General features: G+C 40.3%; 57 protein-coding genes (2 of these 57 running past the window's edge). 42 read left to right on the top strand and 15 right to left on the bottom strand.

Annotated features, from left to right (window positions below; all coding sequences use genetic code 11):
- The 22 genes from EKM93_RS01090 to EKM93_RS00985 form a co-directional block, all read left to right on the top strand.
- On the top strand, positions 1-312 hold the 3' portion of the coding sequence (locus EKM93_RS01090; RefSeq protein WP_125712179.1) for a TVP38/TMEM64 family protein. Its footprint begins 342 nt before the window's first position; 312 of the gene's 654 nt are visible here — the last part of the coding sequence; its start codon lies beyond the left edge, outside the window; its stop codon occupies positions 310-312.
- Between the two features lie 12 nt (positions 313-324).
- A complete protein-coding gene (locus tag EKM93_RS01085; RefSeq protein WP_125712177.1) occupies positions 325-1,575 on the top strand; it encodes an ABC transporter substrate-binding protein in 1,251 nt (416 codons plus the stop codon).
- Positions 1,565-2,443, top strand: coding sequence for an ABC transporter permease (locus EKM93_RS01080; protein ID WP_164506951.1), 879 nt, complete (start codon positions 1,565-1,567; stop codon positions 2,441-2,443). Before EKM93_RS01085 ends, EKM93_RS01080 begins: the two co-directional genes overlap by 11 nt.
- Entirely contained in the window at positions 2,440-3,231 is a 792-nt protein-coding gene (locus EKM93_RS01075) for an ABC transporter permease (RefSeq protein ID WP_125712175.1), read from the top strand. The genes EKM93_RS01080 and EKM93_RS01075 overlap by 4 nt, the downstream gene beginning before the upstream one ends.
- A gap of 3 nt (positions 3,232-3,234) precedes the next feature.
- Positions 3,235-4,233 carry an ABC transporter ATP-binding protein gene (locus tag EKM93_RS01070; RefSeq protein WP_125712173.1) on the top strand — a complete coding sequence of 333 codons (999 nt, stop codon included), beginning with the start codon at positions 3,235-3,237 and terminating at the stop codon, positions 4,231-4,233.
- On the top strand, positions 4,234-4,908 hold the full coding sequence (locus tag EKM93_RS01065; RefSeq protein WP_125712171.1) for a TIGR04283 family arsenosugar biosynthesis glycosyltransferase: 675 nt from the start codon (positions 4,234-4,236) through the stop codon (positions 4,906-4,908).
- Between the two features lie 5 nt (positions 4,909-4,913).
- Positions 4,914-5,912: an aminoglycoside phosphotransferase family protein gene (locus EKM93_RS01060; protein ID WP_125712169.1), complete on the top strand. Its 999-nt coding sequence runs from the start codon at positions 4,914-4,916 to the stop codon at positions 5,910-5,912.
- Entirely contained in the window at positions 5,909-6,535 is a 627-nt protein-coding gene (locus EKM93_RS01055) for a TIGR04282 family arsenosugar biosynthesis glycosyltransferase (RefSeq protein WP_164506950.1), read from the top strand. Before EKM93_RS01060 ends, EKM93_RS01055 begins: the two co-directional genes overlap by 4 nt.
- Positions 6,536-6,547: 12 nt before the next feature.
- Positions 6,548-7,414, top strand: coding sequence for a nucleoside hydrolase (locus tag EKM93_RS01050; RefSeq protein WP_125712164.1), 867 nt, complete (start codon positions 6,548-6,550; stop codon positions 7,412-7,414).
- A gap of 16 nt (positions 7,415-7,430) precedes the next feature.
- A complete protein-coding gene (locus EKM93_RS01045) occupies positions 7,431-7,850 on the top strand; it encodes a hypothetical protein (RefSeq protein WP_164506949.1) in 420 nt (139 codons plus the stop codon).
- Entirely contained in the window at positions 7,850-8,167 is a 318-nt protein-coding gene (locus EKM93_RS01040) for a rhodanese-like domain-containing protein (protein ID WP_225423594.1), read from the top strand. The genes EKM93_RS01045 and EKM93_RS01040 overlap by 1 nt, the downstream gene beginning before the upstream one ends.
- 285 nt (positions 8,168-8,452) lie before the next feature.
- Positions 8,453-9,139 carry a response regulator transcription factor gene (locus EKM93_RS01035; protein ID WP_125712160.1) on the top strand — a complete coding sequence of 229 codons (687 nt, stop codon included), beginning with the start codon at positions 8,453-8,455 and terminating at the stop codon, positions 9,137-9,139.
- Entirely contained in the window at positions 9,129-10,334 is a 1,206-nt protein-coding gene (locus EKM93_RS01030; RefSeq protein ID WP_225423593.1) for a sensor histidine kinase, read from the top strand. Before EKM93_RS01035 ends, EKM93_RS01030 begins: the two co-directional genes overlap by 11 nt.
- Before the next feature lie 28 nt (positions 10,335-10,362).
- Positions 10,363-11,661 carry a D-alanyl-D-alanine carboxypeptidase family protein gene (locus tag EKM93_RS01025; RefSeq protein ID WP_164506948.1) on the top strand — a complete coding sequence of 433 codons (1,299 nt, stop codon included), beginning with the start codon at positions 10,363-10,365 and terminating at the stop codon, positions 11,659-11,661.
- 341 nt (positions 11,662-12,002) lie between these two features.
- Positions 12,003-13,886, top strand: a complete 1,884-nt coding sequence (gene glgB, locus EKM93_RS01020; protein WP_125712157.1) for a 1,4-alpha-glucan branching protein GlgB — start codon at positions 12,003-12,005, stop codon at positions 13,884-13,886.
- Positions 13,887-13,899: 13 nt separating this feature from the next.
- Complete coding sequence (locus EKM93_RS01015) at positions 13,900-15,045, top strand: glucose-1-phosphate adenylyltransferase (protein ID WP_125712155.1); 1,146 nt, start codon at positions 13,900-13,902, stop codon at positions 15,043-15,045.
- Positions 15,042-16,217 (top strand): glucose-1-phosphate adenylyltransferase subunit GlgD, encoded by a 1,176-nt coding sequence (gene glgD / locus EKM93_RS01010; protein ID WP_125712153.1) that lies wholly within the window; start codon positions 15,042-15,044, stop codon positions 16,215-16,217. The genes EKM93_RS01015 and glgD overlap by 4 nt, the downstream gene beginning before the upstream one ends.
- Positions 16,214-17,659, top strand: a complete 1,446-nt coding sequence (glgA, locus tag EKM93_RS01005) for a glycogen synthase GlgA (RefSeq protein WP_125712151.1) — start codon at positions 16,214-16,216, stop codon at positions 17,657-17,659. Before glgD ends, glgA begins: the two co-directional genes overlap by 4 nt.
- Before the next feature lie 34 nt (positions 17,660-17,693).
- Complete coding sequence (locus EKM93_RS01000) at positions 17,694-20,084, top strand: glycogen/starch/alpha-glucan phosphorylase (protein ID WP_125712149.1); 2,391 nt, start codon at positions 17,694-17,696, stop codon at positions 20,082-20,084.
- 43 nt (positions 20,085-20,127) lie between these two features.
- On the top strand, positions 20,128-21,948 hold the full coding sequence (locus EKM93_RS00995; protein ID WP_225423592.1) for a glycoside hydrolase family 13 protein: 1,821 nt from the start codon (positions 20,128-20,130) through the stop codon (positions 21,946-21,948).
- 50 nt (positions 21,949-21,998) lie between these two features.
- Positions 21,999-23,540: a UDP-N-acetylmuramoyl-L-alanyl-D-glutamate--2,6-diaminopimelate ligase gene (locus EKM93_RS00990; RefSeq protein ID WP_125712147.1), complete on the top strand. Its 1,542-nt coding sequence runs from the start codon at positions 21,999-22,001 to the stop codon at positions 23,538-23,540.
- A 24-nt stretch (positions 23,541-23,564) separates the two neighbouring features.
- Entirely contained in the window at positions 23,565-24,284 is a 720-nt protein-coding gene (locus EKM93_RS00985) for an amino acid racemase (protein WP_125712145.1), read from the top strand.
- Positions 24,285-24,369: 85 nt separating this feature from the next.
- Here the strand turns inward: EKM93_RS00985 and EKM93_RS00980 are convergent, their stop codons facing one another.
- The gene (locus tag EKM93_RS00980; RefSeq protein WP_125712143.1) at positions 24,370-25,005 is read right to left on the bottom strand and encodes a DNA-3-methyladenine glycosylase; all 636 of its coding nucleotides are present in this window, start codon (positions 25,003-25,005) and stop codon (positions 24,370-24,372) included.
- A 166-nt stretch (positions 25,006-25,171) separates the two neighbouring features.
- Between EKM93_RS00980 and EKM93_RS00975 the strand changes: the two genes are divergently transcribed.
- The 4 genes from EKM93_RS00975 to EKM93_RS00960 all read left to right on the top strand — a co-directional run bounded on the left by EKM93_RS00975 (position 25,172) and on the right by EKM93_RS00960 (position 28,243).
- The gene (locus tag EKM93_RS00975; RefSeq protein ID WP_125712141.1) at positions 25,172-25,540 is read left to right on the top strand and encodes a DUF488 domain-containing protein; all 369 of its coding nucleotides are present in this window, start codon (positions 25,172-25,174) and stop codon (positions 25,538-25,540) included.
- Positions 25,541-25,821: 281 nt separating this feature from the next.
- Positions 25,822-26,715 (top strand): metal ABC transporter solute-binding protein, Zn/Mn family, encoded by an 894-nt coding sequence (locus EKM93_RS00970; protein WP_164506947.1) that lies wholly within the window; start codon positions 25,822-25,824, stop codon positions 26,713-26,715.
- 5 nt (positions 26,716-26,720) lie between these two features.
- A complete protein-coding gene (locus EKM93_RS00965; protein WP_125712137.1) occupies positions 26,721-27,407 on the top strand; it encodes a metal ABC transporter ATP-binding protein in 687 nt (228 codons plus the stop codon).
- 41 nt (positions 27,408-27,448) lie between these two features.
- Positions 27,449-28,243, top strand: a complete 795-nt coding sequence (locus EKM93_RS00960) for a metal ABC transporter permease (protein ID WP_125712135.1) — start codon at positions 27,449-27,451, stop codon at positions 28,241-28,243.
- 66 nt (positions 28,244-28,309) lie between these two features.
- Here EKM93_RS00960 and EKM93_RS00955 read toward each other — a convergent pair whose 3' ends face one another.
- Positions 28,310-28,603, bottom strand: a complete 294-nt coding sequence (locus EKM93_RS00955) for a DUF960 family protein (RefSeq protein ID WP_164506946.1) — start codon at positions 28,601-28,603, stop codon at positions 28,310-28,312.
- Between the two features lie 417 nt (positions 28,604-29,020).
- The gene (gene pepF, locus EKM93_RS00950; protein WP_191988469.1) at positions 29,021-30,814 is read right to left on the bottom strand and encodes an oligoendopeptidase F; all 1,794 of its coding nucleotides are present in this window, start codon (positions 30,812-30,814) and stop codon (positions 29,021-29,023) included.
- Between the two features lie 221 nt (positions 30,815-31,035).
- Here pepF and EKM93_RS00945 point away from each other — a divergent pair, with 221 nt between their 5' ends.
- The 3 genes from EKM93_RS00945 (at position 31,036) to nrdG (ending at position 35,195) form a co-directional block, all read left to right on the top strand.
- Positions 31,036-32,193 carry an LCP family glycopolymer transferase gene (locus EKM93_RS00945; protein WP_125712129.1) on the top strand — a complete coding sequence of 386 codons (1,158 nt, stop codon included), beginning with the start codon at positions 31,036-31,038 and terminating at the stop codon, positions 32,191-32,193.
- 194 nt (positions 32,194-32,387) lie between these two features.
- Entirely contained in the window at positions 32,388-34,595 is a 2,208-nt protein-coding gene (gene nrdD, locus EKM93_RS00940; protein ID WP_125712127.1) for an anaerobic ribonucleoside-triphosphate reductase, read from the top strand.
- 18 nt (positions 34,596-34,613) lie between these two features.
- Positions 34,614-35,195 carry an anaerobic ribonucleoside-triphosphate reductase activating protein gene (gene nrdG / locus EKM93_RS00935; RefSeq protein ID WP_125712125.1) on the top strand — a complete coding sequence of 194 codons (582 nt, stop codon included), beginning with the start codon at positions 34,614-34,616 and terminating at the stop codon, positions 35,193-35,195.
- Positions 35,196-35,270: 75 nt separating this feature from the next.
- Here nrdG and EKM93_RS00930 read toward each other — a convergent pair whose 3' ends face one another.
- Positions 35,271-36,356, bottom strand: coding sequence for a HAMP domain-containing histidine kinase (locus EKM93_RS00930; RefSeq protein WP_125712123.1), 1,086 nt, complete (start codon positions 36,354-36,356; stop codon positions 35,271-35,273).
- 8 nt (positions 36,357-36,364) lie between these two features.
- Positions 36,365-37,039 carry a response regulator transcription factor gene (locus EKM93_RS00925; RefSeq protein ID WP_125712121.1) on the bottom strand — a complete coding sequence of 225 codons (675 nt, stop codon included), beginning with the start codon at positions 37,037-37,039 and terminating at the stop codon, positions 36,365-36,367.
- 133 nt (positions 37,040-37,172) lie between these two features.
- On the opposite strand from EKM93_RS00925, the gene EKM93_RS00920 reads away from it, so the two are divergent.
- Genes EKM93_RS00920 through EKM93_RS00910 form a run of 3 tightly spaced genes read left to right on the top strand, consistent with a single transcriptional unit; the run spans position 37,173 to position 40,823 of the window.
- Positions 37,173-37,949 carry an ABC transporter ATP-binding protein gene (locus tag EKM93_RS00920; protein WP_318530787.1) on the top strand — a complete coding sequence of 259 codons (777 nt, stop codon included), beginning with the start codon at positions 37,173-37,175 and terminating at the stop codon, positions 37,947-37,949.
- Positions 37,927-39,957: an FtsX-like permease family protein gene (locus tag EKM93_RS00915; RefSeq protein ID WP_125712117.1), complete on the top strand. Its 2,031-nt coding sequence runs from the start codon at positions 37,927-37,929 to the stop codon at positions 39,955-39,957. Before EKM93_RS00920 ends, EKM93_RS00915 begins: the two co-directional genes overlap by 23 nt.
- 14 nt (positions 39,958-39,971) lie before the next feature.
- Positions 39,972-40,823 (top strand): DUF975 family protein, encoded by an 852-nt coding sequence (locus EKM93_RS00910; protein ID WP_125712115.1) that lies wholly within the window; start codon positions 39,972-39,974, stop codon positions 40,821-40,823.
- On the opposite strand, the gene EKM93_RS00905 is transcribed toward EKM93_RS00910, so the two are convergent.
- Entirely contained in the window at positions 40,820-41,314 is a 495-nt protein-coding gene (locus EKM93_RS00905; RefSeq protein WP_125712113.1) for a hypothetical protein, read from the bottom strand. The genes EKM93_RS00910 and EKM93_RS00905 overlap by 4 nt on opposite strands.
- A gap of 44 nt (positions 41,315-41,358) precedes the next feature.
- Between EKM93_RS00905 and EKM93_RS00900 the strand changes: the two genes are divergently transcribed.
- From EKM93_RS00900 to EKM93_RS00885, 4 genes are all read left to right on the top strand, one after another.
- The gene (locus tag EKM93_RS00900; protein WP_125712111.1) at positions 41,359-42,102 is read left to right on the top strand and encodes an MBL fold metallo-hydrolase; all 744 of its coding nucleotides are present in this window, start codon (positions 41,359-41,361) and stop codon (positions 42,100-42,102) included.
- 658 nt (positions 42,103-42,760) lie between these two features.
- Complete coding sequence (gene spx, locus EKM93_RS00895) at positions 42,761-43,162, top strand: transcriptional regulator Spx (protein ID WP_125712109.1); 402 nt, start codon at positions 42,761-42,763, stop codon at positions 43,160-43,162.
- A gap of 330 nt (positions 43,163-43,492) precedes the next feature.
- Positions 43,493-44,221: an adaptor protein MecA gene (locus EKM93_RS00890; protein ID WP_125712108.1), complete on the top strand. Its 729-nt coding sequence runs from the start codon at positions 43,493-43,495 to the stop codon at positions 44,219-44,221.
- Between the two features lie 105 nt (positions 44,222-44,326).
- Positions 44,327-45,412, top strand: coding sequence for a competence protein CoiA (locus EKM93_RS00885; protein WP_164506945.1), 1,086 nt, complete (start codon positions 44,327-44,329; stop codon positions 45,410-45,412).
- A 4-nt stretch (positions 45,413-45,416) separates the two neighbouring features.
- Here the strand turns inward: EKM93_RS00885 and EKM93_RS00880 are convergent, their stop codons facing one another.
- On the bottom strand, positions 45,417-46,049 hold the full coding sequence (locus EKM93_RS00880; RefSeq protein WP_164506944.1) for a DsbA family protein: 633 nt from the start codon (positions 46,047-46,049) through the stop codon (positions 45,417-45,419).
- A 139-nt stretch (positions 46,050-46,188) separates the two neighbouring features.
- Positions 46,189-46,782 carry a CYTH domain-containing protein gene (locus EKM93_RS00875; protein WP_164506943.1) on the bottom strand — a complete coding sequence of 198 codons (594 nt, stop codon included), beginning with the start codon at positions 46,780-46,782 and terminating at the stop codon, positions 46,189-46,191.
- Positions 46,783-46,906: 124 nt separating this feature from the next.
- Here EKM93_RS00875 and EKM93_RS00870 point away from each other — a divergent pair, with 124 nt between their 5' ends.
- The 3 genes from EKM93_RS00870 to EKM93_RS00860 are packed head-to-tail and all read left to right on the top strand — an operon-like array spanning position 46,907 to position 49,291.
- Positions 46,907-47,596 carry a GTP pyrophosphokinase gene (locus EKM93_RS00870; protein WP_125712101.1) on the top strand — a complete coding sequence of 230 codons (690 nt, stop codon included), beginning with the start codon at positions 46,907-46,909 and terminating at the stop codon, positions 47,594-47,596.
- Entirely contained in the window at positions 47,577-48,395 is an 819-nt protein-coding gene (locus EKM93_RS00865; protein WP_225423599.1) for an NAD kinase, read from the top strand. The genes EKM93_RS00870 and EKM93_RS00865 overlap by 20 nt, the downstream gene beginning before the upstream one ends.
- Positions 48,395-49,291, top strand: coding sequence for an RluA family pseudouridine synthase (locus EKM93_RS00860; RefSeq protein WP_125712097.1), 897 nt, complete (start codon positions 48,395-48,397; stop codon positions 49,289-49,291). Before EKM93_RS00865 ends, EKM93_RS00860 begins: the two co-directional genes overlap by 1 nt.
- Before the next feature lie 61 nt (positions 49,292-49,352).
- On the opposite strand, the gene EKM93_RS00855 is transcribed toward EKM93_RS00860, so the two are convergent.
- The 4 genes from EKM93_RS00855 to EKM93_RS00840 form a co-directional block, all read right to left on the bottom strand.
- A complete protein-coding gene (locus tag EKM93_RS00855; RefSeq protein ID WP_125712095.1) occupies positions 49,353-49,997 on the bottom strand; it encodes a copper homeostasis protein CutC in 645 nt (214 codons plus the stop codon).
- Positions 49,998-50,019: 22 nt separating this feature from the next.
- On the bottom strand, positions 50,020-50,853 hold the full coding sequence (locus EKM93_RS00850; RefSeq protein WP_125712093.1) for an undecaprenyl-diphosphate phosphatase: 834 nt from the start codon (positions 50,851-50,853) through the stop codon (positions 50,020-50,022).
- Positions 50,854-51,111: 258 nt separating this feature from the next.
- A complete protein-coding gene (locus EKM93_RS00845; RefSeq protein WP_164506942.1) occupies positions 51,112-51,534 on the bottom strand; it encodes a hypothetical protein in 423 nt (140 codons plus the stop codon).
- A 349-nt stretch (positions 51,535-51,883) separates the two neighbouring features.
- Complete coding sequence (locus tag EKM93_RS00840) at positions 51,884-52,906, bottom strand: lactonase family protein (RefSeq protein WP_125712089.1); 1,023 nt, start codon at positions 52,904-52,906, stop codon at positions 51,884-51,886.
- Positions 52,907-53,004: 98 nt separating this feature from the next.
- Here EKM93_RS00840 and EKM93_RS00835 point away from each other — a divergent pair, with 98 nt between their 5' ends.
- From EKM93_RS00835 to EKM93_RS00825, 3 genes are all read left to right on the top strand, one after another.
- Positions 53,005-53,379, top strand: a complete 375-nt coding sequence (locus EKM93_RS00835) for a PTS glucitol/sorbitol transporter subunit IIA (protein WP_125712087.1) — start codon at positions 53,005-53,007, stop codon at positions 53,377-53,379.
- Positions 53,380-53,396: 17 nt separating this feature from the next.
- Positions 53,397-54,596, top strand: a complete 1,200-nt coding sequence (locus tag EKM93_RS00830; protein ID WP_125712085.1) for an AI-2E family transporter — start codon at positions 53,397-53,399, stop codon at positions 54,594-54,596.
- A gap of 135 nt (positions 54,597-54,731) precedes the next feature.
- Entirely contained in the window at positions 54,732-55,094 is a 363-nt protein-coding gene (locus EKM93_RS00825) for a hypothetical protein (RefSeq protein WP_125712083.1), read from the top strand.
- Positions 55,095-55,195: 101 nt separating this feature from the next.
- Here EKM93_RS00825 and rpsN read toward each other — a convergent pair whose 3' ends face one another.
- From rpsN to EKM93_RS00810, 3 genes are all read right to left on the bottom strand, one after another.
- Positions 55,196-55,480: a 30S ribosomal protein S14 gene (rpsN, locus tag EKM93_RS00820; RefSeq protein ID WP_125712081.1), complete on the bottom strand. Its 285-nt coding sequence runs from the start codon at positions 55,478-55,480 to the stop codon at positions 55,196-55,198.
- A 171-nt stretch (positions 55,481-55,651) separates the two neighbouring features.
- Entirely contained in the window at positions 55,652-56,641 is a 990-nt protein-coding gene (gene guaC / locus EKM93_RS00815) for a GMP reductase (protein ID WP_125712079.1), read from the bottom strand.
- Between the two features lie 162 nt (positions 56,642-56,803).
- Positions 56,804-57,671, bottom strand: the 3' portion of a protein-coding gene (locus EKM93_RS00810; protein WP_125712077.1) for a gamma-glutamylcysteine synthetase. Its footprint extends 620 nt past the window's final position; only the last 868 of its 1,488 coding nucleotides appear in the window; its start codon lies off the right edge, out of view — the gene reads right to left on this strand; it ends in the stop codon at positions 56,804-56,806.

The following is a 57,671-nucleotide window of genomic DNA, read 5'->3' as shown; positions in this document are numbered from 1 at the left end:
TTCCAAAAAATTATGCAGGGTGTTGATGAAAATGGGATCTCCTTTTTGATTTTGACCCGCTTGGTGCCTATTTTTCCATACGCCATTCAAAGTTATGCTTACGCTTTGACACCAATGAAGTTTTGGCGCTTTTCATTAGTGTCTGGCATCACCATGTTGCCGGCGTGCTTCATTTATGCGTACTTAGCGTCAGATATTTTAACCCAAGGCATCTCTTGGGGATTATCACTTAAATTTGCAATTTTGGGCGTTGTTTTATTTTTACTAACTTATATTCCAAAACGTATTGGACAGAAGAAGAAAATGATTTAAGGGGGCGTTTTTTTGAAAAAACGTAAATTTTTATATTTAGGCTTATTGTTAAGTCTGTGTTTATTAGTGTTATGGGGGTGTGGCTCCTCTAAAAAAGCAGCAGATACAGCGGATAAATTGCCAACAAGCTATTCACAAGCTTTAAAAGATGCAAAAGGCAAGACGGTAACTTATTACGGCTATGGTGGTTCAGACACACAAAACAAATGGCTGGACGAAGTTGTTGCCCCAATGATGAAGGCAAAAGGGGTTACTTTAAAACGCGTACCAATGGATATTGATACGATTTTGAACAAACTAACCAATGAAAAAGAAGCCAATAAGACCAGCGGCAATATGGATGTGCTTTGGATTAATGGGGAAAACTTCTATAATGCCAAAAAATTGAATTTGTTAGATGGTCCAGTGGATGGCAAGATCATCCCGAATATGGCGAAATATATTAACAGCAGCGACTTAGATGTCAAAAAAGATATGAACGTTGCCATTGATCATTTAGAAGTACCTTACGGCAATGCACAATTTGTATTTGTCGGCAGTCAATCAATGTTTAACGGCGACTATCCAACGAGCGCTGAAAAAATGTTGACTTGGGCTAAAGCAAATCCTGGTAAATTAACTTATGTTGCCCCACCAGATTTCACCGGTAGTGCCTTTGTTCGTAACATTATTTATGAAACAGTGGGCTATAAAGCTTTGAATGACGCCCCTGCAACTAAGGCAGGCATTTACAAAGTGATCAAGCCAAGTTTAGATTATTTAAATGAATTAAAACCTTACTTGTGGTCTGAAGGGAAGACTTATCCAAAGACAACAGCACAGATGGACAAGATGTTTGCAGATCACCAGATTGCCATGACTTTTTCTTATAACCAAATGTATGCGGCTACTCAAAAGAAAGCCGGCGTTTTCACCGACGATGCGCAGACATTTGTTTTTGATAAAGGGACTATTGGAAACTATAACTACTTGGCCATCCCTAAAACCGCACCAGATAAAGCAGCTGCTGTTGTGTTGATTAATACGATGTTAAGTCAAAAAGCACAGACAGAACGGCTAAAATTGAAGTATGGGGCCGTTGTACCGCCTTATAGTGCAGCTAAGATGCCAAGTGCGATGACTGAAAAAATCAATGCCACTGCTGAAACAGATCATACGTTAACAACACAAACTTTGGCAGACAAACGTTTACCAGAAGTTTCAGGCAAGAAGATTCCGATTATCGAATCACTTTGGAAGGAATACGTTTTGAATGCTGACTAAAAAAAAGTTAATTTTATTGCTCAGCCCGTTTACGATTTTCTTTTGTTTTGTCTTTGTAAGTGCCTTTATTAAATCAATTGTGACCAGTTTAGGCTACTATCCATTGATGGGTCTAAAAACATTGACGTTCAAATATTACATGACGGCGCTGCAGGATAAAACTTTTTTAACCACCAGCTTACGCACATTTTGCTTTGCACTGCTCAGTGCGGGTTTAGCGTGTTTAGGTGGTCTAGCTTTAGCGTTAGTTTTACAACGCAGTACAGGACCGGTGGGGCGTTTTGGCTTTAAGCTGGCGCAATTACCGGTGATGCTGCCACATATTTTTGTAATTTTGGCATTGCTGCAGCTTTTGAGCCAAACGGGGTTAGTCCCAAGTCTATTAGTTCATTTGGGCTGGCTAAAAGGCCCGCAGCATTTCCCATTACTCGTCAATGATCCCTTGCAAATAGGGATCATTTTGACGTATCTGTGGAAAGAAATTCCGTTTGTCATTGTGTCTTTAATGCTGGTATTGCGGTCACTAGATCGTCGTTATAGCGCTGTGGGCCAAAACCTAGGGGCTTCTAAATTGCAAATTTTTTGGCACATTTCATTACCGATGATCCAGCCCGCTTTGCTAAATGCCTTTATTATCAACTTTTCATTTAACTTTGGGGCGTATGAAGTGCCTTATTTATTGGGCAATCCCCGACGAGAATTACTGCCAGTTTATATTTATGATTTTTATGTACAGGGAGATTTGACCCAAATGCCATTAATTATGAGCTTAAATATTTTGTTGTCCTTGTTTGCAGTCCTATGTGCAGGCGCTGTTTTATACTTAAGTCGGCGGCTGCCAGGTGGGCATTTGGGAGGCCTTAAATGAGCCGAAAAGTGATTCAACGCAGTATCATCATCATTATTTTTGCCTTATTAATTTTGATGCCATTAGCCGTTATTGTCTTCTTATCAGTGGGCCAACAGTGGCATTATCCGCGATTATTTCCCGGGTCATTAGATTGGGGTTATTATTTCCGGCAGTTAACAACAAATGTGGAATTGCTAAGTTCATTGCGGGCAAGCTTATTATTAGCTGGCGGGACGATTATTTTGACATTAGTAATTGCCTATCCGACGGCAATTGCCTTAGCGTATTACACATTTCCCGGGAAAAGATTATTCAGTGTCTGTGTTTATTTACCACTGATTGTGCCGGGGATTGCGTTATTAACTAATATTGACTTTATGATGATTAAATATAGTTTGACCGGTACTTTTTTCGGAGTCATTTGTGTCCACACGTTATTTTGCCTGCCGTATGCGGTGAAATTATTAGTGGATAACTTAGTCCTGCTGAAAAATCGCTACGAGGTGACTGGCCGTAATTTAGGGGCCTCGCCTTGGCAGACGTTTTTTAAAATCACCTTGCCGTTATCAAAGCCCGGCTTACAGGGGGCTTTGATGATGACTTATATCGTTTCAATGACCCAATATTTAGCCACTTTAATGGTGGGGAATGGGAATTATTTGACGCTGTCGGTACGGATGTTTCCTTTCACCCAGGAAGGCAAATATCAAATTGCGGCCGTCTATGGTGTTACATTTATGTTAGTCACTTTAGTGCCACTATTTATATTAGATAGCTTGTTAAATCGACAAAGAAAGCGAGGCTGAGCAATGGCTTATTATTTAGAAAAGATTTCCCAAACAAAAGGTCATCAAGAAATTTTAAAGCAGATTGATTTAAAAATTGAAGAAAATGAAGTCTTTGCTATTTTAGGACCCTCCGGCGGCGGGAAAACAACCTTATTAAATATATTAGCCCAAATTGATCAGCCTACTAGCGGTCGCTTTTACGGGGATAACGATGCCCAGCCAAAAGGTATTTTGGTCTTTCAAGATTATCGGCTATTTCCCCATATGACCGTCGTGCAAAACATTACGTTTGGTTTAAAAATGCGCCACATCCCTAAAAAAGCCCGTTTAGCTCGGGCGGCGGAGATCATGAAAACGATGGGAATTAGTGATTTGGCAAAACGGTATCCTGATGAATTATCCGGCGGACAGCAGCAACGGGTAGCTTTAGCCCGGGCATTGATTTTGAAACCGAAACTAGTTTTAATGGATGAGCCTTTTTCCAGTTTGGACGAAGGCTTGCGCTTAGAGATGCTGAATTTTGTCAAACAATTACAGCAGCAATTTCAGTTAACAATTATTTTTGTGACCCACTATAAAAACGAAGCTTATCTACTGTCTAATCAAGTGGCTATTTTGATTGACGGGACGGTGATGCAGTTAGATGAACCCGCCCATTTGGAACAAGCACCGGCCAATTTAGCGGTGGCAGAATTTTTGGGTCAGGCGAACTTTATCCCCGGCACTTGGATTGATAAGACGATCAAAACAGCGATCTATCAAGGCCCAGTAACTTGGCATACGGCTAAAAAGCCCGTTACGCCAACATTGTATATCCCGTTTGCCCAATTTTTGCAGCTGACCGTCAGTGACTATCCGGCTTTTAAGGCGCAAGTTTTAGATCATCGTTGGATCGGTAATTTAGAACGGGTGACTTTGCAAGTTGGGACAACCGTTTTGTCAGTGAATTTACCACCAAATGCAGTTACCACTGGTGAAAGTTACGATTTTTATTTCAAACAATTACCGGTGGTGTATTAAATGTGGTTAACCATTATTATTCCGGTATACCAAGATGATGCTGCCTTACAGCGCTTACTGGCGGAATTGGGGCAGTGGGATTTGACGGATGTGGCGGTTATTATTGTGGATGGCAGTCAACGGGCTCGACCGGCTTTTTTACCGGAGGATTATCAGTATGTTACAAGTCCTAAAGCTAATCGCGGGGCCCAATTACAATTGGGCGCACGCTTAGCGCAAAGCAAGGCCTTCTTATTTTTACATGCGGATTCTCGGTTTCCTGAAGGATCCCCGTTACCGACTTTACGGCAGACAACGGCAAAAATTGGTTTTTTTACGTTAAAATTTGATGACCACCGCCGATTTTTTAAAAATTTAGCGCGGAGTTCTAATTTCCGGGCGCGACGAGCTAAGTTGTTGTTTGGGGATCAAGGGTTATTTATTCAAAGAGCAATTTATGAGCAAAGCGGGGGTTTTAAAGCCCAGCCGTTGATGGAAGATTGGGCCTTAAGTCGGCAGCTGGCACGCTTAAACGTCCCCTTTACGCAATTTGCATTGCCCATATTGACCAGTGCCCGCAAATATCAAACACAAGGCCCATGGCGGACATTTTGGCATATGCAAAGCATTAAGTTACAATATATATTTGGCGTGGCGCCTGAAAAATTACAGCGCCGTTATTATCGAAAGCGGTGAAATAAATGGCAGATTTAGCAAAATTAGTGAGCACGTATGTTGTAGACCGGCAGTTAATGGCCAAATTACATTATCAGCCGCTGGACACGGTGACTTTTTTGGCCCAGGGGGAGTATAATCGTAATTTTTTGTTGACGACAACTACCCAGGAAAAATTAGTTTTTAGAATAAATTATGGTTCGCAAATTAATGTGGTGCAGCAGGCGCGTTATGAATATGAGGCGTTACAGTTATTAAAACCGAGTCAACGGACACCAGAACCGCTTTATTTAGATGATACGCGGACGTTTTTTGAACAGGATATTATGATTGAAACGTTCTTGCCGGGGCAGCCGTTAAATTATCAACGGGATTTACAGACGGCGGCGGAAATTTTTGCAGCGATTCATAATTTGCCAGTGACGCCTCAAGCTTATCAGGCACTGAAAACGGAGACAAAACTGTGTACGGCGCGTTTACAAGAGGCTGATGAATTATTGCAGCCGGTGAAAACGACGGACAAACTGGCGCCGGCAGAGATTCAGTTATTGTTGGCATTGCGACAATGGTGTGACACGCATAATGCGGATGCTTATTTTGCCCAACAGCCCCAGTGTCTGGTGAATACGGAAGTTAACGCGAATAACTTTTTAATCACACCAACAACCGGGTATTTGATTGATTGGGAGAAGCCGGTTATTAGTAATTCAGTCCAAGATTTAACGCAATTTATGGTTGAAACCACGACTTTATTTCGGACAACGACGGTTTTGACGCCGGCGGAAGTGACTGGTTTTTTGACCCGTTACAGTCAGCTGACGCAGCAGCCTATGCCGCAGTTGCGGGCTAATATTGCGCATTACATGCCATTTTTGTTGCTACGGGCTTTATCGTGGTGCGGGATGCTGGTGGCAACGTACGATCAAAAACCAATTCAAAATGTTGAGATTTTACATAAATGTCAATCTTTTTTACAGGTGGACTTTGCCAAACCGTTATTGGCAAAATATGGGGTGATTTTGTGAGCAAGACGGCGTATATTATTTTTTCCAAAATTCCAGAACCAGGGTATGTGAAAACTCGGTTAGCTTCAGATTTGACGCCAACTTCAGCGGCACAAATTCAAACGATGATGTTACAAAAGCTGTTCAAGTTAAGTCAGACATTGACTTCAGAAATGACGATCTTTTTTGCCTATCAAGGCCGCGATCCGCAAACGACGGCGACTTTTTTGGCACAGCGACCTAGCTGGCTTCAGGCATTTCCGCAAGCAACTGGAACGTTGGGCTTTAAGATGACGCAGGCGATTGAAAAAGTGCAAGAGCAGGGGTTTGAGCGAGTGCTGTTAACCGGCAGTGATATTCCGCAATTAACAGCGGCCACACTGCGCAGGGCTGCGGCGGCTTTGGCGACCCATGATTTAGTGTTGGGGCCAACGTTTGATGGGGGTTATTATTTAATTGGAACGCATCAAACAGCGGTGGCGCCATTTTTGGATACCGATATTTCTTGGAGTTCCAATAGTGTGTGGGAAACAACGGTGACGTTGATCCAACAGGCCCGTTGTTCTTTGGCGTTATTGCCAACATTAGTGGATGTGGATTTTAAAGCTGATCTGCAAAAGGTTGCGGCGTATATCGAGGGGTAATGAGGGATAATAATGAAATTAATTTATGATTGTGACAATACAACGGGTTTACCACAAAAAGACGTGGACGATGGGGTCGCTTTATTTTATTTATTGCAGCAGCCAGAGGTTACTTTATTAGGGGTAACTTTGACATTTGGCAATGGCACATTGGCCCAAGTGACGGCACAAACGGCACTACTTTGGCAGCAGTTTGGGCTGGCGTTGTCGACGTATCCCGGCCATGAAAAAGGGCAAGTTTCTACGACGCCTTCAGCAGCAGCGACTTTCATGGCAACGCAAGTACGGCTATATCCCCATGAGGTGACGATTTTAGCAACGGGGAGTTTGGCTAATTTGGCCGAAGCTGCTGAGATTGAACCTGATTTTTTTGAGTTAGTCCATGATGTTGTTGTGATGGGCGGGCGCTTTGATCGGTTATTAGTGAATCACCATGAAGTGGCCGAGTTGAACTTTTCAGTGGCGCCTGCGGCAACTCGGGCTGTTTTTGAAAGTCAGGTACCGTTAACGGTGGTCAGTGGGCAGTATTTGACGACAGCGGTGATGGATCGGTCTTTTTTGAAACAGCACTTGGCTCCTGCGCATTCTGAAAATCAGCGTTGGCTGCAGTCGGCGTTATTTGCCTGGATGGATACGATGCAGGCGGTGGGCGGTGTTGATGGGTTCATTAACTGGGACGGCTTAACGGCGCTTGCTTTGTGCCAGCCGGCGGCATTTACGTTTACGACGCAGTCTTTGGATGCGGCGCAGTGTGATTGGACCACTGGGTTAATTGCGGTTACTGAGGCAACAACAAAGCGAATGATTCGTGTGATGATTGAACTAAAAGATTTAGCGGCGTTGAATGGTGAATTAATTACGGCGTTAAATAAGGCTTAGAATTGAGGTGGCGCCGGTGAGATGGGGCAAACGTATTGGACTTATTATATTATGGCTTTTTGAAATTATTTTTTTGATGTTACCGTATGAATTAGATGTTTTGTATAATACACGTTTAGGTTTTATGCGACAGATTTTATTTATGAATGAAAATTATCCTTTTTATTTAATTCATGGCTTAGTGGGGCTGCTGTTAATTTTAACCGTTGTCGCTTTAGCTGTATTACATTTTCGTTATCGTCGGCACAAACGGCTGCTGTCTATTTTAAATGCGGTGTGGCTGGTTTTGTTGGCAGCCGGGATGGTGGCTTTTGTAATGGTGAGGCAAACGGCAATGCCGCTTTACTTTTATGATTTAACGTGTTTTTGTTTAGCAATCATTTTACAGCTACTGGTAATTGTTGTATCCCGTGAAAAACAAGAGGGGGTAAAATAATGGCGGATAAACGTGATCTACAAAATATTTCAATGACAGAATTTACAAAGTTAGTCCCCACTCAGCCGGTGATTTTAGATGTCCGTGAACCAGCACTTTATGAGGCGGGCCATATTCCTGGTGCTATAAATGTGCCCCGGGCAAGTGTAGAAGCGGGGTTGTACACGCCTACAGAAAAGACTTATGTCATTTGTGAAGGCGGTGTGGATAGTGTTCAGGCAGCGATTTATTTGTCTGAAAAGGGTTTTGATGTGGTTAATGTTTTAGGTGGGATGATTTTTTGGCGGGGCCCACGGAAAAAAGGGCTGACGCCTTAAAACGGGTGATCCTTGAGATTAGTGATGGTGCTGATTTTGGGGGTTATTTTTGTTGGGTTTTGTGTTCGTTTTTTGAAACGCGTTCCCAAAGACTGATTTCTGCGCCTAGCTACGTCTAACTTGTAAGCAAAGTACGCTCACGGCGTTAGCCTAGGCTATACTCAAAATCAACCCGTCTTTGGTCACGCTCTAAACGCGCTCTTGTGCTTTACTAAAGATTTTTTTAAGTTTTTTTGGTAAGATAGTTTTATATGGCAGTTTAACCATAACCAAGGAGTCGGACTTATGAAAATTTTAATTGTAGATGATGATAAGGAGATTGTTGAGCTCTTAAGTATTTATGTTAAGAATGAGGGCTATGAGGCGATCACGGCGTATTCAGGTAAGGAAGCGTTAACAAAACTGATTACGAACCCAGATATTAAATTGATGATTTTGGATATTATGATGCCGAATATGAATGGGATCGATGTCATCAAGGAAGTACGTAAAGATTCGCAGATTCCAATTATTATCGTATCTGCTAAGACGGCGGATATGGACAAGATTCAAGGGTTGATTACAGGGGCAGATGATTATGTTTCCAAGCCATTTAATCCTTTAGAGGTAATGGCTCGGGTACGTTCTTTGTTGCGCCGTAGTGAGCAGCAAGTTACAGCAGAGGTGCCGGATCGTTTGGAAGTGGGACCTTTGACGATTAAAAAGGATTCTCATGAAGTGATGACGTTAACTGGAAAAAATATTCAGTTGACGGCGTTAGAATTTGGTATTTTATACTTATTGGCCAGTCATCCCAATCGGGTTTTTTCAGCGGATGAAATTTTTGAACGGGTTTGGCAGCAGGAAAGTATTGTTTCTGCCAAGACCGTCATGGTTCATGTGAGCCATTTACGAGACAAGATTGAAGAAGCAACTGCTGGCGAAAAGGTGATCGAAACAGTTTGGGGCGTGGGTTACAAAGTTGCAGGCTGAAAAGGTTTATAAAAAGATTGTGTTAACCGCAAAAGAAAAAAGTGAATTAATTGTTGAAGGCATCATTACGGTTGGACTGTTGCTGGTTTTTGAGTTGGCTTTGATTTTACTGGTGAACCAAGCGTTTAATACGAGTTTCTCTGGTAGTTTGAGTTTGATTCGAGTGATTGTGACGGCGGATACGTGGCGCTTTCATTGGGGACTTTGGCGGCTGTTATTTTTTGTAGTCTTATTATTAGTCAACGGGTTAATTGTCTATTGGCGTTTAATGCGGCGGTATCGGCAGATTCAGATGCGCCATGTGATTAGTGAGCTGCATTATATTGCCGATAGTCATTTTGACCATCGTATTGAGTTTAAAGTCGGTTCTGATCTGCAAAAGGTGATTGATAGTATCAATGCTTTAGTGGAGAGTACGAGTCGGTCGATCAATGAAGAACGGCGGATTGAGCGTTCTAAAGATGAATTAATCACCAATGTTAGTCACGATATTCGGACGCCGTTAACGTCGGTAATTGGTTATTTGGGCTTAATTGAAGATGGCCAGTATAAAAATGAGGCGGAATTAGTTAAGTACACGCGGACGGCCTACGTTAAGTCCAAGCAGATGAAAGTATTAGTTGATGATTTATTTGAATTTACAAAGATTCAACAAACTGCAACGTCCATGAGCTATGCGTCCATCAATATGACCAATATGCTGGCGCAATTAGCGGCGGGGTATGAGTTGGAGGCGCAAAAGTCTAATATTCATATCATTACAACAACGCGACCGGATCCATTAATGATGGATGCGGATCCAGAAAAGCTAAGCCGGGTGTTTAATAATTTGATTATTAATGCTTTTAAATATGGGGAGGGGGCAACTGAGTTACTAATTGAAGCTCGGCAGTCCAATTCAGAGGTCATTATTCAAATTAGTAACGATGGGAAGATGATTCCTAAAGCGGATTTAGCGCATTTATTTGATCGTTTTTATCGGGTAGAAAGCTCGCGTTCTCATGAAACTGGCGGCAGTGGTTTAGGTTTGGCAATTGCTCAAAGTATTGTCGCATTGCATGGCGGCTATATTTATGCGGTGTCTCGCAATGAACGGACACGTTTTATTATGCACTTGCCATTGAAACATGGGGCCCGCTTAATTAAACCGGAAAATGTGGCGGCCCGGGATGCTAAATTTTTGAACCACGTCTAGTCTAATTTACAAAGAAAGTGTTGATTTAGTGATTACAAAACGACGAATAACGCCTTTATATCTATTAATACTGAGTTTCAGTTTATTAATCGGTTTATTGGCTTTTAGTACCCAGTCGGTCCAAGCAGCGGCACCGGCGAATTTTAACCCTGATAATTATGCCGTTAACGCAAAGGCGGCAGTGGTGTTGGATGCCAAAAGCGGTCAAGTTTTATACGCCAAAGAGGCCAGTACAGCGTTACCGGTGGCGTCAATGTCTAAAATGATCAGCTTGTATTTGGTTTTAAAGGCAATTGACCAAGGCAAAATCCAGTGGACCGATACGATTGCACCTGATGAAGCTCAAGCCGCGTTAAGTGAAGGTACCGAATTATCTAACGTCCCGTTAACGGCTGGAACGGCCTATACTGTTAAAGAATTATATGAGGCGTCATGGATTTATTCGGCTAATGTGGCCGTGATGTTGTTGGGCCAAAAAGTAGCCGGCTCCCAGGCCAATTTTGTTAAGTTGATGCAGCAGCAGTTGACGGATTGGGGCATTAAAGATGCCACAATTGTGAATGCCAGTGGCTTGAATAATAGTCTGCTGGGGGATCTGGCTGTGCCGGGGACGGGGGCTGATGCTGAAAATGAAATGAGTGCTTACGATACGGCGCAAGTCGCGCAGCATGTATTAGCGGACTATCCAGAAGTACTGCAGACGACCAAAATCGCCAAGCAGACCTTTAGAGCAAACCAGGCCGGTTCTTTTGAGATGACGAACTGGAATATGCTGTTGCCGGGTCTGCAGATGTATGATGCCAGTTTGGCCATTGATGGTTTAAAAACCGGTACGAGTGATGCGGCCGGTGAGTGCTTCACGGCAACTTTAAAGGTAAATGGCCGCCGTTTGATTGCGGTGGTAATGAATGCGCAAGGGGCAGCAGATGATAAAACTAAACGATTTGTAGCCACTGCAGGTTTGTTAAAAGCAACCTTAGCCAGTTGGCAATACGATACGGTTTTGACGGCACAAAAGGCATTGCCTAATGGACAAAAGCTGAAAGTGATTAATGGCCGTCAAAAATATGTGACTTTGACAGCGGCTAAAACGCAAAAATTTTGGCAGTTACGTTCTGCGGCCAGCACACAGGGCCAGCTGAAGCTAAAGAAAGCTTATCGCCAAGGCATTACGGCACCGGTTAAGGCCAATCAAGTGATTGGTCAATATCAGTTAGCTAAGCCAGATTATATTTTTGTTCAGGCACAGCCCAAAACGGCGGTAATGACCGAAAAAGCGGTAACTAAATTGCCATGGTACCAAATTCTGTTTAATAAAATATTTTAAATAAGTGACTTTTAAATTCTGTTGATCAAAGGCAAAAAATGTCTTTGGTCAACAGAATTTTTTTATGGAGTTTGTGAATGAATTTTTGTGAATTATTTGTCTATAAACTGATATATTGTGATTTTCTGGTCAAATGCCCTATTTTGCCCTACAAAGCAGCACTGAAAAACGTTATAATAAAATCATAATAGAATTATTGCTTTCAATTTCAACTGAGCAACAAAAAAATTTTTTGCTGGACAAGACTTCTGAGACTATGCCGTGGGTTATTATATTGTATAATTTAGGCAATTTAAAGAATCTCTTGTCCATTTGCTTTCTATGATGAAGAGGTGAGGTCAATGAATAACGTTGAATTTCGGCGTCGTGCTTACTTATTTAACACAGGCAATTATTTTGAGAGTTATGATTTTTTAGGCTGCCATCAAGCGACCGATGGTTATCGGTTTACAGTTTGGGCACCGAATGCGCAAAAGGTTTATCTCGTAGGCGATTTTAATGATTGGCAGCAGGATATGCCAATGACTTTAATTGAGGATACGGGGATTTGGACCTTAACAACTACAGTGCCTAAAGCGGGAGAAATGTATAAATTTGGCATTTTGGCCCGGGATGGCACTTATCAGCTGAAAATTGATCCTTATGCCTTTGGGTTTGAACGCAAGCCGGGCAACAGTGGTATTGTGGCTGGTCTGCCAGATTATCAATGGCAGGATAAAGCTTGGCTGAGTCGTCGGCAAAAAGAGCCGCCTTATGATCGACCGATTAATATTTATGAAGTCCATCTGGGCTCTTGGCGTCGAGATGAGGCCAATCATTATTTGACCTATACGCAGATCACAGCCCAATTAGTGCCTTATCTTAAGAAAATGGGTTATTCCCATGTGGAACTAATGCCGTTGATGGAGCATTTATTAGATGCTTCGTGGGGCTATCAGCTGATGGGTTATTTTGCACCAACGAGTCGCTTTGGCACGTTGCCAGAATTTTTGGCAATGATTGATGCTTTTCATGAAGCAGGCATCGGGGTCATTATGGACTGGGTGCCAGGCCACTTTATTCGAAATATGGATGCGTTGGCCCTTTATGACGGGACACCGACCTTTGAATATTCGGATAATTTTAGAGCAGATAATGTACGTTGGGGCAGTTGGAACTTTGATCTAGGGAAGTCTCAAGTACAAAGCTTTTTGATTTCCAGTGCAATGTTTTGGCTAGATTTTTGTCATCTAGATGGCTTGCGGGTCGATGCGGTTTCCAACATGCTGTATTTAGACTACGATGCTGGTAAAGAAGGCGTTACAAATAAATATGGGGATAACGGTAATATCGAAGGCCAAGCTTTTATTCGTAAATTGAATCAAACGGTCTTTAAATATCATCCCGATATTTTGATGATTGCCGAAGAATCTTCCTCGTTCCCAAGTGTGACGGGCCCAGTTGACCAAGGCGGTTTAGGGTTTAACTATAAGTGGGACATGGGTTGGATGCACGATACATTAGAATTTTTTGAGATGGATCCGCTGTTTAGACAGGATCATTTGAACTTATTAACTTTTTCGTTTTTATATATGTATGATGAACAATTTATTCTACCGTTTTCCCATGATGAAGTGGTCCATGGAAAAAAGTCACTAATGCACAAGATGCCAGGTGATCGGTATAATCAGTTTGCGAACTTACGCACAATGATGACCTACATGTTAGGCCATCCCGGCAAGAAATTATTATTCATGGGCAGCGAATGGGGCCAATTTTTAGAATGGCGGTTTGCCAGCCCACTGGAATGGGTAGATCTGGACGATGAAATGAACCAGAAGATGCAAATTTTTACCCAACGATTGAACCAAATTTACCATGATGAACCAGCACTTTGGGAACTGGATCATGAAACTGCAGGCATTTTGATTACAAACGCAGATGATCCCCAATCTTCAACCTTGGGCTTTATCCGGCGGGCAAAGACACCGGAAGATTTTATTATCTTTGCATTTAATTTAGTACCAGTGGAGAAAAAAGATTTTCGCATCCCCGTACCGTTTGCGGGGACTTATGAGGAACTATTAAATACAGAAATGCTTGAATTTGGTGGCACTTGGACCGGCAGTCAAAAGACGTTTAAGACGACTGGAACACCTTACAAGAGTGAACCAGACTCGATTGAAGTGATCTTACCGGCGATGAGTTGTTTGGTCATCAAACCTAAGCATTTAAAACGCGACTGAGGAGGAAGTTATAATGAGCACAGAAATGTTAGCAATGATTTTGGCTGGTGGGCAAGGTTCTCGGTTGGGGAAATTGACAAAATCTACAGCTAAGCCAGCTGTCCCCTTTGGCGGCCGTTATCGGATCATTGATTTTGCATTAAGCAATTGTTTTAATTCCGGGGTGAACACAGTGGGCGTGGTCACACAGTATCAACCTTTAGAATTAAATGCCCACATTCAAAATGGCGCCAGTTGGGGCCTGAATGAAAAAAATGCAGGGGTTACCGTACTGCAGCCATTCGCTTCTCGGGAAGGTGAGAAGTGGTTTGAAGGTACAGCCCACGCTATTTATCAAAATATTGCTTATATTGATTTATATGCCCCTAAATATATTCTTGTTTTATCCGGCGATCATATTTATAAAATGGATTACGAAGCAATGTTTAATTATCATAAAGCTAAAAATGCGGCTTTAACCGTGGGCGTCTTACCGGTATCCATGGAAGAATCGACCCGTTTTGGCATTATGAATACGGATGAAACCGAGCGGATCATTGAATTTGAAGAAAAACCGGCGCATCCAAAGAGCAACCTGGCATCTATGGGGATTTACATCTTTAATTGGCCGACACTGAAAAAGTACTTAATGGATAGTTATTCAACCGATGGTAACCTGGAAGACTTTGGGAAGGATGTCATTCCAGCATATCTATCGCACAACGAAGCAACTTATGCTTACGCCTTTCATGGCTACTGGAAAGATGTGGGCACCATCCAAAGCTTATGGCAAGCAAACATGGAATTTTTGGAACCAAATAATGAACTAGATATTGCCAACCGAGATTGGCGGATCTATTCCCGCAATGACGCATTACCGCCAATGTACGTGACCCGTTCGGCGCGGGTGAATAATTCAATGGTGGTGGATGGCTGTTATGTGGCCGGTGACATTGAACATTCTATTTTGTCGCAAAATGTCCGGGTTGGGGAAGGCACGGTGATCCGAGATGCGATGATCATGCCAAATGCAGTCATTGGTAAAGATGTGGTGATTGACCATGCAATTATTGGTGAACGCGCCATCATTGGCGATGGGGCCAGTGTCATTGGAAAGCCCGATGATATTGCCGTGGTTGGTTATCAAGAAGTATTGGGGAAGGCGGTTGAAAAAAGATGAGACAAAGTGATATTTGCGCCATTATTGATTTGAATGTGCCTAGTGAAGCACTAGAACCTTTAACACAATATCGACCAATTGGCACGTTGCCTTTTGCAGGTCGTTATCGACTAATTGACTTTCCGCTGTCTGATATTGCCAACGCCGGGATTCGGGATGTGGGGATGTACATGCCGGCCAGCAGCCGTTCCGTACAAGACCATGTCCGTAGTGGGAGTACTTGGAATTTAGATACGATTACTGGTGGGATTTTTACATTTCCATATGTGGCGACTAAAAACTACAACAATCCTTTAAATCGGCAACGTTATTATGACGACTATCTAACTTTTCTTAAAAAATCAAATACCCGGTTCACAGTTATTATCAGTGCCCGTAATATTGAAAACATTAATTTACAAGAAGTTTTACAATTTCATTTGGAAGGCAATGCGCCCATTACGACCTTGTACAAACGGCAGTTAGCTTCAGGCACTACACCAGACGAAGATGCTTTAAAGATTTCAGCGGCTGGCGAAGTTTCTAACATTGTGACGGCGGGGGATTTAACACCAGATGCCAAGACACATACGTTACCAATGGCGATGGGGGTTTACATGCTGCGGACCAGTTTGTTAATTGAGATGGTCCAAAACGCCAGCGAACAAGAAGACTTTATTCGGTTGCCAAAAATTTTAGAAGAAGCCGTATCTGTTTATAATGCCAATGCTTATGAATATACGGGCTTTTATGCTAACATCAACAGCATTAAGCGCTACTTTGATGCAAACATGGCGATGCTGGAAGAAGCCAATTATCAAGCTTTACTTTATAGCCAACGTCATATTTTCACAAAAAACAAAAATGAAGTGCCAACATTCTTCTCAGATGCGTCAGAAGTTAATAACAGTCTGTTAGGGACCGGGGGCTGGATTGAAGGTAAAGTGAATGAATCCGTAATTTTCCGGCGCTCAAGGATTGCAAAAGGGGCTGAAATTGATCATTCTGTCTTAATGCAAGGCTGTAAAGTTGGCGAAAATACAAAATTGCGGTACGTTATTTTAGACAAGGGCGTTGTGGTTGGTCCGAACTTAACGTTAGAAGGCACGCCAGAAGAACCGCTTGTTTATAGTAAAAATGCAATCGTTGAGACAGACGCAAAGACTGAAGAAGGGCGTGTTGAGTTACAATGAAGAAAGTGTTATTTGCAGCGGCAGAAGGGGTTCCCTTTTATAAAACTGGTGGGTTAGGTGATGTGATTTACGCGTTACCTAAAACATTAGTCCAAAATCCAGAATTAGATGTACGGATTGTTTTACCGTATTATGCGCATTTAATGCCTGAAGAATATCAAACACAATTAGAAGAACTAACGCATTTTGAAATTCAAGTCGGCTGGCAAAAAGTCTATGTCGGTGTCAAAACTTTAGTCTTAAATGAAGTGCGTTATTACTTCATTGATAATTTAACGTACTTTGGCCGGGATGGTTTGTACGGTTATTGGGATGACGGCGAACGTTTTGGCTTTTTCCAAATGGCCATCATTGAAATGTTAGAAAAAATTGACTTTATCCCAGATGTTTTACAAATTAACGATTGGCACACGGCCTTTATCCCAGTGCTGTTAAAAGATAAATATAGCTGGCGTTCAGCTTTACAAAATATTAAAACGGTTTTGACGATCCATAATTTGAAATTCCAAGGTATTTATGATCCGATGATTTTGGATACCGTCTTTGGCATCGGCCGGCAGTTCTTTAATGAGCAAGGTTTCCAATTTTATGACCAAGTGAATTTCTTAAAGGGCGGCATTCAATTTGCGGATAAGGTTACCACAGTATCACCGTCGTATGCGCAAGAAATTCAAACACCAGAATTCGGGGAACAATTAGACGGGGTGTTACGGGTCAACAGTTATAAATTGGCGGGCTTTTTAAATGGGATTGATACGGTTTTATATGATCCAATGACGGATAAGCGGATCAATCACAATTATAATTTCAAGACCATTGCTAAAAAGGCTGAAAACAAACATGAATTGCAAGAAGCATTAAGTTTGCCAGTGTCTGATGATCCATTGTATATTGTAGTTTCAAGACTAACCCGCCAAAAAGGGATGGATATTTTATTAGGCGCTATGGCGAACTTCTTAGTGCGGCATAATGCACAAATGATCATTTTAGGGACCGGCGATCGGGATTTGGAATTAGATTTTGGCTGGATGCAAAATCGCTTCCCAGGTCAGTTGTCGGTGAATATTCGTTTTGACGAGACATTTGCCCAACAAATGTATAGCGCTGCGGACTTTATTTTAATTCCATCAGCGTTTGAACCTTCTGGGTTATCACAAATGATGGGTATGCGCTACGGGACTGTCCCAATTGTTCATGAAACTGGCGGTTTACGGGACTCTGTTGCGCCATTTAATGAATATACTAATGAGGGGACTGGCTTTAGTTTTGTCGAATTCAGCAGCGGGACGTTGGAAGGTATCTTGAATTACAGTTACCAGACGTACCGGGAAAAACCTAAGTTATATCGAGGAATTGTGCAGCGGGACATGGCTGCAGATTTCTCTTGGGCCAAATCCTCAGAACTCTATGTTGGGATGTATCGAGAATTGTTAGGATGCTGAATCATTAACTATAATTTAAGAAAGACGTGGTATTGTGGCAATTACAGAAGCTCAATTTATGGATGATTATAAGACTCGTATGTTGGAGATGTATTCTTCGTCGATTACAGAAGCCAGTAAATCACAACAATATCGGGTACTAGCTAGCGTTGTTCGAGATTATTATGCAAAACATTGGCAAGAAACTAAAACACGTTATCAAAAAGAAGATGACAAACAAGTTTATTATTTTTCCATTGAATTTTTGCCTGGTCGATTTTTACCACAAAATATGCTTAATTTAGGAATTCAAGATATTGTGGCTAATGGCTTGAATAAATTAGGTATTGATTTAAATCATATTATCGAGCAAGAACCAGACCCAGGTTTAGGGAATGGTGGTTTAGGCCGACTTGCTTCTGAATTTTTAGATAGTGCGGCTTCAGAAGGTATTGCCATGCATGGGAATGGGATTCGTTACCAGTATGGTTTGTTTAAACAAGAATTTATTAATGGTTATCAAGTAGAATTACCAGATGATTGGTTGCGTAATGGCAATATTTGGGAAGTTCGTCGGGAAAATCGGGCCTGTGTGGTTCATTTTGGCGGACATGTCTGGTTAAAAGAAGATAGCTTCGGTAAGAATCATGCAATTTATGAAAATGCAGAAGATGTGATTGCCGTCCCTTATGATATTGGGATTGTAGGCTATCATAATGAGGTCGTGAACAATTTACGATTATGGTCTGCCGAATTGCCTTACAATGAACATCAACGCTATACTTTAGCTGAAAAACAAAAGGTTAATGAGATCACACAAATTTTGTATCCCGATGATTCAAATTATGAAGGCCGCTTATTGCGGTTGAAACAAGAATACTTCTTTGTTTCAGCAGGGGTTCAAAGTATCGTGCGTTCTTATCGCCGGCATCATCGGAACTTAGATGATTTTGGTGAAAAAATTTCGATCCATATTAATGACACCCATCCCGCAATGGCAGTGGCGGAATTAATGCGGGTTTTGATGGATAATGAATCTTTAAGTTGGGAAAAGGCTTGGAATATTACAGAACAAGTGATGTCTTATACGAATCACACGTTATTATCTGAAGCTTTGGAAACTTGGCCGGAAGATATGTTTGCCCAAACCGTGCCACGGATTTATCAAATTGTTCAAGAAATAGACCGGCGTTTCCGCTTAAAGATGGTGCCATTATATGGTGCAGAATTGGTTCAAAGCGTTGCGCCAATTGCGGATGGTTATGTACGAATGGCTTATTTAGCAGTCATCGGCAGCCACAGCGTAAATGGGGTCGCTAAGATTCATTCGCAACTGCTGCAAGACAGCGTCTTAAATGGACTTTACCGCATGTATCCAGAACGGTTTAATAATAAAACCAACGGGATTACATTTAGACGTTGGTTAGAAGTTGCCAATCCAAATCTGACCAATTTATTAGACAATCAAATTGGCCAAAAATGGCACAAATCACCACATTTCTTACGGTCGTTTGAAGTGGTGGCGAAAGATAAAGATGTCTTGAAGAAATTAGCGGCGGTGAAGCATCGAAATAAAGTGGCCTTTGCCAATTATGTTCAAGAGCATCTTCATGAACGGATTAATCCAAAAGCGATTTTTGACGTCCAAATCAAACGGCTGCATGCGTATAAACGTCAGTTATTGCATGTAATGTATATTATTGATGAATATTTACAAATCAAATCCGGGCAGCCGCTGCCGAATCCTAGAGTGCATATTTTTGGGGCTAAGGCGGCACCAAGCTATCGTTACGCCAAGCAGATTATTAAATTAATTAATGCCTTAGCTGAACAAATCAATCATGATCCAGATGTGAAGAATCAATTAAAGATCATTTTTGTGCCGAACTATGGGGTTTCGTTAGCTGAAAAGATTATTCCAGCTGCCGATGTCAGCGAGCAAATTTCCTTAGCTGGTAAAGAAGCTTCCGGAACAAGTAATATGAAGTTAATGGCCAACGGGGCGATTACTTTAGCCACGATGGATGGGGCCAATATTGAAATGTTTGATGCGGTTGGTTCGGAAAATATGGTGACTTTTGGGTTAACGGTTGATGATGTGGAGAATTATCAAAACTATCACTCTGCTGATTTTTATAGTAAGGATCAACGGATTCAACGTATTTTAAATGCGCTTGTGGATGGTACGATCAAAGATATTGAATCTGAAGGTCGAGATATTTTCAATTCTTTAGTGCAATACAACGATCAATATTTCTTATTGGCGGACTACGAAAGTTATGCCCAAGCTCAAGAAAAAATTGATATGCTGTATCAAAAACCAGACTGTTGGGGTAAAATGATGGCCTATAATGTGGCCAACAGCGGTCGGTTCTCATCGGATTACACGGTTATTCGTTATGCGGAAGATATTTGGCATGCTAAAGTACCGGCATCGATTGAGTAGTAGAAGCTAATGATTTTATTTGTCAGTGAGGTATATGTCTATTATGATTGAATATAATTCCTTTTTGAGTCAATATAAACAGCCTTTTGGTGCTGCTTTAAAGCAGACAAGACACCAATTTAGCATTCAAGTGACAGATGTCCAAGAATTGCAGCAAGTAAGTTTAGTTGTTTATCGTGATGAACAATGGGATGATCCAGAAGCCGTCATACCACTGAATGAACAGCAGACTGGTTTTTATACCGGTGAATTTTACCCAGCTTCGGCTGGGTTATATTTTTATTTCTTCAAAATTCAGACGGTAACTGAGGCCATTTATTATGGTTGTCAAAATGGCGGTTTAGGTGGTTTAGGGCAAGTTTATGACCAGCGTAATGCGGTACAGATGTATCAGCTGACTTGTTTAAAATCGGAAGATAAACTGCCTAAGTGGTATCAAAATGCGGTATTTTATCATATTTTTGTGGACCGCTTTTATAATGGCAATGCCGATGGTCATGTGAATGCACCTAAGCCAAATAGTTTTATTTATGGGACGACAAATGATCTGCCTTATTATGTCAAAAACAAACAAGGTGAAATTGTCCGTTGGGATTTTTATGGCGGCAATTTAAAAGGAATTGAAGCAAAATTACCTTATCTTAAAGATTTGGGCATTACTGGCATTTATTTAAGTCCGATTTTTGAAGCCCGGAGTAATCACCGTTATGACACCGGGGATTACTTAAAAATTGATGGGGTTTTAGGGACGTTAGCCGATTTTGAACATTTCTTAAATACGGTCCATCAATTAAAAATGCATGTTATTTTGGATGGGGTATTTAATCATGTAGGGGCTGATAGCCGTTACTTTAATCTTTATCAAACTTATGAAACCAATGGGGCTGCTGATCATAAAGATAGCCCGTATTATGATTGGTTTACGTTTAAAGATTATCCTAAAGATTATGACAGCTGGTGGGGGGTTTTAGATCTGCCGGCGATTAATAAAGATGCACAAAGTTTCCATGATTTTATTGCCTCAGATGATCAAAGTGTCATTGGTTATTGGACAAAATTAGGCGTTGATGGTTGGCGGCTGGATGTGGCAGATGAGTTAAATGATAAGTTCATTTTTCAAATCCGCCAAACATTGGACCGCTTTAAAGATAAAGTATTGATTGGTGAGGTTTGGGAAGATGCCAGTCATAAAGTGAGTTACGGCAGTCGCCGGCATTATATTGAAGGTGGCGGTCTAGAGGCGGTTATGAACTATCCTTTACGTCAGTTGTTATTGGATTTAGTCAATGGTAAGCTCACACCAACGGATTGGGTTCAGCAAATTTTGACGTTGAAACAAAATTATCCAAAGACGGTGTTTAATTATAACTTTAATAATATTGGCACCCATGATACGCAAAGAGCGCTGACAGTTTTGAACAATGATCGTCAAAAATTTCAATTATTATGGCAATTATTTTTGACATTGCCAGGGGTGCCTTGTATTTATTATGGGGATGAAGCCGGGGTTAAGGGGGATGTGGATCCAGATAACCGCCGCTTTTTCCCTTGGCATCATGAAGATCGGCAGTTACAGCAATTTGTCAAAAATCTTGTTCATCTACGGCGTCAAGATTTGGCTTTTAGTAACCAGGCCGAGTTCGAACCATTTTCTGGTGGCAACTGGTTTGGTTATTTGCGGCGCAACGGGACCCAGGGCCATTTGTGCTTAGTGAATCCAAGCGCAACTGCGCAGTATTTAAAAGCAAGCGATGTGCAAGTGGAAACATTACCGCCGGATTTAGCAAAAGCGGTGCAAAGACAAATTTCAGGTGTAAAATTAGAGCCTTATGAATTTTTAATTTTTCCCTGTCCCAAACCGTAATTATGCTATAATTAATACGATTTGAATTTGATTTGAGAGGATGCAGGCAATTGTCATTATCACTTTATGCATGTATGTTAATTTTAAAAGAACATCATTTGCTCAAGAGCAGTGCGATCCAAAAAGACTTGGATACCAAAATGACGGATATCACTTATGACTCTCGCAAAGTTAAAAATGATGCGATATTTTTCTGTAAAGGCGATAACTTCCGCCCAATTTATTTAACGATGGCGAAAGATAATGGGGCGATCACCTATGTCGCTGAGCAGCCTTATCCAGAAGGTAAAGGGATGAATGCCTTTATCGTAACGAATATTCAAAAAGCAATGGCTTTATTATCTGCGGCGTATTTTGACTATCCGCAAGATGATTTATTTGTGATTGCTTATACCGGAACGAAAGGTAAGACCACTTCGGCTTACTTTACAAAAGGTATTTTAGACATTACAACGAAACACAAAACTGCGCTATTTTCTACTTTAGATCGTATTGTTGGACCTAAACCGGAGCAGCAGTTTAAGTCAGATTTGACGACACCTGAGTCATTAGATTTATTCCATGATATGCGAGAAGCTGTAGATAATGGGATGACCCATTTGATCATGGAAGTTTCTTCGCAGGCTTATTTGCGAAACCGGGTGTTTGGGTTAACTTATGATGTGGGCTTTTTCTTAAATATTTCATCAGACCACATTGGCCCTAATGAACATCCCGACTTTGATAATTATCTACATTGTAAATTACAATTATTGGTTAATGCCCGCAAATGTATTATCAATGCAGAAACAGATCATTTTGACGAAGTTTATGCGGCAGCTCGGACAACAACAAATCCGAATAGTATCTATCTATTTGCAGCAGCTGATTACCAAACACCACAAAATGTAGAAATTGATTTCCGCTTTGAAAGTAAAGAAGCGGATTTAGGAACGAGTCGATTTATTTTCACACCAGTTTCTGAAAAAGCACAAGTACTAAATGTACAAGGCGATTATCAACTGAGTCTAATTGGCGACTTTAATGAAAGCAACGCTACAGCAGCGATTATTGCTGCTGCTTTTGCAGGCGCAGATACTAAGGAAACCCAAGATGGCTTAGTCAACGTCCGCATCCCTGGACGGATGGATACTTTAGCCGTGCCGGGACATGGACAAGTTTATGTGGATTATGCCCATAATTATGTGAGCATGAAAGTGTTATTGCGGTTCTTACAGCATGAATACCAAGATCCAAGATTAATTGTCGTTGTAGGTAGTCCTGGGGACAAGGGCGTTTCTAGACGGCCGGGCTTTGCCAAAGTCTTGACAGAATATGCCCAAGTGGCCCTTTTAACAACGGATGACCCTGGTTTTGAAAATCCACAAAGTATTGCGGAACAGATTGATAAAGACATTGATCATAATAAAGTGGACGTGTCGATTGTATTGGACCGCAAAACGGCAATTAAACAAGCAATTATGATGAGCCAACCCGGCGATATTGTTGTATTGGCGGGCAAGGGGGCAGATCCTTATCAAAAAGTAAGAGGGATTGATACCCCTTACGAAACAGATTTAGCGATTGCTCAACAAATTGCAGATGAACTTTGAGTGAAATGAGTGTGGAAGTAGATTATGCAGCAGTTTTTTACAATTATTGGTGGGATGGGCACAGCAGCAACTGAAAGCTATTTGCGTTTGTTAAACGAACGGACGCCAACCCATAAAGATCAAGATTATTTGAATTATATTTTAGTCAATCATGCAACTGTTCCAGATCGGACCAGCTACATTTTAGATCATACTCAGCCTAATTTTTATCCAGACTTGTTGGAAGATATTCAGCAGCAAAGTCAGCTGAACCCAGCTTTTTTTGCCATTGTCTGTAATACGGCCCATTATTTTTATGATGAGCTGCAAGCAGCCACGTCGATTCCAATTTTGCATATGCCAAAAATTGCAGTGGACACAATGGTGGATCAATATCCGAATTTATCGGCAGCTGGTCTAATCGCTACGGAAGGGACGATCGCAGACGGGATCTATCGTAATGAGGTAGAAAAAGTCGGCCGTGAAGTTATTTTAGGCGACCCAAGTATTCAAGAAAAAGTCAATGAGCTGATTTATCGAGATATCAAGGAACAAAATTTTGTAGATGGTAAACTCTATCACGAAATTTTGGATGACATGATTAACAAACATCACTGCGGTGTTGTGATTTTGGGCTGTACAGAGCTATCCTTAGCTCAAGAAATGGCACCAGATCATGATTATCCCGTGATCGACCCCCAAAGCATTATCGCAGATAAAAGCATTGAATTAGCCTTGAAAGTCAGACAATTAGGGCATATTTAAAGAGCGCGAACTGGAGCGGGAAAGCCTCGAGCACTAAAAACAAGCCAGATCAAAGTGTGGTATGCACTTGATCTGGCTTGTTTTTTTACATCTGCCATCCATGACTGTCTAAGGCCATATCCCGCTTGAGCATCTTAGAGACATAGGGATTACCAGCTACAAAATAACGCAAAGGTTTGGCCACCCAGCCGCCATTTTTACGGACGCCAATCCGGGGGCTTTCTTGAATTTGTATTGGGCGTTTAAAAGTTGTTAGATCAATTGTCAAAGGTGCTTGATCTAAGTGTGCCAAGTTCAAGTTAGTGTCTTGAATACCTAGAGCCTGCATCAATTTACCTGGTCCATTAGTAAGCTCATAAGGTTTAGGCCGGGGCCGATTTTGGGTCATAATGGTTAAACCAATCGTTGGTTCAATGCTTCTAATTAAGATGCCTTGCGGTTCATCTTTGGCTTGGGTCGCAATATCAAAGCAAAATTGACCGTGCCGCTGATAAATATAAATAGTACCTGGTGTACCATAGAGTGCCTCGTTGGCTCTAGAACGGTGTCCTTGATAAGCATGAGCCGCAGAATCTTGCTGGCCTAAATAAGCTTCAGTTTCAACAATCAAACCGCCCACTGCGCCATGGGGACCATGGTATAACAAAGTTTTGCCTAATAAATCTTGGGCAATGGCCGGTGTTGGTCGGTGGTCAAAAAAATCGATTAGTAACGTAAGCATAACCCTCTTTATTTAAAATTTGAATAATTAAACTAATGATAACATGATTTTGGAATAAAACATCATTTAAATCAAGCTATACCATACTTAGAAAATATTATTTGTGCTATACTTTTAGGTAGCATAATAAATTTAAAAATCGCTAATACTAGGGATTGTGATTAATATGGACTTGAAATTAGAACGAATTTATACTAAAGAACCCGATATGTCAGGGTATCGAATTTTGATTGATCGATTGTGGCCCCGAGGGGTTTCAAAAGTAAAGGCTCACTTAGATTTATGGGCGAAGTATATGGGGCCGTCTAAAGAATTACGACAGTGGTTCAATCATGAACCGGCTAAATTTCCAGAATTCAAACAACGTTATTTGGCAGAAATTCAAGCCAATCCAGAACACCAGGATTTTTTGGCGTTAGTTAATCAGACATTAAAAAAACAATCGGTGATCTTACTTTATGGTGCCAAGGATACCGAAAATAATCAAGCAGTGGTGTTAGCAGAATGGCTAAATAAAAATAAGGAAACTAAATAAATTTTAGATTTCTTGACAGGCTTGACAGGTATGATAATATAAAACTATTCGCATATTAAAAAATTGCTTAATAAACTAAGCTGTTTGAACCAAGGCTTTTTAAGTCGTGGATGACTCATAAAAATGAATAAACTTTATAATAAAATACGAGGCTGAGGCAAAATCCTAATTTTGCCCCAGCCTCCTGTGCGTTTTAAGGAGATAAATGAGACAAGCCACATATGAATTATGATGCAAAAAACATAGCGACTCGAAAAACAAAACCGCGGGAGGATACTTTTTTGAAGAAACATTATTATTTAACAATAGGTGCTTTATTATTACTGTTGATGACACTTTTAGGAACAACACAGACGGTTCAGGCCAGCAGTCAGAAAATTCAAGTTGTGACCAGTTTAGATTTTTATGGTGAGGCAGCTAAAGCTGTTTTAAAAAACAAGGGCAGTGTCAAGGTGATTATCAATAAGCCGAGCATGGATCCCCATGATTTTGAACCAACGACTAAAACGGCGAAACAAATCGCTAAAGCCGATTTTATTATCTATAACGGGTTAGGTTATGACGGTTGGATGGATAGTTTGCTGAAGGCGACAAGTGATCAGAAGACAACGATCAATGTGGCCAAAGATATTGCTAAGCGTAAGGATGGTGCTAATGAGCATGTTTGGTATCGGCCAAACACGATGATTAAATTGACTGAAAAGCTCGTTAAAGATTTCAGCAAGCAGTCTCCTAAAAATGCAAAATTTTATAAAAAGAATGGCCAGGCTTATATCACAAAATTAAAAAAAGTTGATAAAAAATTAGCGACCTTAAAGGCCAACAAAACAAAGTCAAAAGTGGCAGTTACCGAACCGGTCTTTAACTACATGCTGGCTCAAATGGGCTATCAAGTCGTTGATCCGGAATTTGCGCAGGCCATTGAAGAGGGGACTGATCCTACGCCTAAAATTTTGAATCAGCTGCAAGAAGATATTGCTAAAAAGAAAGTAGAGTTTTTGGTCGTCAATCGGCAAACGGACTCTAAGATTGTGACGACGATCAAAGAAACAGCCAAACAGTATGATGTACCACTTTTATATGTTACCGAAACTTTGCCCGCAAATAAGACTTATACAACATGGATGTTGAGCCAATTAAAGGCATTAGACAAAATTCAACAAAAGGCGGCTTAAACGTAATGACAACTGAACCAATTCTAGATATTCAAAAGTTGGTTGTCCGTTTTCCGGACAAAACAGTGTTAAAAGATATTGATTGGACGATTCAAAAAGGCGATATGGTCAGTTTGATTGGGGTGAATGGTGCGGGGAAAACCACGTTGATTCGCGCGATTTTGCGACAGTTACGACCAACCTCTGGTCAAATTGTAACCCATCCGAAACAAATCGAATACGGTTATGTACCGCAATTTCGTAACGTTGATCCGGACTATCCCTTATCTATCAAAAGTTTTGTCGGTCTAACCCGGTTGAAGCATCGGCTGCCATTTTATTTGCCTAAAGAACACCAAGCTTTGGTTCGGGTTTTGAAACGGACAAATTTGGTTCAGATTCAAAATAGCCGCTTAGGTAAAGCGTCCGGCGGTGAAAAACAGCGGGCTTACTTAGCCCAGGCTTTAATCAATGAGCCGGATTTATTGATTTTAGATGAATCAACGGCTTCGTTAGATGTGCAGGCTAAAAATGAACTAATGCAATTAGTGCGGCATTTGAATGAGACAGAGGCGTTGACGGTAATTTTTATTACCCATGATTTTGAATTAGCGAAGCAGTATACTAAGAAATTTGCTTTTTTGCATGATGGTGCGTTAGATACTGGGGCTATTGAAGATTTGACGGATGACTTTTTAATGAAGCATGTTTAATTCGTTTTACAAAATATTTTTAGGTCTCTGAGGAGGAAATAATGTTCGTATTTGAATTTATGCGTAATGCTTTTTTAGCCAGCACGTTTATTGCCATTACTTGTGGCTTAGTTGGGGTTTTTGTTGTCGGCCGCAACTTATCATTTTTATCCCATACATTATCTGAAATTGGTTTTGCTGGGGCTGCCTTTGGGGTTTTTGCCGGTTTATCACCATTAAATGGGATGTTGTTATTCACTGGTGCCAGTTCATTGATTGTTGGTGGCTTAAGTTCTCAACGTTCTCGCCGAGAAGCTTCAATCAGCGCCGTATCCAGTCTTTTTATCGGTTTGGGTATTTTATTTTTATCATTGTCTAATAAAAATGCCAGCTATGCGACCAATATTTTATTCGGTAGCATTGTGGGCATTAGCGTGGCTGAAGTTAAGCAGCTGGTACTGTTATCCGTAGTTGTGATTGCAGCGTTACTCGTTGTTTACCGCCAATTGGTTTTGGATTCTTTTGACGCGACGGGGGCTGTTTCCCAAAGTATTCACCGTAAGTCATTATCCATGTTTTTCTTAATTCTATTAGCATTGTCCGTAAGTATTGGGGCTCAAATTGTAGGGTCACTGTTGGTCTTTATTTTGTTAACGTTGCCGGCAGCCAGTGCGCAATATATCGGTCGAAGTGTCCCGCAAATGTTAGTGGCGGCTTTGAGCTTTTCGTTGCTGGGGGTTTGGTTTGGACTGTATCTGGGCTACGTGACAAATTGGCCAGTGACGTTCTTTATTGCAACAATCGAAGTTATCTTTTATTTAGCCGCATTAGTATATGATCGCCGCGGTACAAAATAAGTGATAAAAAAAGTTTGCGATTAGAGCTTTCATAATGAAAAGCTTTAATTGCAAACTTTTTGGTTTTTATAAATAACTATTAACTTCATTGGGAAAACACAAGATATGCTGTGCGTCAGAGTTTACAATGGCTAGGGCTTCTGGTAGATTGAATTGGTCATTGACTAACTTGATGGACCAGTTGTCATGATAGTGAGGTGTTTCTTGGCGAAATTTGATCGTGCAGTAAATGTGATCTTGTTCAATTGTAAAGTACTGGACTTGACCCGGACGCACGTTTTCCAACCAAAGACTATCCGTGTAAGACCAAACCAATTGTATGAAAAAATGCGGCGTTGCGTATTCGACAGCGTCACTCACGACTTTTGGAGAACTATGGTTATATTTTGGACGTCTAATGTTAATCTACCTCATTTCAAATTTGTTTATATTTACATTAACTGATTAATGAATTGTTATTAGCATACTAGATAGAAGGCATTGGGACAAGGGACTTTAGTCCAATGTAATCAAATTGATAGATTGTTGAATGTTTGTCACAATTCTGTTAAAGAGTAATAAAAATAAGGACGATTGTTAAAATTATTTAGATAACGATAAAAAGATCCCTGAGTATAAAACTCAAGGATCTTTTTTAGTTGCTGTTTGGGTTGATTTTTTGAAACGCGCTTACTGGAGCAAAGCTCTCACATAACTACGCCTTACTCACAAGCCAAGACCGGGCTTATGTCGTAAGTCTAGGTTATGTGCATTGTCAACCCGTAGCTTGTCGCGCTCTTATCCTAATAATTCTGTTAGTTCGTCCAATCGGGTTTCAAAGATTTTGAAGGCGTCTTTTAGGTAGGTTGCTTGGGTCATGTCTACGCCGGCGGTTTTCATTGTGTCAATGGCGTAGCTGCTGCTGCCGGATTTCAGGTAATTTAAATATTTATCTAAGGCTGCTGGCTGTTGGGTGGTGATTTGATGACTTAAGAAGGAGGCTGCTGCAAAGCCAGTGGCGTATTGATAAACGTAATAATTCATATAAAAATGCGGAATTCTAGACCATTCAAGAGCGATTTGATCGTCATTAATTACGCTATCCCCATAATATTGACCATTTAATTTTTGGTAATACTGGGACATGAATTCGGCGGTCAATGGTTGGCCCTTGGCATCTGCTTGATGAATGTAATGTTCAAATTCAGCAAATTGTGTTTGCCGATAGACGGTACCTTTGAAGCCATCTAAATAGTAATTTAAGATGTAAGCCCGGACAATCGGATCTGTTTGTGTTTTTAATAGGTACTCTGTTAGCAGATTTTCGTTAGTTGTGGAAGCAATTTCAGCTACAAAGATAGGATAGTCACCATAAACATAAGGTTGATTATGACGGGTATACCAACTATGCACGCTATGGCCGGTTTCGTGAACTAAGGTATACAAGTTGTTCACGTTGTCTTGCCAGTTTAATAATTCATAAGGCGGTGTGTCGTAAGAGCCGCCAGAATAGGCACCGGAACGCTTGCCTTGGTTCTCCATAACGTCGATATAACGATTGTCAAAAATTTCATCAACATGACTGAGGTAATCTGGGCCTAAGATGGCAAGTGCATTTTTAGCCTCAGCTTTAGCTTGGTCGAAAGTATAAGTTAATGGGGCTGAACCGGTGAGTGGTGTATATAGATCGTACATATGCAGCTCATCAAGCTTTAAGATCTTTTTACGCAGGGCAACGTAGCGATGCAATAAGTCTAAATGGTCATTAACTTCATGAACCAGCGTATCATAGACAGATTCTGGAATGTGATTATTAGACATTGCTTTGGCCCGAGCGTCTTTATAGTGATGGGTTTTGGCAATGTAGTTATGGCCCTTTACTTCACCGGACAACGTAGCAGCCAATGTGTTTTTAAATTGACCGTAGACTTGATACAATGCAGTAAATGCCTCTTGACGCACTTTTTGGTCAGTGGATTCAATTAACGTGCCATAGACACCGTTAGATAGGCGAACTTGGTTGCCCGCTTCATCGTGAACGACAGGAAACTTTAAGTCAGAGTTGTTTAAAACGCTAAATGTGTTGCTGGGGCTGCCAAGAATTTCTCCGGCAGCGGCAATTAAAGCTTCAGTTTCAGGCGCCAAAACGTGAGGCCGATTAGCAGTAATTGTATCTAAGAAATGTTGGTATAAGGCAAGCTCAGGCGCTTGTTTGAATTCATTTAATTTTGCTTCAGGAATGGCCAAAATTTCAGGATCCAAAAAGGCAACATTGGCACTGACGGCAGTGGCTAAACTGCTAACTTGTGCTTGGTAGCCTTGATATTTGGCGTTCATTGTATCTTGGTCATTTTTTAAACTGGCATAAACATAGACTTTTTCCAATTGCTGATATAAGTCTAAAATTTTAGTCAGGCCAGCCACTAAAGCCGCTGCGGAGTGACCTAAAGTGCCTTGGACACTTTGGATCGCCGCGTTTTGGTCTTGGACTGCTTTAAAAGCCGCTTCAAAGTCGGCATCGGTTTTAAAAATTTTTGTGAGATCCCAAGTTAACGCTTCAGGGACATCAGATCTTTTAGGTAGTTGTTTAATTGCTGCCATAATTTACCTCCAGATTCTATATTAATTTTATGATAACATACTGGCAAAAAATGGGCTGATAAAAAACATAAAACTAGGCACGTGGCCGGCTTAGCGAATACACATCGTTTTTGATTTGTGGTATAATCATTTTTTTGTTGGTACTTTGAATAAAAACCGCTATAATATCATCATGGGATACTTAAGATAATTATTGAGGAGTCTGTATATTAATGCCAAATAATTCACGGCACGGCAGTGGTTCTTATCACGCCAAAAAAAGCGCACACGCGTATTTAAAGATCTTTTTACTGGTGATCTTAACAGTTGGCTTTGCAGTCAGTGCCTACGCTTTTCGTTTATATTCGCAAGCAAAAACAGCGGTAAACGCAACTTATCGACCAGTAGACAATAAGGAAGTTTCAACGAACATAAAAAATGGCAAACCACTATCTATTTTACTGTTGGGTGTAGATACCGGTGCTGAAGGCCGAATTGATAAAGGCAATTCAGATACAATGATTTTAGCAACGGTCAATAAAGATAAGGAAAAAGTCAATTTAGTCAGTATTCCGCGGGATACAATGGCTAAGATGCAGTATAAGAACAGTTCAAAGTTTAATATTCAAAAGATTAATGCAGCCTATAATCTAGGCAGTTCCAGCATGGCCATCAGTACAGTTGAAAAACTCGTCAACGTACCGATTGACTACTATGTAACCATTGATATGAGTGCACTATCCAAAATCGTTGACGCGGTTGGTGGGATAGACGTTGATGTACCTTTTAGCTTTAATTATGATTGGCAGAACTTCAAAAAAGGTAAGATGCATTTAAATGGGAAGCAGGCGCTGGCATATTCGCGGATGCGTTATGAAGATCCGGATAACGATTACGGCCGTCAAAAGCGGCAGCAGCAAGTCATCAAGGGGATTATCAACTCTGCAATGTCCTTGAACACATTGACGAATTTTGAAAAAATCATGAATACATTATCAGACAGTGTGGCCACCAATTTGTCATTTGACGATATGTTGAGTGTCTATGAGAACTATAAGAAGGCTAGTAAAAATATTAAGTCTGATCATATTCAAGGCCGCAATGCTTGGATAGACGGGGCATCGTATCAAGTTGCGCCAACCTCTGAATTGCAGCGGATCTCTAACAAATTACGGAAATCGCTGGAATTAGATGCAGAAAAATTGAGCAATGAAGAAACGAAACAAAATAAATTAAATCCAAATTTCTTTGCCAACGAAGAATCTGAAAACTATACGGTGTTCACACCCGCACAGCAGGCAAGTCTGACGGGCAGCAGCGACAGTACAAGTAGTTACGGTAGCAGTAGTGACTACGGCAGCGATACATTTAGTTCTGTCGGCAACCCGTAAAACACGCTGTAAAAAAATTTTAACGTCAGGTTAATTTAAGAACCTGGCGTTTTTTGCGTGATAAACCGGTTATTTGAAGCCACAATATATAGTGGTTTCTTTAAAGGAAACAATAGCTTTGACACAATATATGGTTGCAATCTGACTATTAATCTCGTATGATTGAAACAGACATTTTAGGAGGAGCTGAGCAAATGTTAGAAACACGCACAGACCAAACGGATGCTTTGAAAGCCATTCAAGTAATCAAACGTGACGGCCGAATTGTAAGTTTTGATCCGGAAAAGATAACTAACGCCATTAGAAAATCAGCAGTCGCAACAACGGGCGAATTAAGTCCGATCGACTACCATGAAATTGAAGAGCTCACAGGTATGATTACCGGCGAAATCAAAGAACGCTTTGAAAAAAACGTAAAAATTTATGAAATCCAAAATATTGTTGAACACAAATTATTAGAAAACCATCAATATGATTGGGCAAAAGATTATATTAATTATCGGACGCAAAAAGATTTTGAACGTAATCAAGCAACCGACATTAATTTCACGATTCAAAAATTGTTACATAAAGATGCCACTGTCGTTAATGAAAATGCCAATAAGGATAGTGAAGTCTTTAACACGCAACGTGATTTAACAGCCGGAACCGTGGCTAAGGCTATTGGCTTAAAGATGTTACCACCAAAAGTAGCAAATGCCCATTTGAAAGGTGATATTCACTGGCACGATTTGGATTACCAACCTTACAGTCCAATGACCAACTGCTGTTTAATTGATTTTAAAGAAATGTTAAACCATGGCTTTAAAATTGGGAATGCGGAAGTTGAACCCCCACATTCTATTCAAACAGCCACAGCACAGATGTCACAAATTATCGCAAACGTCGCATCTAGTCAATATGGGGGCTGTTCTGCAGATCGGGTTGATGAATTATTAGCACCTTTTGCACAAAAAAACTACGATAAGCATTTAAAAGATGCCAAAGAATGGATTGACGATCCAGAAAAACAAGCCGCTTTCGCCAAATCAAAAACTAAAAAAGACATCTACGATGCAATGCAAGCTTTGGAATATGAAATTAACACGTTATATTCTTCTCAAGGCCAAACGCCATTTACAACTTTAGGTTTTGGTTTAGGGACGAACTGGATGGAAAAAGAAATTCAAAAATCCATTTTGAAAATCCGGATCCAAGGCTTAGGTAAGGAACATCGGACAGCAATTTTCCCTAAATTAGTTTTCAGTATCAAACGGGGCTTAAATTTAAATCCTGAAGATCCTAACTATGATGTGAAACAATTAGCCGTTGATTGTGCCACAAAACGGATGTATCCTGACGTTTTGATGTATGACAAACTGGTTGAATTAACCGGTTCTTTCAAAGCACCAATGGGTTGCCGCAGTTTCTTACAAGGCTGGAAAGACGAACATGGCCAAGAAGTTAATTCTGGGCGGATGAATTTAGGTGTTGTAACGGTTAACTTGCCAAGAATCGCTTTGGAAGCCCAAGGTAATCAAGACAAGTTCTGGGATATTTTACAAGCACGCTTAGATATTTGTAAGGAAGCTTTAGTCTTTAAATTGAACCGCGCTAAACAAGCTTTACCTGAAAATGCACCAATTTTGTATCAATATGGTGCTTTTGGCAAACGGTTAGAACGCGGTGAAAGCGTTGATGAACTATTCAAGAATAAGCGGGCAACCGTTTCTCTAGGCTATATCGGCTTGTATGAAGTGGGCACTGCCTTCTTCGGTCCAGAATGGGAACACAATGCAACCGCTAAAGCCTTTACAGTTGATGTTGTAAAAGCCTTGTACAATGCTTGTCAAGACTGGGGCGAAGAATACGGCTATCACTTTAGTGTTTATGCCACACCATCTGAAAGCTTAACGGATACATTCTGTCGTGCAGACGAGAAGAAATTTGGCGAAATTAAAGATATTACGGATAAGGAATACTATACAAATAGTTTCCACTATGATGTTCGTAAAGCGCCAACGCCATTTGAAAAGATTGATTTTGAAAAAGATTATCCTAAATATAGTGCCGGTGGTTTCATTCACTATTGCGAATATCCAAACTTAAAACAAAATCCAAAAGCTTTAGAAGCTGTCTGGGATTATGCCTATGATAAAATTGGTTATTTAGGCACAAATACGCCAATTGACCAATGTTTCAAGTGTGGTTATAAAGGTGAATTCAAACCAACTGAAAAGGGCTTTGAATGCCCTGAATGCGGCAATCATGATCCAGCAACTTGTGATGTTGTTAAGCGGACTTGTGGCTATTTAGGCAATCCGAACCAACGTCCAATGGTTCACGGCCGTCATGTTGAAATTGCTAGTCGGGTGAAACACATGAGCCTTGGAAATGATCAAAATACAGTCGCTCGACAATAGAATGGATGATGTAAACACATGGATAAAACGTACCAACGCCCTAATGATCCTCAACCAAAAGAATGGCTGTCTTCAGAATTAAGCGAACAATATATTGCCAGCTATAAACCATTTAATTTTGTAGATGGGGAAGGCGTCCGTTGTAGTTTATATGTCAGCGGCTGCCGTTTTAACTGCCCTGGCTGCTACAATAAAGCTGCGCAAAACTTTCATTATGGTCAGGTTTACACCCAAGAGCTTGAAGACAAAATTATTGAAGATTTGAGTCAGTCTTATGTCCAAGGCTTAACCTTATTAGGTGGAGAACCCTTTTTAAATACCGAAGTAACGCTGCAGTTGTGTCAGCGTGTACGGGCAGAGTTTGGCCATGATAAGGATATTTGGAGCTGGACAGGCTATACTTTTGAAGAATTACAGCAGGAAAGTTCAGATAAGTTGGCTTTGCTTAATTATTTAGATATTTTAGTAGACGGTCGATTTTTGGCGGCGCAAAAAGATTTGACGTTGCAGTTTAGAGGCAGCGCCAATCAGCGGATTATTGATGTGCCTAAAACATTAGCGCAAGACAAAGTTGTTTTGTGGGATAAATTAATCAAATAAAGCTAAAAAAATAGGCTTGACCATTGATGAAGTCAGTACTTCAGAAGGTGGTTAAGTCTATTTTTGTAGTTAAATTTAAGATTTTGGTGCTTCAAAACGGGCTTGTGAGGTTGGCTTTAAAGGCTCATGACTGTAGTCTTCATTATAGTAATTAAGATAAGGAAATTGGATTGTCATTGTGGTACCAACTCCGACTTCAGATTGCACGCTGAGATGATGGCCTAACTTTTCACATAGCTGCTTGGCCAAATACAACCCTAAACCAGTGGCATGCTGATTGGCCAGCCGACCATTGGTACCGGTGAACCCTTTGTCAAAAATTCGTGGTAAATCGGCTGCTGGAATACCCACGCCATTATCTTGAATATCTAAGTAACGACCGCTATTGTCCTGACGCAAAATAATTGATATTTCGCCATTTTCAGGGGTATACTTGAGTGCATTAGAAATAAGTTGATTGATGCTATATTGCAACCATTTTTCATCAGTGAGGACGGTTAGCTCAGTGTCACTAATATTAAAATGGATATGTTTTTGAAAAAAGTAAGTCATATTTTCTTGGACAACTTGAACGGTTAATTTACGAAGCTGATATTCCCGGAGTAAGTAATCATTTGAAAAATTCTCTAAGCGGGAGAAATATAAAATTTGATCCACATAATGGTTAATTTTGGCCCATTCTTCAAGTAATTGCTGCTGGGTTGGCTTTTCTAAGGTCGTGGCGGTTGTTTCCAGCAGCAGTTTAGTAGCGGCAAGGGGAACTTTAATATCATGAACCCAACTTTCAATGAAAGCCTGTTGATCTTGCTGATGTTGAACGAGTGTATTCACTTGATCATGGTGATAGTCTAGCAATTCATTGATATGGGTCTGAATAAAAGCTTGTGTATGATTTTGAGCACAATCCATGGGGACGTCTAAAGCTTCAGCTTTTAGTTCATGATGCATAGTCAAGCCCTGATACCAACGGGAACGGTAAAAATAAACAACAATCAAAAAAATGATGTATAGAACCGTTAAAATACTGTCTAAATAAAATAAATAGGCTAATGGTACCGGATAGTCCGGCAATAGCCATAGACCCACATCTAAAAGCAGTAAGCCTAAAATCCAAAAAATAGTATGGGGTAAGTGATCCAATAAATAAGCTTTAATTTTCATAGATTGCCTCAGGGAATTAAATAGCCTTGGCCGACTTTGGTCTGGATATAATTTTGGACACCAGCGGCTTCAATTTTTTTGCGGAGACGGTTAATATTGACGGTCAGTGTATTATCATCCACAAAGCGTTCATCTTCCCACATGTCTCTTAAAAGCTCTTCACGGCTAATAATTTGGCCATGACGCCGCATGAGATATTGTAATAGACGGTATTCGTTTTTAGATAAATCAACAGTTTCATCATTAATTTCAGCAGTGCCACTTTGGAGATCTAAGATGACACCTTTATGTTTGATCACATCTTGTGTCTGTTCTGTATAATTATAAGTGCGCCGCAAGAGGGCATTAATTTTAGCGATTAAAACTTCCATTGAAAAAGGCTTACTGATGAAATCATCCCCGCCCATATTCATCGCCATCACCATATCCATATTTGTATTGCGGGATGAAATAAAAATAATCGGTACTTTAGAAACTTCACGGATCTTTTGATTCCAATAAAAACCGTCATAAACGGGTAGATTAATATCCATTAAGACCAAATTAGGTTTTTGTGCCACAAAAGTATTCAAAACTTCATTAAAGTCATCGATTTGAATGGCTTGAAACTGCCATTTCGTCAAGTTATCGGCGATGAGTTGACTAATGGTCGTATCATCTTCCACGATCATAATTTTAAACATAATTTTCACCTCTAGCATAAGATTACCGATAAGTTATGTTTTTGACAAGTATTTCAGAAAATAAGACTAAGGTGCCCTGTGGGATGGATTCAGGTTTGATATGATAAAAGTATTGCAGCAGGGGGGAAATAGTTTGCATATTTTAGAAGCGCAACAACTTACGAAAATTTATGGGCATCATTTAAGTTTAAAAAAGGCTTTAACCAACGTATCTTTAAGCGTTGAGCAAGGTGAGTTTTTAGGAATTATGGGGCCTTCAGGTGCTGGAAAAAGTACATTGTTGAATTTATTATCCACCATTGATACCCCAACAAGTGGCCGGGTTATGATGGATGGCCGGGACATCACCCATTTAAAGGGCCATGCGTTAGCTGAATTTCGGCGGCGTCAGCTTGGCTTTATTTTCCAAGACTTTAATTTATTAGACGCTTTAAAAGTACGGGAGAATATTGTTTTACCTTTGGCGGTTAATCGCTTGCCGGTAGATCAGCTGCAAGGGGCTTTGACCCACGTGGCTTCGGTGCTGGGCTTAAGCGAGTTGTTGGATTATTATCCCAGTGAACTTTCAGTGGGGCAGCGGCAGCGGGTGGCTTCGGCTCGGACGTTGATCGTTAAACCGCAATTACTTTTTGCAGACGAACCCACTGGCAGTTTAGATTCCCAGTCAGCCACGGAGTTTTTACAATATTTACAGACGATTAACGGCCAGGAAAAGATGACGATTATTATGGTCACCCACGATGCGTTTACCGCAAGTTTTTGCAAGCGAATTTTGTTCATTAAAGACGGACAGATTTTCTCTGAAATTATCCGACAAGGCGACCGACAAGAATTTTTTGATCGGATCATTGATATGCAGGCAACCATTGGCGGTGGAGGCAAAACAAATGCTTTACGATCTGGCGATTAAAAATATTAAACAAAATTACTTGTTACATAGTATTCATATTGTGATCACCGCGCTGGCTGTGCTTGTTTACTTCGATTTTTCACTGATGGCGGCCGATCATAAATTAATACGGCTATATCAAGATGTTTTACCGGCAGACCAAATGCTAACTTTCTTTAGTATTGTCGTAGCTGTCTTACTCATTGTTTTTTCTATTTATTGGAATCGGCTGTTATTGAAACAGCGGTATCAAGATATCGGTTTATTGCAGCTCATGGGGGGCAAGATTTCTAAAATTGTCCTATCCATTTCACTCGAGATTTTGATTAGTGAACTTATCGCATTTGGTATCGGTATTTTATTAGGGCTTTTATTTTATAAATTATTAGCCATGATACTGTTAAAAATTAGTGTTTTTAAATTAAATATTGGTTTTTTTTATGCGACCAAGCCACTATTATTAACATTGGCCTTAATTCCAATTTTACAAATTATTATTTTCCTTAATAACTTAATTACGATTAAACGGCACAGCTTGATTAAATTATTGAAAAAAAAGGACAGCAACCGTTATAGTCCGGTGCCCCAAAACCGCGCTTATCTTTTAGGCGTTTTGGTGATCGGTTTAATGGTAGCTGCAGTTGTCATGACCCAACATGTCTTCCGGCTGACTTATGAATTATCTTGGTTATTGCACTTACCAGAAAGCTTTAGTTTTCTATTGGTTTTTTTGATAATTGTAGGTATTTGGACGGTTGGGATGTACGGCCTTTTCCGGATTGTTTGGCCGTTGATTTTTAAATTAATTGGTCAGAATAAGCGTTTTTATTTTAAAGATACCCACATGTTTACTTTGGCGGAACTGCGATCTTGGTTCATTCAAAATTACCGTTCACTCGCCGTCATGAGTCTATTGATGGGCGTCGCTTTTTCGATGATTGGGATTGGGACGTTATTATCCCGTTACGGCATGGCCAGTGTAGATGGGTATACCCCATATAGTGTGTTAACAACGTCTAAAAAACGCGCGGCCGTCGTCGACCAGCTGGCCAAAGAGCGGGTGTCTTATTATGAATTGGCGCCAATGCATGGGACAGTCATTCCGATCAGCTATCACTTGCAGACGGTGCTGGGGGATGATTACGTCAGTGTCGCCAATCCAGGGCTTGTTTTGACCACGACAACTTATAATTATTTTGCGAAGCACCATCACGTTAAGACATTGAAATTAAAAAATCATGATGCGGCTTTAATTTTACCAGTGACAAGTATTATTCATGATCGGCAGTATCAAGAAACTGGCAAGCGGCCCCGGGTTAAAATTGGAGAATATGCGGATTTGAATTTTAATATTGTCAAATTATCAAATCATTTTCCATTAGGCCAAGCATTATCTTTTGATATGGCGGTTGTTGTGAATCCGAGCGACTATGCTAAACTATCAGAAGGTATCCGAGAAACTTATTATGGGTTTATATTGCCTAAAAATTTATCCAGTAAAGCTGCGGATCAAATTGCGGCTTTGGATCAAGTGCAGTATTATCACATGACGGATAGCTATTTAATGAAATATGGCAAAGGCACCAGTAAAAAAAATCCGAGTATTTTTTTCCACAATCAAGTTTATTTGCGGCAAGATCAACAGCGGGATATGCGTACGGCAATTGGCCTGATGATGTTTACCGGTGTTTTTGTGAGTTTAGTATTTGTGATTGCAATTGGTGAGTTATTGATGCTAAAGCGGCTGACAGTGGCGCAAGAGCTAGAAAAAGACTATCAGACGTTATTAAAAATTGGTGTCGGGCCAAAACGCTTAAAGCGTGATATTATTTATACACAGGGTTTTATTTATTTGTTACCGTTAGTCTTAGGTTTTTGCCAATCGTTAATGGTGGCTGGTGTTTTAGGTATCTTTGTCAATCGGCCGAGTTTACATCTGCTCTATTTAATCACGGGGGTATTCACGCTGATTTACGCCATGCTTTACTTATTAACAACGGCGTTTTATATACGGACAATTCATATTTAGAAAAAGGGGTTTTTATGGCGATTTCGATTAGAGACATCAAAAAAGCCGCTCGAGCAGCACTGAGCGGACGATGGGTGCAGCCAATTTGGTTGCTGATTACAAGTTATCTATTAACACAAATTGTGAGTATGATGGTTGGCGGAGCGCTGAGCAATACATCATTCATTTATTTCTTAATTTTAATGCTGTTGAATTATTTTGTGCTATTTGCTTTTCAATATGGGCAGTTCTACTATCCGCTGAGTGTTTTTGGCAAGCAGCCTTTTAGATTCTCGATGCTATTTGTCGCCTTTTCACCGCTTTATTACAAGCGATTTGTTGTTTTGAATTTTATTAAAACAATTTTTGTGACCTTAGCCTCATTATTAGTGTTTATTCCTTTTATCGGCCGGGCTTCGTGGACGACGCTCTTAAATTTAGTTTTTGGCAGTTACAGTACGGAACTCGTGAATAAGTTAGCTAAGATTATTATGAACTTATCCACAGGAACTTGGGTCTTGCTGTTAACTTTGATCTTACTTTATTTTTTGATCTTGCTATTTGTCCACGGCTTTTTCCAATTAGCGGCTTATTTAGTTTTTGAAAATGCCCAAAACCCTAGTGCCCATATTTTAGTATCAACGCTCTTTTTGATGCGGGGACACTGGTTTGACTTATTAAAACTACAGCTGTCATTTATTATTTTGTACATTTTTTATCCAGTGACTTTTTTATGGCTAATACCTTATCGACAAATGAGCATCTTCGTTTTTTATTTAAATTTAAAACAAGATTTTGCACAACGGATGGACCAATATGCCAAACAGATGCACCAGGGCCTGTCTGATGACGATGAAGATGACGACGATGATTACGATCAAAATTAAACTTGCGTCAAAGCAAAACAAGATTCTGAATAACGCCAATCCGCAACACTGCGGGCTTTAAGCTGATTGATTGTTTGAAAGGCGGGACTTGCCTGCCAAGCCTCCCAATCATGGGGATTCATCCAACTGGTGTAAAGTAAATATTGCCAGCGAAGACTATCTTTAATTGCCAAAACACTGTGATGATTTGGCGCTTCAGTAGCTTGGGTGAATTGCAGCAGTTGTTGCCATAGATGATGGTCTTCATCATCATTAAAGGTAAAAAAGATAAAGTTATTTAGTTTTAACGGGGTTACATCGAGGCTTGTATAACGCACACGGTAACTGATGGGGGCCGTAAAAACAGAAGCTTCGTTAGTCATTTCTAAGAGCTGACAGTCGGGTTCTTTAGTTTCCCAAGGACTTAGTAAATATAACTGGCGTTCGGGATGCTGCTGAACAATATGATTTAAAACAGAAAAACTGCCGGTTGTTAAATAAACATTTCTCATAGTAAAACCTCCATTAAATTTGTAATTTTTGAAAGGACAAGTTTATGAAATTAACAGTACTAGGTTATTATGGCGGCTACCCTTACCAAGGCCACGGCACTAGCGGCTATCTTTTACAAAGTGAAACAGGATTTAATTTATTACTGGATTGCGGCAGCGGCGTCTTATTGGCGCTACAAAAATATTTAGATCCGCTACAGCTGGATGCCGTTATCTTGTCCCACTATCACCACGACCATACCGCGGATGTGGGTGTTTTGCAATATTACTGGCAGCTGGCAGCGGGGACGCATAAAGAAGAAATACTCCCAATTTATGGACATACCCGCGAAACACTAAGTTTTGCAGCATTGACGATGCCAAATGTAACGCAAGGCCAAGTTTATGATCCTTCGCAGCCATTAAATTTAGGCCCATTTGAAATCACCTTCCTACCGACAATTCATCCCGTACCCGCTTATGCGATGCGGATTAAGGAATTAAGTACCCAACGTGTCATTACGTTTACTTCGGATACAGCATATTTTGACGGCCTAATTGATTTTGCTCGAGAGAGCGATTTATTAATGACGGATACGAATTTCTTTGCAGATAAAACCGGTCAAATGTGGCATATGACATCAACACAATCTGGGAACTTGGCGCAAGCAGCGCAGGTTCAGCGTTTATTGCTGACCCATTTGCCACAAAATGGCGATTTGGATGCTTTGCAAGCAGAAGCTGCTGCGCAAACAAATGGCATCCCTGTCACTTACGCGCAAGAAGGGCGATCGATCAAACTGGTATAGGTAAAATTAGACTCAGTATTTGGTGGCTATTATAGGGCAAAATAATAATATTTTGAAGTATGAGCTTCGAAATAAGTTGTTTTGTCTTTTTTTTATACCTTAAATTTACAAATAACGGCAAAATTAAGTGGTTTAAAAACTAATATACGAATAAAATTAAGGATTAACCGTGTTATTATTCGATTTTTATAGATTATTTCGAATAAATGCGCTCAAGGAACAACGTAGAACAATTATTCAGACGGAAGTTATCGAACAATAATCAATTATTGATGAATGTTAAGGTTAAACTAAATATAAATATCAATTTAAATAAATAAATATTTTAATAAATGGGTATATTCACAAATATACGACTTTTATGACTGATTTTTGATGCGATATAAAATATAAATTGTTGATAAATTGGATATAAAGTTGTAGAATAACTTGTAAATTAGTCAAGGGTAATTTGAATTAGTGAGGCAAATTCACAATTTTATCGTTATTTTAAGAGATGGAACGAATGATTTTGAAAAAGCAAGCTTTTTCTCGTATTAATTTTGACTAAGAAATCTTTCAAAAACTGGTACGCACAGACGAAAATTTTGCTTATAATACAAAGTGTAATAGCAATGAACGAATACGCTCTATTTGTTCGCGAAGGGGGAGATTTAAAATGACTGTTACATTGTACGTTTCACCAAGCTGCACTTCTTGTCGTAAAGCACGCGCTTGGTTAAAAGAACATAATATCCCATTCACTGAACGCAACATTATTTCGGACCCGTTGAATCAAGCTGAGATTAAAAAGATTCTAAGACTAACTGAAAATGGTACGGAAGATATTGTTTCCAAACGTTGTCAGGCATATAAAGATCTAAACATCGACTTAGATGATCTCTCAATCAATGAACTTTGCGATTTACTTCAAGAACGGCCTAGTTTATTAGGCAGACCTATTATTACGGATGATCGACGGCTGCAAGTGGGGTATAGCGAGGATGAAATCAGACGTTTCTTACCCCGTGAAGTTCGTACTTTGGAGTTGCAGTACGCCCAACTTTTAGCGGGTATTTAATAAGATGCCTCGGTGGGGTGAGATTGCTATTTTATATGAAATAAAAAAATTACCGATACCATTATGCCAATATCCATTGCTATCCAAATAGGCTAAGATAAGCGTTTGTTTATCTTAGCCTATTTGCCCAGATTATGTATTGCAATCAAAGGTAAAGCGTGCTAATCTAAGGCCCTAAAGTAGAATCCTTGTTTACTGCGAAATTAGCACGAGCACAAATAAATAATGTACAATATTGTCATTCGCTTTTTTTATGTGAATGGTGTAAGATTACAATTACAAGGATTTTCCTGAAGTTTTCTGTATTTTAGAAGCGAGGTGCGGTTTAAAATGGAAATGGAACGTATAAATGAGAATACTATCCGTGTGATCCTCGGCAATCAAGATTTAGAAGAACGCGGCATTACGGTGTTAGATTTATTAGGAAATCATAAGCAAATCGAAAGCTTCTTTTACAGCATTTTAGAAGAAGTTGACAAGGATCACTCATTTGCTTCTAATGATGCAGTCACGTTTCAAGTGATGCCTAATAAAAAAGGTTTAGAATTATTAATCAGTAAAGGTTCACCAGATCGTAATAGTGATGATTCAGACACATTTAACTTAGATGAAAGTGATTTTGATGATGTTCAGGAAGATGTTTCTGATTTCATCAAAAAACAATTACGACAATCCGATGATGAGGGTGTACATGATACAGATTTTGATAATGTGAAACCTAAAAAGCATACCGCTTTAAAAGGGTTTACAGCAGATTCAGGACCTGATCGTGAAGAAGTTGTACTTGAATTTAATGATTTTGAAGATGTTATTTCAGCAGCAGATGCTTTGCAGCTGGGAGATCATACTGTTAGCAATCTTTATCAATATAAGCAGAAGTATTATTTAGAATTAGTTGTCTATACAGATGACTTGGAAGATATTTCTTTTGCGGATGCTTTGGCGATTGCTTTTGAATATGGCAGTCGAACACGGGTAACACCGGAAGTTTTATCAGAATATGGCAAAACATTGATGATTGAAACAGCTTTAGAACAAATTAAACATTATTTTGGATAACAAAATTGATTTATAAAAAAACTTGAAGGCTGAGCTTTCAAGTTTTTTTGTGCTATTTTCAAAAAAAGCCAACTGTTTTGCGTACTGTACTCAAGGGTGTCGAGATTGAACTATGCCTATGATCAAAATAGACAACTGATCTACTTAACAACGCCACAACAAGCACAGCAACTCATGACACAAACTGAAGACACGTTTAACTGTCCGGATTGTGGCCAAGCACTTGTTATTCGATTCAGCACAACGGGGCGGCCGTTTTTCAGTCATCAACAAAAACAGCCCCTTGCAAACTTAGAGAGTCAATTGCATCAATTCGGCAAACAAGTATTGATGCAAGGGTTAACCCAATTAGAAATAGCCGCTAAATTAGAAGTTACATCGCAAAATAAAGCGCGACGAGCAGATGTGGCCGTTTTATATAAGGGGCAAAAAATTGCTTTGGAGTGGCAGTGCGCCCAAATCAGTACCGCTTCAATTTATCGGCGGACGCAATCTTATCAGCGGCAGGGGATTATGGTTTATTGGCTTTTAGGACCGCGGTATCATTTTAACGGCCGCTTAACCCAGGCCCAGCGGCAATTCTTAAATTATCGCAAGGATTTGGGCTTTTACTTAGTATTTTTTGATCCCAAGCGGGCTAATTTTTGTTTGATTCATCATATTCGGCAATTGGAGCTCACTACAAAAGTAATTTATCAGCGTCAGTATTTGACGTTGACCCAAGGCTTAAGCTGCTTGATTAAAGGTGCTGGCTTACCGGTTAAAAGGGTGCCGACTTTAGATACACGGACCGTTCAAATGAAACGGCAGTGCATTAATCAAAAATTACAGCGACGGGACAAGCGATTTCAAGCACTGCAGGCACAATGTTATAAGGCCCATCATCAACTACAGCAACTGCCAGCATCATGTTTTGAAGCGCAAGGACTGCCACCACTTTATCCAGGGGCTGGCTGTATTGTAAACGTGCAATTATTGCTGATTTTGGAACGTCAAAGTCATTGGACCTACACAGCAATCTATCGTGAATTTGAGCAGTTGTTACTGCCGGGGCAAACGACGGTACTACACAAAAAATACTGGGTGGATCGACTATTAAAGGCGTTATTAGCCCGTTTTTTGGACGAAAAAATACTGCAGTTTAGTGATCAACGGTTTAAGGTTGATGCAATAAGGCTGCAGGGATGGTAATAATTTATAAAGTATTTAAATGCGGTGTATTTGCAGCACAAGGCTGGTTAGTATTAAAGCATTCGTCGTTAATTAGCCTTTCCAAAACTTGGCGTAATGAAACGTATGACATGCAGTTTTCAATGACAATGCCATCTTGGTTGACATCACTGGCATGGTTAAAAGCAACCATTGTTGGGGTGTCCGTGATGTGATACTCGTTGATTAACGCTTCATCTGCAGCACAGAGTTCTTTTAAATCGGGATTGTTTCGTTCTTCTAAGAACCAATCCAAGTCCGCATTAGCAGCTTCTAAGGCTTGTTTCACGGTTTCATTATCATAAGGGCAACGGTCTACATTAATGAGATGTTGTAGGTTCATTAGGAAATGACGACTTTTTTTACGGCCTTGAAAGCTAACGGCTTTAAAATCTAAGGCGGCAGCATAGGCGTCTTGCGTCAAACGATTGCGTAGGGTTAAATTCAATTTATCTAAATGGTTAAATGTCATGTATGTGTTCACCACTGGGACGGACACATATGGCACTAAAGTAAATGTAACATCAGTGTTTAATTCAGCAACGACCTTACGCAAGGTACTTTCGATGCTTAGACAACGGTAACCAATTGGATTAACAAATAAGAATACTTCCAACATATTTTGTCTCCTCCAATTCTTTCTTATTGGTAACATCAATTTTAACGGGGAATATTTCTTTTCACTATTACTTTATCAAAATTTGTCGTAAGTTCAAATAAAATGACTCAGAAATGTAATTTTTTATATTACGTTTTTGTTACAATACAAAATGTTGGGTTGAACGAACGACTTTATTGACGACATGGCGGTTTGGAATTTGAAATTGTTGCAGCAATTCTTGAAAAAATTGGGTGCTTTCTTGTAAATGATGATCGGATTGTAACTCTAATTCAATTTCATAGTCTTGCGCGCCATCAGGATAGTCTGTTTGATCTAAGGTCAATAGGCCAGCCGGGACCTGTGCCAGCTGACGGGTGGTTTTAGCGTGGCCAATAATTATCAGTGGTACGGCGTTGATATTGAGTGCTGTCAATTTTTGACTAACGGTACTCGGCATCAAAATTTTTGAGGCTTGACTTAGCTGCTGTGCTTGCTGTAAAGTCAATCGGTCGGTAATTTCAATTAATTGATGATCGGCCTGCTGGGCAGGTATTTTTAAAGTCTGCTCGGCACTTGTGGCAAATAAGCGCATTCTTAGGCCCATGTGACGTTGCTTTAGTGTCTGGGTTGGGGTGTCAAAATAAATATTCGTTTGAATAAACGGTGGTTCAAAGGGGTACTGTTGTAATATATTTTGAAACTCTGTATTAGTAAGTAGATTTTTGAATTCTATTTCTAAATTATTTGTCATTATTATCACCGTTAGTACTATAACATAAATCTTTTGAAATTTGGTTTCTGAAAACTTAAAATTCATAAATATGTTAAAATTAAAAATGGATTATTATGTATTCTGCGGATTAGAGGTTTAAGTCATGCACAGAGATTGGGATACTTTTTTGTTACCTTATGAACAGGCTGTTTCAGAATTAAAAATCAAACTTAGAGGCATTCGTAAAGAGTTTCGTGAACGAAGTGCCCATACCCCAATTGAGTTTGTCACTGGCCGGGTGAAGCCCGTTGCCAGTATTCAAGAAAAAATGCGCCGGCGCTATATTGATCCAGAATTATTGGAAAATGATATGCAAGATATTGCCGGTATTCGCATTATGTGCCAGTTTGTAGAAGATATTTATCAAGTTGTCGAAATGTTACGGCAACGTAAGGATATGGAAATTGTGGAAGAGCGTGACTACATTGCCAATGAGAAGAAAAGTGGGTACCGTTCTTATCATGTAATCATTGCTTATCCTGTTCAAATGAGCAATGGTGAAAAGAAAATATTGGCTGAAATTCAAGTTAGAACGTTGAGCATGAATTTTTGGGCAACCATTGAACACTCTTTAAATTACAAGTATCAAGGTGAATTCCCTGATGAAATTAAGGCACGGTTACAAAAAGCAGCAGAAGCGGCTTTTAGTCTAGATCAAGAAATGTCTGGGATTCGTGAAGAAATTCAAGAGGCTCAGAATTTGTTTTCATATGGCAAAGGGCTTAATCTCAAATTCCAAGATAAAGGTGAAGACAACAGTGACAGCAACGAATTTGAAGATAGCGATTCATAATAATAAAAAACCAAATACTTTAAAAGCAGTCAACTATTTATATAAGAATTTAAAACAAAGTGGCTTTTCATTTGACGTTGAACATCCGGATATTGTGATTACCGTTGGCGGTGATGGGACATTACTGTCGGCCTTCCATCATTATGCAGACCAACTAGACCGGATTCGTTTTGTAGGGGTACATACGGGGCATCTGGGGTTTTATACAGATTGGCGGGATTATGAACTCAACGATTTAATCCGGGCGCTGAAGGTGGATTCTGGACAAAGCGTGGCCTATCCTTTATTGGATGTTAAGGTGACCTGTAATGATAAACGGCCAGTGGAGCATTTCTTATGTTTAAACGAGTCGACGATCAAACGTCTTGGCAGCACTTTGCGTTCTAATGTTTACATTAAAGGCAAGTTATTTGAAAGCTTCCGTGGGGATGGTCTTTGTGTGTCCACACCAACGGGCTCTACGGCGTATAGTAAATCTTTAGGTGGCGCGGTGTTGCAGCCTTCTTTAGAAGCTTTACAGATTACAGAGATGGCTTCTATTAACAATCGGGTTTATCGAACGTTATCTTCACCGATTATTGTGTCCTCTGATGAATACATTACTTTCCGGCCCAGTGTTGCTGAAGATTATGTTTTAACGATTGATCATATTGCATTGAATGATCGTCAAGTAAAACAAATTGATTATCGGATCGCTGACGAACGTATTCGTTTTGCCAGTTATCGCCATATGAATTTTTGGCATCGGGTGGAAGGGGCCTTTATCGGCAGTCAAGATGATGAGGATGGGGATCGTTAATGCAGTTCTCATGGTATGTGCCAAAAGACTTTCCCAGTCAGTCTTTAGAAACGTTTTTGCATCAGCAAGGTGTTTCTAAAACGTTATTAACTAAGGCTAAGTTTCATGGTGGGGCAACTTATGTAAATCATCATGTAAGAAATTCGAATTATCCGATTCATCCCGGGGATCAAATTACAGTGGCGTTAGCGCCGGAACGGGATGCTGAGCATATCCAGCCGGTTTTTAAAGCAATGCCGATTGTCTTTGAAGATAAGCATTTTTTAATTGTCAATAAACCTGCGGGCTTGCCGTCCATTCCATCAACTCGATACCGCCATGATTCGGTGGCCAACCGGGTTAAGGGGCACTTGATGGCGATCAATCATGAAAGCCGGGCGGTACATGTCATTACCCGTTTAGATCAAGATACTAGCGGTTTGATGCTGTTTGCCAAGCATAGTTTTGCCCATGCTTTGATGGCCAAACAACTCCATTCAAAAGCATTAGCCAAAACGTATGTGGCGATCGCAAAAGGTCAATTTACGGCACAAGCGGGGTTAATTGATCAACCGATTGCCCGGGTTGCTGCGGATAGTATGCAGCGTGTCGTTCGAGCAGATGGCAAGGCCTCACAAACACAATATTGGTGCCTACAGCAATTTCCAAAAGGGGCTTTTGTCCGGCTATTATTATTGACCGGGCGTACCCATCAGATTCGGGTACATTTAGATTGGCTGGGCCATCCGTTGTTTGGGGATCAGCTGTATGGCCCTAAGGATCAGTTGATGACGCGACAGGCATTACATTGTGCACAGTTACGCTTTGTCCATCCGTTTACGGGTGAAATTGTAGCTTGCAGTGCGCCGTTGCCTCAAGATATGGGTCAATTATTAACAACTTTGACGAAAGCTTAAACCATTAAAAAACGTCTGAAAGCAAGTAAAAACTTGGTTTCAGACGTTTTTGTTTTTTAGATTATAGTTTAATGATTTTAGTACCGTGAACAGCATTGACCCCAAGGGCTGCAGCGATGGTTTCAGCGTTATCGGCTGTGATACCCCCACCAGGTAAGATGGTAATATCTTTTGTTTTAGTATAGTCGATTAACGTTTTTAAATGTGCCGTGTTGTCTAAAATCGGTTGGCTCAAGTCAGGACTGCCATGGGTTAGAATACGGCTGAATTGATGTTCCTCCAACCAATCAATAGCAGCTAGCTGATCGGCTTCTGGAATCTGGTCAAAGGCCATATGCATGATCAAATCCATTCCGCCGGCTGCGCCAATTAACATATCCATAGCTTCTGTATCTAAGGTGCCATCTTGACGTAAAGCCCCGAAAGTTACACCATCCACTCCAAAAGATTGAGCCGTAAATAAATCAGATTCCATCATTTTAAGTTCCACATCATTATAAATAAAATTGCCGCCTCTGGGGCGAATCATGGCAACTAAGCTAATTTGATGTTCTTGAGTATATTGGGCGGCTTGAGCTAAAACGCCGTGGCTGACAGTGGTGCCGCCTACAGCTAAATTATCGTTTAATTCAATTCGATTAGCGCCACCTCGAACGAACTTTGGAATGTTTGTAAAATTCTCAACGGCTGCTTCTTTATATAGCAATTTAAAACCTCCCTAATAAATGTTAAGCAATGGCTCTAAAACCAAAATAGGCAATGACAATAACCCCTAAGACAATCCGATACCAACCAAATGCTTTAAAGTCATTATTTTTAATATAGTTTAATAAGAACTTGATGGAGATATAGGCGACGATAAAGGAAACAACAACACCGACTAATAAAACCACAATTTGACTGCCGGTGAATGAATTGCCATGGGTGAAATACTTCAGAATCTTTAAGAAACTTGCACCAACCATTGTCGGAATGGCCAGGAAGAATGAAAATTCAGTGGCTACGAAGCGGGAAGCGCCTAAAACCATCCCCCCTAAAATAGTGGCCCCAGAACGAGAGGTCCCAGGTACTAACGATAGCACTTGAAACGCCCCAATAGCAAAAGCCAATTTCAAAGAAAGATGATTTAAATCTTTTTCTTTAGGTTGGCGTTTTTTATTATAATTCTCAATAAGAATGAATAAAATCCCATAAACAATCAAAGTTGTGGCGATTACTTGCCAAGTGGTTAAATGCGCATCCATGAAATCATTAAGTAAAGGTCCTACAATTAAGCTGGGAATCATCGCAATGACAACTTTACCCCATAAAGCCCAAGTTTGGCGCTTTTCTAAAGTATCCTTTTTAGGTGAGAAAGGATTAAGCTTATGGAAATACAAAACAACAACGGCTAAAATAGCCCCCAATTGAATGACCACCATAAACATATTGATGAACGCTGTCGGTTCTTGTAATTTTACAAATTCATCGGCTAAGTACAAATGACCGGTAGAACTGATCGGTAGAAATTCGGTAATCCCTTCAATAATCCCCAGGATAATCGCTTTAAAAATATCTAACACATTTAAAAATCCTTTCTTTTTTAAGTCATAGCATTGTGCCAAACTTTAGTATACTTTAATAATGGTTGGGCGTAAATCCTGAGCGTTGAATTTATTGTTTCGATAAAAATAGAGGTTTGACAAAATTATCAAAACCTCCAAATGTTTTCACATGGAACATTCTTTAGTTAACAAACATTAATTTGTCAGCTTTAGACGCGCAAGAAAAAAGCGCATTAAAGTAATACTGAAGAATACAGTCAGTTAGGATTTTTCACCTCATTGTGTGACCGTCCAGTCGTGGAGTGTTTTGCCATCTGGGTCTTTAAGCACGAGCCACGAATTGGTACCGCCAAAATACAAGAACAAGCCGACTTCGTTGACACTTTTGAGCACCAAGTCTTTTGTAGTGACGAAAGTTTGCGGATCAAAGGCATCGGCGTGTTCTGTCCGTAGTTGGTTTGCAAAGCGTGCGGAAAAACCTAAGCTGCCATCGGCATTCAATGGGGCATCGGCCAGCATTTTAGCACCGGCCAGTAGACGCATTTCGTTACGCTTTTGCCAGTAGACAGTCGCCTTACTGCCAGCGAAATCGGTTGTGAATGGAATTTTGGCGACAGCAGCCTTGAAACGGTGTTGTGCCTTGGCTGGGCGTTTTTTAGGGGCAACGAGCCGGATGCCTAACAAGGTCATCAACGGCACGATACTGTCCCAGAATGCGGCGGCTGGCTTACGCTGGTTGGCTGGCAGGGGCGCTGTGGGCGCAGCCTCCAGTTTGAGCTTAGCTTCGGTTGCGCGCTCGCCAATATAACGGGCCAAATAAGCGACCTCGAGATTTTCCGGAGGCGTCACAATGAGCGCTCGCGTTGCTGTCGTCTCGGTGGGCAGCTGATCAATACTCAGTAACTGTGCGTCTGCGAAGTACAAGGTGACAGCAGTGTCGGTCGGGACAGGCAATATCGTCGTGAGGGTCACTTGGCCGTCATCAAGAGGCAGGTTGATAGTATCGGTATTCGTAATGTGCATGGGCACGTTCCTTTCGTAGCGCGTCTTAATTATAAAACTGGACACATGTTCCTTCTGGACAAGGCACATCTTTTTGTAATAACGTTAAGCGGCCGCTGTTACTGTCTCGCTGAAAGAGCGTTAGATTATCAGTGTTTTGATTAGCAGCCACAATGAATTCACCAGTGGCATTGAGGTTAAAATCTCTAGGACCGTCACCTTGCGTGCTAATCCGTTGCACAAGATTTAGATGTCGGCCACCTTGAGAAATTGCAAAAACCGCTAAAGAGTTGTGGCCGCGGTTGGAAGCATATAAGAAGCGGCCATCTGGGCTTAACCGAATCGCCGCACTGCCGTTAAATGCCGTATAGTCTTCTGGCAGCAAATTAACTGTTTGTACTGGTGATAAGGTAGCTCTTGAAGGCTCGTAATCTAACACGGTGACTGCACTGGCCAATTCACCTAAGACGTAGGCCACATGAGCGGTGGGGTGAAAGATAATATGCCGTGGGCCAAAACCGGGTGTCGTTTGATAGTCGGTTAATTTTTGGAATTGATAGTTTTTAAAATCATAAAGGGTGACAGTATCTGTGCCTAGATCACAAGTAACCAGCCGATTATCAGGCGTTAAGTCTGTGTAGTGCACGTGGGCGGCAGCTTGTTCTTTTTTCGGACCGTGGCCGTGATGGCTGACAGTATCGACCAAAGTCAAAACGCCATCTGGACTGACTTTATAAGCATTCGCTTGGCCTTTATGATAGTTGGCATCAAACACCAGCTGTCGTTTGGCATCGTAGGCAATATAAGCCGGAGAGCTCCCTGGTGCCAGCACTTGATTAATTAACTGTGGGGTGGCCCCTGAAATATCATAAGCTGCCACACCGCCTTGCTGGCCATGGGTCATAATTGAAAATAGCCGTTGATTGGCTGAATCAATTGTGAAATAAGTAGGATTACCAAGGGTTAAAAAAAGTTCAGGTTGTGCAAGTTGGCCGTTTTCTAAAGTTGTTTTATAAATACCTAAACCTAAACGACGGGTATAACCGCCTAAATATAAAGTTTCACGCATAAAATAGGCCCCTTTCTGGCTTTCATTATAGCATAAGCCTAAGCGAAGGCCGGGCAATATGATACAATAAAAATCAGAAAGTAAAAAGGAGTTTGCTCATGGAAGTAAAAGCGAAAATTATTAAGATCGGTCCCAATGCAATTTCTAAGAAAGATCCAATGGTTATTTTATTTGATGAAACAGCCACGGATACGTTAGAAGAAGTGGCGGTGATTCAACAATTTTTAGATAAATCTGAAGAGGCACAGGTAAAATTAGCGGTTGGTGATGAAATTCAAATTGGCGCCAGTAATTTTACGATTCAAAAAGTGGGGGCTTTAGTTCAGTCTAATCTGACGAGTATTGGCCATGCCACATTGATTTTTAAGACGCCTGAAGCCGCAGATCAGATGCAAAGTGCAATTTATTTAACGAATAGCGCCCAAGAAGTACCAACGTTTGATTTAAATACTGTAATTACGTATCGGTTTTAGTCAAAGGAGTTTTGCTTGTGGATAAAAGAAAACCAAAGCGTTCTGTATTTTTTAGATGGGTCTTAAATAATAAGTTCTCAGTTTTATTATTAAATATTTTATTAATCCTGTTAATTATTTTGCTATTCACAAAAGTAAATTTTGTATTTGCGCCGGTTGGTCAGTTTATTCAAGTAATTGCCCCGCCGATTGTTTTAGCTGCGGTCTTATTTTACTTAATGAATCCAGTTGTATTATGGGCTGAGAAGAAGTGGCATGTCCCACGCTTAGTGTCGATTGTTGTTTTGTTTGTTTTATTGGTCGGCTTAATTGTCTTGGGCATTAGTTTGTTAGTGCCCGCAACGCAAAAGCAAATTCAAGGGTTAGTAGATGGTTGGCCAAAATATTGGAAGGCATTACAAGCTTGGTTAGTGGAGATTTCCAATCGACCGGAATTTCGATCGGTTCAATCACAGCTGAATAATTCGACAGCTAAAATTATGTCTGGCTTGAGCAGTTGGTTCCAAAAAGACTTCATGAATACTTTTTCAAATATCGGTTCCGCCGTCAGTACAGTGACGACGATTGTCATTAATGTGGTTACCGCACCGTTCATTTTATTTTTCATGTTAAAAGATGGCCAGCGGTTTAAAACAGACGTGATCAAACTGGCACCTGTCCGGTTTCGGCCGCAAACGGAAAGTATGTTAACTGAAATTAATAATTCAATCAGTATGTATATTAGAGGTCAGTTAACAGTGGCTTTTTGGGTATTTGTAATGTTTACAACGGGTTATTTGATTATTGGTCAGAAATACGCTTTGGTTTTAGGGATTGTTGCCGGTTTTTGTAATTTAATTCCATATGTAGGTTCCTTTATTGCGATGGTGCCATCGGTAATTATTGCGGCATTCACGGCACCGGGGATGTTAATCAAAGTTTTGATTGTCTTTATTATTGAACAGACGATTGAAGGCCGGATTATTTCACCGTTAGTGATGGGCAGCAAGTTAGAGATGCATCCCGTTACAACAATTATTGTGTTGCTGACAGCAGGTAATTTATTCGGTTTCCTAGGGGTCCTTTTAGGTATTCCAGGCTATGCGGTATTAAAAATTATCGTTACGAGATTGTGGCGGTGGATTCAAAGTATTTCCGGTTTATATGAAGAAGCTGAACCCGTCAGTCCGGAAGCACCAGTGGTCGAAAAAATAGAGTCTGAGGATAAATCAGAATAATTCTTTAATTATGATATTATATTTTTTTAATAATTGAGTATAATTAGATTATAGGTTAAAGCACTGTTTTTAGAGATGATGTAATGATAGCTATTAAATAGTCGTGTGTAACTCAGCTGAGAGGGGCGTCTATAAATGGTAAAAGCAAATAATACCGGACCTTACAAGGAAAGTATGGTAGATGTAGTGGATCATTATCGGCAGTGGTATCGCCAGTTACCAGACCCGGTTGCGCAGATGGTGGATAAGATTTTTTATCGAGCTTTTGCCAAAGCTGCTAGTCCGCAAATGGCAAAATTGGGCTGTCCACAAGTTAGACAGTTTGAACGTTTCTATCCAGAACAGGCTTATATTTATATGTATCGTACCGTTAATCAGCTGAAATCAGAAAGAATGATCTATCCTCAGTCACCCTTAAAAAAATTAGCACTGGAAATTGACGCTAATGATCGAATTATTTATACGATCATTGTGGATAGACCGTTTAGAATACTTTAGAGAATAATTTAAAGTTATATATCAATACAAAAAATGACTTTATCCTAGAATTTCTCGGATAAAGTCATTTTTTAAATTCTAATTAAGAGCCTGTAAAAGGATTACCAGCTTGCTTTTTTTACACCAGGAATTTGGCCTTTGTGGGCTAATTGCCGGAAGTTTAAACGGGACATGCCAAATTTACGCATATAGGCGTGGGGCCGACCATCGATTTTATCGCGTCGGTGAATCCGGACAGGGGATGCGTTTTTAGGTAACTTTTGTAAGCCCTCGTAATCCCCTTGTGCCTTAAGATCAGCACGGATTTGCGCATATTTTGCAACTGTTGCTTCAATTTTCTTTTCTTTAGCAATCTTAGATTTCTTTGCCGTAGTAAAACACCTCAATTAATCAAATTTTTGAATACACTGATTCTAAATGCGATTAATCGCTAGTCTGTCATAAAATGAGTCAATCTAGTATAACATAAAAAAATACTTATGAAAAGTAAGTATCACAGAAAATAAAAACTGGCAGCGTCCAATTATTTTAGGACGGCCAGTTTATTTAATTAGAATTTAGTTGCTGTCACCGTTAAAAATAGAATTTTTAACAATAACGTAATCTACGGTTCTTAGAGAGTCAATATCCCGGCCGCCGGCATAAGAAATTGAAGATTGTAAGTCTTCATGCATTTCGTTTAACGTTCTAGAAATAGGGCCTTTGTAAGGGATCAGAATCTTTTTGCCTTCAACGTTATGATGGCTGCCTTTTTGATAGGCAGAAGCAGAACCGTAATATTCTTTGAATTGTTCGCCATCTTTTTCTACAAGACGGCCAGGGGTTTCTTCATGACCAGCAAATAATGAACCGATCATAACCATGGAAGCCCCAAAACGGATAGATTTGGCGATATCGCCATGGGTCCGAACACCACCGTCAGCGATAATTGGTTTGCGGGCAGCTTTAGCACACCAGCGTAGGGCAGCAAGTTGCCAACCGCCAGTACCGAAACCAGTTTTTATTTTAGTGATACAAACTTTACCAGGGCCAATGCCGACTTTTGTAGCATCTGCGCCGGCGTTTTCTAATTCCCGAACGCCTTCTGGGGTACCCACGTTACCAGCAATGACAAAGCTATCTGGTAATTGTTTTTTGATGTGCTGAATCATATCAATCACATTTTGAGAATGGCCATGGGCAATATCAATGGTGATAAATTCAGGTGTTAAATGTGCTTTTGCCAGATCATTAATAAATGTATATTCTTCTGGTTTAACCCCCACACTGATTGAAGCAAAGAGGTTTTTATCATGCATATTTTTGACAAAAGTTAACCGTGTTTCTGGTGCGAAACGGTGCATGATATAAAAATAATCATGTTCAGCTAACCATTGTGCCAATGGGGCGTCAATGATTGTCTGCATATTTGCAGGAACAACGGGGATCTTGAAGGTACGGCCACCAAAGTCAACGGTTGTGTTAACTTCAGATCGACTTTTAACAATACATTTGTTAGGGATAAGTTGGATATCTTCGTAATCAAAAACTTGCAATTCATTAATCATATATTTCCGCTCCTATTCATCAAAACCCGAATATTAAATAAAAAATACAGGGTATTTTTAAGCCCTGTATAATTTACCGAATTTATCGTTAAAAGTCAAATGTTATTTTGTAAAAAGTTAGAAATATTGCGATTTTTTTAGAAAAATACGAAGATTAAACGGCTATTTCAGATCAATTGTACCAAATTTAGATTTTAACCATTGATCCGCCTGTGCTAAAGAGTGCAGTTCTGTGTTTGTAAAAACTTGACGTTTCTGGTCATGTTTCACGTAGACATTAAGTTTATCCCAATTTACGTCAAAACCATGAATTAATGCTTGATGGACTAAAAATTGCTGATTTTCGGATAAATTATCGGTTAAGGGCAACGGCTGATCGCTGGCTGGTAAGTAGGCCAATTTGTGTTTTTGACCTTGCTTGCGGCCGAATTCAATTAAACTGCCATCTTTAATTTCAGCGGCAACTTTTGCACCAATGGTAAGTTCGGGTGTTTTAATTTGCGGTTCGATCTCTGCTAGAACATCAAGGTAAACTTTTGGAAAATTCAGATTAGCCGCAAATTCTGACAGCGCGGTTAACAGCGCCGTCGCTTTATCATAGAGCCAAGCTGGTTTTTGGTCTGGTCGGCCTAAAGCAATGGCTTCGTTAAGCTGATTAGCTTCTTCATAAGCGGCTTTCATGTCCTTTGGTGGTTCTTGGCAAAAGCTATAAATTGCCAGCAGACGGATGAATTGTAGCCGTTTAAGGCCAACGAGATCTTTAGCAAATGGATTCAAATCAAACATGCGCATTTCTAAATAACGAATGCCTTCTTTTTCTAAAACAGCCAGTTTTTCGGCAGATTTCACGCGAATAGGACCATAAAATTCATGGCTGGAGAAGAAGGTTTGGTTGGCGACATATTGATCAATTTTACTAATTTGGCCATGTAGTGATTGATAGTCAATGTGAATATCGGGGGTGTTGCTGTAGCCGTAAGAACTGGAGCGGATGCTGCGAACCGGGGTGGTTAGATCTTCTGGTAGACGC

The organism is Agrilactobacillus yilanensis (assembly GCF_003946725.1).
GTDB classification, from domain to species: domain Bacteria; phylum Bacillota; class Bacilli; order Lactobacillales; family Lactobacillaceae; genus Agrilactobacillus; species Agrilactobacillus yilanensis.
The sequence above is the reverse complement of the archived record's forward strand: the minus strand, read 5'-3'. Positions and strand labels throughout refer to the sequence as shown.

Coding starts and splice junctions, on each gene's coding strand:
- EKM93_RS00910 (WP_125712115.1), top strand. CDS start 39,972: ATGGCGATTTCGATTAGAGACATCAAAAAAGCCGCTCGAGCAGCACTG.
- glgD (WP_125712153.1), top strand. CDS start 15,042: ATGAGACAAAGTGATATTTGCGCCATTATTGATTTGAATGTGCCTAGT.
- EKM93_RS00835 (WP_125712087.1), top strand. CDS start 53,005: ATGGAAGTAAAAGCGAAAATTATTAAGATCGGTCCCAATGCAATTTCT.
- EKM93_RS01050 (WP_125712164.1), top strand. CDS start 6,548: ATGAAATTAATTTATGATTGTGACAATACAACGGGTTTACCACAAAAA.
- EKM93_RS01080 (WP_164506951.1), top strand. CDS start 1,565: ATGCTGACTAAAAAAAAGTTAATTTTATTGCTCAGCCCGTTTACGATT.
- EKM93_RS00975 (WP_125712141.1), top strand. CDS start 25,172: ATGGACTTGAAATTAGAACGAATTTATACTAAAGAACCCGATATGTCA.
- EKM93_RS00825 (WP_125712083.1), top strand. CDS start 54,732: ATGGTAAAAGCAAATAATACCGGACCTTACAAGGAAAGTATGGTAGAT.
- spx (WP_125712109.1), top strand. CDS start 42,761: ATGACTGTTACATTGTACGTTTCACCAAGCTGCACTTCTTGTCGTAAA.
- EKM93_RS00880 (WP_164506944.1), bottom strand. CDS start 46,049: ATGTTGGAAGTATTCTTATTTGTTAATCCAATTGGTTACCGTTGTCTA.
- EKM93_RS01065 (WP_125712171.1), top strand. CDS start 4,234: ATGTGGTTAACCATTATTATTCCGGTATACCAAGATGATGCTGCCTTA.
- EKM93_RS00965 (WP_125712137.1), top strand. CDS start 26,721: ATGACAACTGAACCAATTCTAGATATTCAAAAGTTGGTTGTCCGTTTT.
- EKM93_RS00870 (WP_125712101.1), top strand. CDS start 46,907: ATGCACAGAGATTGGGATACTTTTTTGTTACCTTATGAACAGGCTGTT.
- EKM93_RS00860 (WP_125712097.1), top strand. CDS start 48,395: ATGCAGTTCTCATGGTATGTGCCAAAAGACTTTCCCAGTCAGTCTTTA.
- guaC (WP_125712079.1), bottom strand. CDS start 56,641: ATGATTAATGAATTGCAAGTTTTTGATTACGAAGATATCCAACTTATC.
- EKM93_RS00980 (WP_125712143.1), bottom strand. CDS start 25,005: ATGCTTACGTTACTAATCGATTTTTTTGACCACCGACCAACACCGGCC.
- EKM93_RS01040 (WP_225423594.1), top strand. CDS start 7,850: ATGGCGGATAAACGTGATCTACAAAATATTTCAATGACAGAATTTACA.
- EKM93_RS00840 (WP_125712089.1), bottom strand. CDS start 52,906: ATGCGTGAAACTTTATATTTAGGCGGTTATACCCGTCGTTTAGGTTTA.
- EKM93_RS01075 (WP_125712175.1), top strand. CDS start 2,440: ATGAGCCGAAAAGTGATTCAACGCAGTATCATCATCATTATTTTTGCC.
- EKM93_RS01070 (WP_125712173.1), top strand. CDS start 3,235: ATGGCTTATTATTTAGAAAAGATTTCCCAAACAAAAGGTCATCAAGAA.
- EKM93_RS00960 (WP_125712135.1), top strand. CDS start 27,449: ATGTTCGTATTTGAATTTATGCGTAATGCTTTTTTAGCCAGCACGTTT.
- nrdG (WP_125712125.1), top strand. CDS start 34,614: ATGGATAAAACGTACCAACGCCCTAATGATCCTCAACCAAAAGAATGG.
- glgB (WP_125712157.1), top strand. CDS start 12,003: ATGAATAACGTTGAATTTCGGCGTCGTGCTTACTTATTTAACACAGGC.
- EKM93_RS00915 (WP_125712117.1), top strand. CDS start 37,927: ATGCTTTACGATCTGGCGATTAAAAATATTAAACAAAATTACTTGTTA.
- glgA (WP_125712151.1), top strand. CDS start 16,214: ATGAAGAAAGTGTTATTTGCAGCGGCAGAAGGGGTTCCCTTTTATAAA.
- EKM93_RS00930 (WP_125712123.1), bottom strand. CDS start 36,356: ATGAAAATTAAAGCTTATTTATTGGATCACTTACCCCATACTATTTTT.
- EKM93_RS00925 (WP_125712121.1), bottom strand. CDS start 37,039: ATGTTTAAAATTATGATCGTGGAAGATGATACGACCATTAGTCAACTC.
- nrdD (WP_125712127.1), top strand. CDS start 32,388: ATGTTAGAAACACGCACAGACCAAACGGATGCTTTGAAAGCCATTCAA.
- EKM93_RS00985 (WP_125712145.1), top strand. CDS start 23,565: ATGCAGCAGTTTTTTACAATTATTGGTGGGATGGGCACAGCAGCAACT.
- EKM93_RS01035 (WP_125712160.1), top strand. CDS start 8,453: ATGAAAATTTTAATTGTAGATGATGATAAGGAGATTGTTGAGCTCTTA.
- EKM93_RS00945 (WP_125712129.1), top strand. CDS start 31,036: ATGCCAAATAATTCACGGCACGGCAGTGGTTCTTATCACGCCAAAAAA.
- EKM93_RS01060 (WP_125712169.1), top strand. CDS start 4,914: ATGGCAGATTTAGCAAAATTAGTGAGCACGTATGTTGTAGACCGGCAG.
- EKM93_RS01015 (WP_125712155.1), top strand. CDS start 13,900: ATGAGCACAGAAATGTTAGCAATGATTTTGGCTGGTGGGCAAGGTTCT.
- EKM93_RS00890 (WP_125712108.1), top strand. CDS start 43,493: ATGGAAATGGAACGTATAAATGAGAATACTATCCGTGTGATCCTCGGC.
- EKM93_RS00905 (WP_125712113.1), bottom strand. CDS start 41,314: ATGAGAAATGTTTATTTAACAACCGGCAGTTTTTCTGTTTTAAATCAT.
- EKM93_RS00995 (WP_225423592.1), top strand. CDS start 20,128: ATGATTGAATATAATTCCTTTTTGAGTCAATATAAACAGCCTTTTGGT.
- EKM93_RS00875 (WP_164506943.1), bottom strand. CDS start 46,782: ATGACAAATAATTTAGAAATAGAATTCAAAAATCTACTTACTAATACA.
- EKM93_RS00900 (WP_125712111.1), top strand. CDS start 41,359: ATGAAATTAACAGTACTAGGTTATTATGGCGGCTACCCTTACCAAGGC.